Source organism: Mesorhizobium sp. M8A.F.Ca.ET.208.01.1.1, assembly GCF_004791315.1.
Taxonomy (GTDB): Bacteria; Pseudomonadota; Alphaproteobacteria; order Rhizobiales; family Rhizobiaceae; genus Mesorhizobium.
The window spans coordinates 110,249-165,301 of sequence record NZ_SRUT01000002.1 but is presented as its reverse complement, the minus strand read 5'-3'; the positions used below and the strand labels follow the sequence as shown (position 1 = coordinate 165,301).

The following is a 55,053-nucleotide window of genomic DNA, read 5'->3' as shown; positions in this document are numbered from 1 at the left end:
GTCAAGACATAACCGCCCAAATCGCAATTCCAAAGGCGGCAGCAAGCAGTTTTGGCGAAAGGATGGAAATCGCCTCCACTCTCTTATTCTTGCTAAGGCTCTGGTCCGATCCTTCGATTGCGTTACCCGCGATCGCCAACATGCCATTCGCGGACATTGCAAAAGCAGATGATGGCGTAGCTCACATCATCTCGGTTGAACATCGCCCACGCCATTTCGCGCTTGGCTTGGTGGACCAATCCAAGACCATCGATAGTCTCGAATGGGTGCAGGAAAATTTCGAAGCAGCCTTTCGGCTTCGCAAAGAAAGCACTGAGTTTCGTCTGGCGTCATATGCCATTGACGCGGGTCAGTTCATCGACAACACGGCATTGGTTTTGATCTCCCTGTGGGGAGCATTGGAAGCGCTGTTCTCGCCGTCTACTTCCGAACTGCGGTTTCGCGTTTCTGCGTTGATCTCAGCCTACCTTCATCCGCCTGGAGAGAAGCGTCGGGACGAGCAAAAGCGCGTTGCCGGCCTTTATGACAAGCGGTCGGCCGCCGCTCATGGAAAACCGTCTCATGACGGGGATGATCTCGTCGCGACCTTTGAACTTGTCCGCAAGGTTCTAATTAAGATCATCAGAGAGGGAAGCGTTCCAACTAAGCAAATGTTGGAAAACACCCTGTTCGGCTGCTAGCTGGGACTGGTGCCCTTGAAACGCTCGGCAAATCGCGCCAAACTTACGTTAGCGGCGATGGCCTGCCTGAATGAGTTGTTCGGAAAGCAACAGGATCAGGCGAAGCGTGTATGTCTTTTAGGCCAGTCAAGTCACCACCGTGGTTCCGCTTCCATAGCGCCGACATGATCCGTCGAATGGAAGGGCTGTCGGCTGTGGCCGCCAGTATTCTCGTCCAATTGTTCCCTAGAATGCATCAGGATGGCGAGCCGATCAGGCGCGATCGTGCCGCCTTAGCCAGGCTCTGTGGAACGACAAGGCCGGCGTTCGAAAAGGCGATTGTCGAGCTTAAAGACCGAGGTCTTATCATTGAAAAAAGCGGCGGCCTTTGGAGCGAGATCATCGAAATTGAGATCGATCACCATGCAGAGAAGTCGTCACAATCAACCAAGTCTGTTTCGAAACGTTGGGAGAAAATCAAGGAAAATCAAAGGCCGGCTGATACGAACGTATCACAAGAAGTAGAGATAGAGGTAGAAGGTTCGCCTACGGCGAACCCTTCACGTGGTAGCTCTACGGCGAAGGGAAGTAGCGCACGCGCAGAGCGCGCCCGCTACCCGAAAGACGAACTCGTTGAGATCAACGGCTTCGGTCCATGTGAGGTCCAGCGCTCCGGTCGGAAATGGGTCATCGTCCGGTCAGCCCATGATGGCGACACGCTTCGCTTTGATCTCAACTCGGACGGCGATCCCATCCCCTCATCAGTCCGCGTTCTCGAAGACGATCTCGAAAGGGATATGAAATGATGTTGCAGCATCAGACCACCACGACCGACGACTTTGACGAAGGCTATGATCCGCGTTTCATCATCGCGTTCCCAACCTACAAGATGAAGGGCCGGATACGTGCGGCTGCGGCGAAGGTCGCCGCAGCGCGGCGCGCCAAGCAAGGGGACGCGTTTGTCGCCGAGGTCGGACGCATGCGAGAGGCGCTAAAGACCAGCGGATTGCATGTCGATGCCAGGATGAAGGCGACCAACGACTACGCGTGGGGTCTCGCAACCGAACTCGTCAGGATTGGTGTGCGTGGACCGTTCGAGGGGTGGCTGAGGAATTGGCATCCTGTCCGCTATCGCCACTACTACGAGCGCCTCCGGGCCATGGACGAGCCGCCTCGGCACGGTGGCGGTCGCGCTTGAGCGCGCCCGCCATGCCCCCCCGCCGCCAAAGCGATCTTTAAGCCCCTCCCGGCCCTACGCGGGCGCGCGGCCCCTGATTTTCGAGTGTATTTGCACTTTCGATTTTTCGGCTTGGGTTGTGTTTCCAACGCCGTTGGAATGTATATTTCCAACGGATAGTGAGACAAAAAAATGCGCGTTGGAAATTCCACTGCGTTGACGAAATAAATCTTCTCGCGAATGCTTACGGCTGGCCTGTTCCACTTTAAGGTGGTGGGCGTCGAAATAGCATGATCGACCTGTTCCCCTCGGGTGGGCTGATAAATCTTCGACGCGACGGCCAAGCTGAAAAGGAAGGCCGTCCCCAATGTCCGAACTCGCCCCCGAAAAAGCCGAAGGCGCAGTCGCGCTCAGCGAGGCGCTCAACCATCCCCTGTTCAATCCGCACCTCCGCGATCTCGTCCGCTCGATGGTCGAGCGGCCCGGCGTGCTCTCGATCGACTACGTGGTCGCGGCGCTCGGCATGGATCGGCAGGCGATCGCCGAGCACTACGTTGCCGAGGCGATCGGGCTGGAAGTTCTCCGCATCCGCGAGCTCGAGGATGCCAAGGCCAGGGGCCTCAACTAATGCCGGCGGCTCACATGTACCGCCACCAACCCGCTCCGCAGCCCGCGACGTTGGACCTGCCTGTGCAGCATCGCGGCGCGGCAGTCCGCGCGGCCAGCTACCAAGAAGCTGACAACACTATCGAGATCGTCTGGACCACGGGAGCCAAAGTGCGCCGCGTCTCGTGGGTTGATGGTCCCTACGACGAAGAGCTCGAAGTGAGCGCATCCGCTGTTCGCCTTGACCGGCTTAACGCCGGTGCGCCCTTCCTCAACACCCATGCCAGCGCCGACCTGGCTGACGTGATCGGTGCTGTGGTTCCAGGCAGCGCCCGGATCGAAAGGGGCAAGGGCGTTGCCCGCGTTCAGCTTTCCGATGCGCCGGCTGATGCCGATATCGTCGCCAAGATCAAGAACGGCGTGATCCGAAATATCAGCGTCGGCTACCGCGTTCACACTGTGATGGTGACCGAACGCGACGGCGAACCGCCGCTGCATTCGGTGATCGATTGGGAGCCCTTGGAGATTTCCGCCGTCCCGATCCCGGCCGATCCCGGCGCGCAAGTGCGCTCCGAGGCTGAAACTTTCCCCGCAACAATTTCAAAAGGAGGGCGCAAAATGCCCGCTGCAAACCCCAATCCCGCCCCCGCCGCAGTTGAAGCCGAGCGCGTTCGCAACGACATCATCGCCGATCTCGCCACCCGAACCGGTCAAGTCGCGCTCGGAAAAGAGCATATCGCATCCGGCACCACCGTCGAGGAATTCCGCCGGGTGCTGGTCGAACGGCTCGCCGAGGATCAGGAGCGCGACTTCCCCAGCAACGGGGCCAGGCACCTCGGCGTCCCGGCCACGGTAAGCGACGACAGTCTCGACCACCGCAGGGCGCGGGCAATGGAAAGCGCGATCGCGCATCGGGTCGATCCGGCCCGGTTCAAGCTTGAGGCCGGGGCCGAGCACTACATGTCCTCGTCGCTGCTCGATCTGGCAAGGCGGTCGATCGAGGATCGCGGTGGCCGCACCTACGGCATGTCGAAGATGCAGATCGCCAGCGAAGCCCTCGCGCAGCGCTCGGGCCTTCACTCGACCTCGGACTTTCCCACGATCTTGAGCAACGTGGCTGGCAAATCCCTCCGCGCGGCTTACGACGCCGTGCCGCAGACCTTCCGGCCGTTGGTTCGTGAAGTGACCGTTCCCGATTTCAAGGACGTGACCCGCGCGTCGATCAGCGAAGCGCCGCAGTTCGAGAAGGTCAACGAGCATGGGGAATTCAAGCGCGGCTCGATGTCCGAGGGCGCTGAGAAGTACCGCATCGCCACCTTCGGTAAGATCATCGGCATCACGCGGCAGGCGCTGGTCAACGACGATCTCGACGCGTTCGGCCGTATCCCGCGAGCCTTCGGCATCCAAGCGGCGCAGCTCGAAAGCGACGTGGTGTGGGCGCAGTTGCTCGCCAATCCCACGATGGGCGACAACGCGGCTCTGTTCCACGCCAACCACGGCAACCTGCTTACCTCAGGGGCAATCGGGGCCACCACGGTTGGCGAAGCGCGCCTCAAGATGGGCTTGCAGACCGGGCTGGACGGCAAGACCGTTCTGAACTTGACGCCGAGCTACCTGATCGTCCCCAAGGCCCTCGAAATCCAGGCCTTGACGTTCCTGGCTACGATTTCCCCGACCCAGCAGAACGATGCCGTGGCCTCGGTCCTCAAGAACCTTACGTTGATCGCAGAGCCCCGTCTGGACTTGGGCGTTGCACGCTACAATATCGCGGGCGATCAGCACTCCTACTACTTCGCAGCTGCACCGGCCTACGTCGATCTGATCGAACTGGCTTATCTCGAAGGCGCGCAGGGCGTCTACACCGAGACGAAACAAGGCTTCGACGTGGATGGAGTGGAGATCAAGGTGCGCCTCGACGTGGGTGCCAAGGTGATCGACTGGCGCGGCCTCTCGAAGAACCCATACTCGGGTTGATCACGATCGGCGGGGTTTGGGTGGTGCCTTTCCCCGCTGAATGACCGGTGGCGTTTTTCTCCATGTCCGCCCGCCGGTCACTGCCCGCCTCTCTGACTAAGGCGGGCCGCGCGCTGCGGTTTCCTTTCGCTCCGCAGCGCGCCTCTTTCAATCGGAGATCCCGATGCCCGTCGCCGTTCTTCCCCAGCCGATCACTATCAAAGGCAAACCCCTTCGCTCGATCGTCCTGCCGCAACTTTCCGATCGCCGCATCCGTGCGATCGACAAATTGCAGGATGAGATCGCAGGGGCCAACGCCGGCCGACAGATCGCTTTAGGTGCCCGCATGGTCGCGATGATGACGGGCTTAAACGAAGACGATCTTCTTGCGCTCGAAATGTTTGAGATCGAGACCGTAGCGACGGCTGTTCAGAGGGCCTACGCCAACGCGGCGCGCGGCGGGAGGGCCTAATGGCAAATCTTACTTCGCAGCTTCTCGTGAGGCTGATCGATGGCGTGTCTGTGCCTGCCAGGGCCGCCGCCCGCTCCCTTCTCGGCATCGGCAATGCTGCGCGCTCAATCAATGGCGTGCAGACCAACCTCCGCGATGCGATCGAGCGCAACAACGCCGCGCTCGATCGCGCTCGCGGACGGATGCTAGACGCGAGCGCCGCCGGCTACGCTTTGTATCGGGCGCTCAAGGCCCCGATCGAGGCCGGCGTCGAATTCCAGACGCAGCTCGAAGACATCGGCCAGAAGGCTGAAATCCCGCAGGCTCGTCTCGCGGCCCTCGGCCAACAAATCCGCAGGGTGGCCCGCGACACCAACCAAGCCGCGTCGAAGATGGCGCAGGGCCTCGATACCCTCGTTGGCTTCGGCGCAAGCGAGAACGACGCGCTCGGGCTCCTGCAACCGATCGGCCGCGCCGCGACTGCCTATCGCGCCGAGATCGATGATCTTGCGCGCGCCGGCTACGCTGCCCTCGACAATCTCAAGGTGCCCGCCGATCAGTTCGGCCGGGCGCTCGATGCGATGGCGAAGTCCGGCAAGGAGGGCGCTTTCGAGCTGCGTGACATGGCGCAGTATTTCCCCTCCCTCGGCGCGGCTTATCAGGCGCTCGGGCAGAAGGGCGTGCCGGCCGTGGCCGATCTGTCGGCCGCGCTGCAAATCGCCCGCAAGGGCGCAGGCGATAGCGCCGAGGCGGCGAACAACCTCCGCAACGTCTTGCAGAAGATCAACTCGCCGCAGACCCGCAAGGCGTTCAAGAAAATGGGCGTCGATCTGACGCGCGAAATGAAGAAGCTGGCGAAGAAGGGATACACGCCGCTCGAAGCCATCGCGGAGATCACCAACAAGACCCTCAAGGGCGATCTCGGCAAGATCGGCGATCTGTTCCAAGACGCGCAGGTGCAGGCCGGCCTCCGTCCGCTGATCCAGAACATCGAAGAGTACCGGCGCATCCGTAAGGAGGCCTTGGCTGCGCAGGGCACGGTCGAGGAAGACTACCAGCGCCGATTGAAGACCACGCTCGGCACCCTGCAACGCTTCCAGGCGACGATCGAGACGATGAACACCTCGATCGGCGCGGCCCTTCTGCCCGGCCTGTCCGAGTATGCCGACAAGCTCGGCACGGTCGCCGCGAAGGTTGCCGACTTCGCTGACGCTTATCCGCAGCTCACGTCGAACCTCGTGCAGGCCGGCGCGGCGCTGATCTCGTTCCGGGTGGCGCTCGCGGGCCTGTCCTTCCTCGGCCTCAATCTGCGCGGCGCGCTCCTGACGATCGCACTCGGGATCGCTAACATCGGAGGCCGCGCGATTGTGGCCGCCAAGAACGCCGTGGCCCTACAGCGCGCCCTCGGCGCAATGTCCGGCCAGAAGCTCGGGGCCTTTGGCACATTCGCTACGGCGCTGCGGGGCATGATCTTCGCCGTGCCAGGCGTCAGCATGATCGCGAGCGCCCTCGCGGCTGTGGGATCGGCGCTGGCGGCGATCACGGCCCCTGCATGGGGCTTGATCGCCCTCGGCGTGGCCGCTGTGGCGGCGGCCGGCGCTTTGCTGTGGAAGTATTGGGATCGGATCACCTCGGTGCTCTCCGGCGTCGCCTCGGCTTTCGCCGAGGAATTGGCCCCGGCGATCAAGGCCATCCAGCCGGTTCTCGATCTCCTGAGGCCGGTCGGCGAGGCGATCGCCGCCGGCTTCGATAAGGCCAGGGCTGCATTGTCGGCCTTCGGTGACTGGATCGGGTCGTTCTTCTCCCGCGAAGTCCTAAGCGAAGATCAGAAGGCGCAGTGGGCCACGGCCGGCCACGACGCGGCGATCCGCATGATCGAGGCGATCAAGTCGGTATTCAGTGGATTGGTCGAGTGGGCGGCGAGCCTCGGCGCGCAGATCGGCAACGCGATCGCGAGCGCGGCCAGCGCAGCTATCGGGAAGCTTCGGAGCTACCTGCCGTCATTCGGCGGGGCGGCTAGTCCCGCCGCATCCGCAGGATCGCAGGTCGGGGCGCTGGCGGGGCATCGCGCAGGCGGCGGCCCTGTGAGGGCCGGCGGCTCGTACCTAGTCGGCGAGCGCGGCCCCGAGGTGGTCACGATGGGTCGCAGCGGTCACGTCCGGCCGAATTCTAGCCTGGGCGGCGCTGCCCTGCATCAAACGAACAACATTACGATCTCCGGGGTGGCCGGCGATCTACGGGAGCTTGCCGACCAAATTGGCCACATCTTGGAGAAGAAGACCGAAATGCTCGTTCGCGGGCTCCATGCCGACTACTCTTAGGATAGGCCAGGCGCGGCCCCACAGCGGCGTTTCGACCCCCGGATGATGGGAATTGCCCGGCGGCAGCACGATCGCGCTCCTTGGACCTCTCTCGTGAATGGTTCTAAGTGAATTGGAAATTCCGGTGGAATTTCCAACGCGATCCGCACCCACGCGTCCCGTCAGCTATATTGTTTCGGCAGACATTCTGCCGGGGAGAGAAGCCCAATGTGGTACGCGTGCTCGGTCGCCAAGAATTGCTGGTTTGATCCCTCGCCGGTCTCGGAGCCGTTCGAACTCGCAGCCGGCGTTCATATCGAACCCGTCCCGGATTGGGTGAAAAACGAGGAAGCCTTCGAGCACCTGTCGTGGAGACAGCGAGAAGACATTGTCAACGGACAGCTCGCGTTTTCCGTACGCTATTCGGCTGATGCAATCGGCAGCTATGATCCCGACTGGAAAGGCAGTAGGCCGATGACAGTCCAGGCTTACGCCGACGAGAAGTTCGCCCTGGCCGTATTCGCCCTATGGCTGGTGAAGCCGTCCAACCTGTCGTCGGGCATCGTTCTGCACTTTGATAATGAGGGCGACCCGCACTCGATCCGGCAAGCATCCGAGCAATATGCAATCCTAATCAATGAAGGAGAGGACGAGAACGTCATCACGCGGGACGATCTTCAAGCCGGCGGTAAGCTGCTTGCAGCGATGCTGGAATTGCCACGGGACAATGCGCTTTGGACGACGATCTATATGACGCTCTTGGCGCTGCGCGAACGCCGTTGGGAGCTTCGATATCTCTTGCAGTGGGTCGCGCTTGAGGCGCTACTCGGCTCGCAAAGTCCGAACGAAACGACCTTTCGGCTCTCCCAACGGATCGGCCTTTTCCTCGGCGAGAACTCAGCTGAGCGACGCGCAATGTTCAAGTCCGCCAAGGATGGCTACGGCTGGCGTTCCAAGATCGCGCACGGTGGTCGCCTTGGTAAGCTAAAAGGCGAGCAGTCGCTCGCGCTCTCGGCGGTCACAGAAGATATCCTACGGCGCTCATTCAAGAAGGTCTTGCACGATCCCCATCTGATGGAAATCTTCTGCGGCAAAGACCGGGATAACTTTCTCGAAGAGTTGGCGTTCTAGGCGTGTTGGAAATCGTCGGAATTATAGTTGTAAAGATAGGTCAATTTCCAATTTGCTCTGCGCGACCGTTTTTGCTCACCTTGAGACGGCAATCACGCCCTTTGTGACAGCGGAGCTAGATGAATGAACGCCCATACTTCCATTTGTGACCAAGCAGCGTTGCTCTATGCCGAGCGCGAAGACATCTTCGCGCAGATGGAGACCTTCGGTGCTGCGCCAATCCCGGCCGATCTCGCGGACAAGACCCATATGCTCATCGAAGCCGTGTCCTTTGCACGTCCGATCACGATAGGCGGCGTGCTTGCCTGTCTGCACGCCGCGCAGCACTTCGTCCGTGAGCGCGACAACGCCGAGCCAGACAGCTTCAACGCCGACCGGACGGCCCGCGCCCGGGATCGCTGTCTCGACGCTGTTATTGCCTTCCTTGAAAAGTCATAGCAGCAGCCACCGCGCCGATCTGACCAAGGCGCAGCGCGCCGAGTGGATCAGGCTGATCGAAGCGGGAAACTGGCGCAAGTTGCGCCGGTTTCGAAGAAGGGAGGGCGCGGCAAGACCAGCGGCGTGAATGCGGGCCTAGCCAGCCTACGGCTTTCCAGCCTTCGCGTTTCTTGCGAGAGCTATCACCGGTTGACTGTCGGGTGGCAATTCCTCGTCGGTTCGCCGCCAGCGAATGCTTTCAGGGTCTACCCAAACCTTGGCCGTCCGCTTTTCCTTAGCGACATACTCGCCGCGATAAAATAGGCGATTAGACATCGCTAAGATCGCGTTTTCAAATCGAAACCGTGGCGTGTAAACGCCCGAAGGGCCATCGGGTAGGTCGGCCTTTAAGTTTGAGCAGAGATCAGCGATCCGCTGTTGTTCGAACGAAGTGCCTAAAACTTTGTGTGCAAATTCGTTTCGGATTTTCCGGACGATCTCACAGTCATGCCGCTCGACGTCTTCGATCAGACCGAGGGCAAAACACATTTCGATCCTTGCCGAAAATGTTCCCAGCGGCGCATTTTTGCCTTGCAGCAAGGCCGGAATATCAGAGACGAAAAACGATGAGAGCGTGTTCGCAAGCTTCTCATCAATGAAAGCGCCGCCGACAAGGGCTAGCCCCCGATCACTCTCCCGGCGCAGCTCGTTTAGAAACTCGAAATACGTTTTGTGATCTGCTGCCCGCAATTATGGAAGTCCCCCTACCTCAGCAATCGTAGCTGGAAAACGGGGTTTGAAAAAGGGGCGGCGCGACGGAGTTGCTCTTTCGGGGTCTTTCGCTAACTGGACCAGCCGTGTCCAACACGGAGGTACCACATGGCAAAGAAACTGCACCCTGCCGACGCATCCGCGATCGAGAAGATCGGCACCGCCACGCACTTCACGGCCCATCTGCGCACCGGCCCAGCCGACAAGATCACGAAGAGGGCGAAGACCCTGGCGGCGGCCATCAAGGCTGCCGACAAGCTCGGGAAGACGCAGAGCGGCAAGAGGCCGCTGATCTACGCCATCACGCCTGACAAGCAGTCGATCCTAGTGCCGGCCGCCATGATCGCCCAGGCGCGCAAGGGAGGGGCCACAGCGGGCCGCGGCGGGCCGGAGAAGCGCGCCAAGGCCCCGAGCGCTTCCAGCGCCGCCGAGAAGCCAGCAGGCAAGCGCGCCGCGATCCTCGAAGCTGCGCAGCGCGGCGAAATGCCCGACGCGCCTGATTTCAGCGCCGAGACGCACAAGCGTTTCCGTGGCAAGCTCGCGCAGCTCGTCGCATTGGCCGAGGCAGGCGATGCCGCCGGATTGAAGGCGATCGAGATCAAGCCATATTCGTCCTCACCCAAGGCTATGGCTCGGTACCGCGATCTGGCCGTTCTGGCGATCGAGGCACGCGTCGCCAGATGATCGTTTTACGCGCTTGACTTTCGATTGCCCTAAATAGGTAGGGTCGCGGCTTTTTTCCTTGGGAAGCTGCCGTGGCCGATCGGCTCGAACAGTCTGGATGCGATGCTGCGATCAGTGATGATCGCGGGCAGCATTCGGCTGAACTCGACGCTGATCTCGCAGGTTTTATCCGCGAACTTGCCCGTTCCAGCGCGCGCCACGACCACGCTATACAGGGCTCGCCGGAAAACAGAGGACGGCTGAATGAAGAGTATAAACCCGACGCGCCGCAAGGCGGTCGCCTACGCGCGGTATTCAAGCGAACTGCAATCGGCTAGATCGGTCGAAGATCAGATCGCCCTCTGCCAAGGCTATGCCGAGCGCAACGGCCTTGACCTGATCCGCAGCTACGACGATCGCGCAAAATCAGGCTCGTCCATGATCGAGCGTGACGGCCTCATGAGGCTGATCGCGGACGCCAAGACAGGCGCTTTTGATGTCGTGGTGGTGGAAGCGCTCGATCGCATTTCCCGTGATCAAGAGGACATGGCCGCTGTCTATAAACGCCTGAAATTCAGCGGGGTCGATATCGTCGCCGTCCATGACGGCAAGGCCGACGTGGTGCAGATCGGCATCCGAGGCTTGATCGGCGCGGTCTATCTGGAAGATCTCAAGCACAAGACCCGAAGAGGCATGGCCGGCCGCGTTCGGGACGGCCTTTCGGCCGGCGGGCGCGCCTATGGCTACAGGCCCGTCCTCGGGAAGCCTGGCGAGCTTGTGATCGAGCCGGAAGAGGCCCAGGTCGTTCGTCGCATCTTCCGCGACTTCGCCGCTGGCAAGACGCCGCGCGAGATCGCGTGGGCGCTCAATCGGGAAGGGATAGCGCCACCGCGTGGCACGGTCTGGAACGCCTCGACCATCAACGGCTCGGCGCAGCGCAAGAATGGGATGATCCGCGCTCCCATCTACGCCGGCAAGATCGTCTGGAACCGCGTTCGCATGATCCGCGATCCCGATACAGGGAAGCGGATCAGCCGCCTCAATCCCGAAAGCGAGTGGCAGGTCGCCGAGGTGGAAGAGCTGCGGATCGTGGATGCTGAGACGATCGAGGCCGTGGCCGCCCGCTTGGAGGGGCGCAAGCGCGCCGTCGAGGAATACACGCCGCGCCGGCCGAGAATGCTGTCGGGCCTCCTACGCTGCGGGTGCTGTGGCGGCGGCATGACGATGGACGGGAAGACGAAGGTCGGCCAGCCGCGCATCCGCTGCTCGCGTGCCCGCGAGGCGGGCACATGTGACCACTCGAAGAAATACGCATTGCCGGTGATCGAGCGCGCTGTGGTCGATGGCCTGCGCGATCAGCTCGCCGATCCGAAGGCCGTGGCCCTCTATGTCGAGACCTATATCGCCGAGCGCCGCCGGCTCGCCCTCGAAGCATCGAGCAATCGGGGCCGGATCGAGCGCGAGCTGGAAAAGCGGCGCGGCGAGTTGGAGCGGATGATCGACCTCGTGATCAAGGGCGTGCTGACGGCCGAGAAGCTGATCGAGCGCAAGGCCCCGTTGGACGCCGAGATCGAGCGCCTGGAAGCCGATCTCGTGGTTGCGCCGCCTATCAAGGCCGTTGACCTTCATCCCGGCGCAATGGCCGCCTACGCCCGCGACGTGGCCACGTTAAGCGCCCGCCTCGAAGAGGCGCAGGCTGATCCATCATCGGCGCTGATCGATCCCTTGCGCCGCCTTGTGGCCGCCGTGATCGTCTATCCCTCGCGACCATTCGATCCGATCGAGATCGAGATCAAGGGCAAGCTCGCGGCCCTGCTCGGCGAGGAAGTGGAACTTCCGCCGGCAGGCCGTAAGGTGGCTATTGGGATGGTAGCGGGAGAGGGACTTGAACCCCCGACCCCAGGATTATGATTCCCGTGCTCTAACCAACTGAGCTACCCCGCCAGGGCGGCGAAAGGCCCGAAATCCGCCTTAAATCGCAAGGCATTTCGAGGCGTTCGCCAAGGTCGGGCGGATATAAGGTTGGGAGGGCGAGCCTGTCAAGCTTCGATGCATTCGATAGGGCCGCATATTCTCGATGGCGAAAAGCTTTGCCGCGCGAACACCTGGATGCGGCCGCCGGGGTTGAGTTCGACGGGGCACGTCGCTATGTCTCGGCCACGAGTTTTTAGAGTTTGAAACAGATGAAGCCGCGCATTGCAGTCCTCGGTTGCGGATACTGGGGCTCAAACCACATCCGCACCCTCAAGGCGCTCGGCGCGTTGCACGCGGTTTCCGACACCAATCGTGCCCGCGCCGAAGGTTTTGCCAGCGAACAGGACTGCCTGGCGATCGAGCCGGACCAGCTGTTCGTCCGCGATGACATCGACGCCATCATCATGGCCTTGCCGCCGCAGTTCCATGCCGACCTCGCCGTGCGCGCCGTCGAGAACGGCAAGGACGTGCTGGTGGAAAAGCCGATCGCGCTGACGGTGGCCGATGCCGAGCGCTCGGTCCAGGCGGCCAAGGACAATAAGCGTGTGTTCATGGTCGGCCATGTCCTGCGCTTCCATCCCGCCTTCGAGACGCTGAAAGGGCTGATCGACAAGGGCGAGCTCGGCGAGGTCCGTTACATCCATTCGCACCGGCTGGGGCTCGGCAAGTTCCATACCGAGAACGATGCGCTATGGGACCTGGCGCCGCACGATCTGTCGATGATCCTGGCCATCACCGGCACCGAGCCGATCGAGGTGCGCGGCGAGGGGGCGGCACTCCTCGACAATCTCAGCGATTTCGCGCACCTGCATATGCGCTTTCCCAACGGGCTGCGCAGCCATCTCTTCACGTCGCGGCTCAACCCCTATCGCGAGCGCCGGCTGACCGTGGTCGGCACCAAGGCGATGGCTGTGTTCGACGATGTCGAGCCATGGGAGCGTAAGCTTGCGGTCTACCGCCACGCGGTGTGGCAGGACAGCGGCCAGTGGGCGTTCACCACCAACGAGCCGTCCTATGTCGCGGTTGCCCAGGGCATGCCGCTGACGCGCGAGCTGGAGCATTTCATCCAGTGCATCGAGACGCGCGCCGAACCGCGCACCAGCGGCGAGGAAGCGATCAGGGTGCTGCGCATCCTGACCGCTGGCACCGTCACTCACACCAAATCCTGAGACTGTTCGGAAATTCTACTGTTTGGAAATTCTACTGGGGCGGCCATCTGATGGCTGCCTAAAGTGGATTTCGAAACGGTCTTTGAGAGGGTGTTATTCGGCGGGCACCCGCGCCGGCTTGGCGGCGAGCCGGTTCAGCATCGCCTCGGCCTCGGCGCCGCGCTCGGAACGCTCGATGAAGCCGCCGCCGAAGACGCGGGCCTCGTTGCCGTCGTCGGAATAGAGCACGCAGGCCTGTCCGGGCGCGATGCCCGATTCACCATCGGCCAGTTCGACCGAGGTCACGCCTGCCTCGTGGCGCAGCACCGCCGGCCGTGGCGGCCTGGTCGAGCGCACCTTGGCGAACAACTCGATGCCGCCAGCGGGAACATCGGCGAGTGCGCCGTCTCCCAGCCAGTTCATGTTGCGCAGATAGATCTTGTGCGTCTCCAGCGCCTCGCGCGGGCCGACGACGACGCGGGCGCGCTCGGCATCGAGATGGACGACATAGAGCGGCTCGCCCGATGCGATGCCGATGCCACGGCGCTGGCCGATCGTGTAGCGCAATATGCCCTCGTGGCGGCCAAGCACGCGGCCGTCGATATGGACGATGTCGCCCGGATTGGCGGCGGCCGGCTTCAGCTTGGCGATGATGTCGGAATATTTGCCCTGCGGCACGAAGCAGATGTCCTGACTGTCCTGCTTGGCGGCGACCGTCAGCCCCATCTCCTCGGCGATGGCGCGAACCTGCGGCTTCGACAGGCCGCCAAGCGGAAAGCGCAGATAGTCGATCTGCGCCTGCGTGGTGGCGAACAGGAAATAGCTCTGGTCGCGGTCGGCGTCGACCGGCCGGTAGAGGGCGCGGTGGCCACCATTGGCGCCGGAGCGGATGTAGTGGCCGGTGGCGAGCGCATCGGCGCCGAGATCCTTGGCCGTGGCCAGGAGATCGGCGAACTTGACCGTCTGGTTGCAGGAAACGCAAGGAATGGGCGTTTCGCCGGCGACATAGCTCTCGGCGAAGGGGTCGATGACCGCCTTGCGGAACCGCTCCTCATAATCGAGCACATAGTGGGGAATGCCCAGCGTCTCGGAGACGCGGCGGGCATCGTCGATATCCTGGCCGGCGCAGCATGATCCGGCCCGATGCGTTGCCGCACCATGATCATAGAGCTGCAAGGTGACGCCGACGACATCGTAGCCCTCGCGCTTCAGCAGGCCGGCGACCACGGATGAATCGACGCCGCCCGACATGGCGACGACGATGCGGGTGTTTTCTGGGCGTCCGGGAAGGTCGAGGCTGTTCATGGTGCTTTCATTCTAACGCGGCGTCTGAATGCCAATGTCGAGAATATAGGTCAAGCTTTCCTGCTGCGCCAGCTTGCAGGGCGACCGGCGGCGCGTCGCGAACGCTGCGAATGGATACATTTCTCCCGGCCAAAACAGGGCTTCCAGCCGCATATTTCAAATGCCCGCTAAAAGACTAACGCGGCGTTCACGATCCTTACCTAGTCATTAGGGTCTGCTTAGGCAATTTTTAAAGCTGTGGCGGTAACGTGGCGGGGATTGGGTCTTTGAGTTTTTTGTAGAGAGTACGATGACCGATCTGGTTAGACCTAGAGTCAAATATGTTATCGGGCCTGACGGCAGCCCGCTTACGATTGCCGATCTGCCGCCGACGAACACGCGTCGCTGGGTCATCCGGCGTAAGGCGGAAGTGGTTGCAGCGGTGCGCGGCGGACTTTTGAGCCTTGAAGAGGCATGCCAGCGCTACAAGCTGACCACGGAGGAATTCCTGTCCTGGCAAGCGTCGATCGACGAATACGGCCTTGCCGGGCTGCGCACCACGCGTATCCAGCAATACCGGCACTAGGCCGGCCTCACCACGATCAAAGGGCGCGGCAAGCCGCGCCCTTTTTCTTTCGGAGCGACGGTGTCGCCGCTCAGATCGTCAGTGCCACCTTGCCGATCGGCCTGGTGGCGAGAAAGGCGTGGGCGGCTCCCGCCTGGTCGAGCGGAAAAGTCCTGGCCACGTGGACGGCAAGCTTTTGCGCGTCGATCAACCCAGCGAGCTCGAGCAGGCCCTCGCGGTCGGGCATCACCGACAGGCGCTCGACCCTGATATCGCGCGAACTGGCGTCGGCGCGCGTGGCGTCGTTGACATTGAGCAATGACACCAGCACGCCGCCGGGCTTCAGCACCTTCAGGGAGCGATCGGCATGGTCGCCGCCCAGCGGCTCCAGCACCAGGTCGATGTCGCTGATCTGGCTGGTGAAATCACCCTTGGTGTAGTCGATCACCTCATCGGCGCCCAGCTTGCGCACGAAGTCGAGCTTGCCCGGGCTGGTCGTGGCAACGACGTAAGCACCACGCGCCTTGGCGATCTGCACGGCCAGATGGCCAACGCCGCCAGCTCCGGCGTGCACCAGCACGCGTTGGCCTGATTGCAGTGCGCCATGGCGGACAAGGCCTTGCCAGGCGGTGAGACCGGCCAGCGGCAATGCGCCGGCCCGGATGTGGTCCGCCCTCTTCGGCTTCGGCGCGATCTCATCGGCCGGCACGGCCGCCAGTTCGGCGTAGGCCGCGGCCTGCTTGGGAAAGCGCGGCATGCCGAACACGTCGTCGCCGACCTTGACGCTGGTGACGCCGGCGCCCAGTGCCTCGACCGTCCCCGAAATATCCCAGCCAAGGATGAAAGGCGGCTCGCCGAGCAGCGGATAGTTGCCGGCGCGCACCGCGCCATCGACGGGATTGATGCCGGCCGCCTTGACGCGGACCAGCACCTCGCCGGCCTTCGGCGTGGGATCGGGCAATTCGGCGATGACAAGAACGTCGGGTCCGCCGACGGCATTCTGGGTAACGGCACGCATGAAATCTCTCCTGTTGATCGATGCCACTATCATTTGGAGAGTAAAGACCTATTGTCTAGTATGTACCTCTCTGATATATAGGTACCTTATGGATAGTGATTGCGACTCCCCCTTTGGCTATGACGCGTTCCGGCGGACATGTCCGTCGCACACCGTTTTGGAAATGCTGGCCAGCAAATGGGTCTATCTGGTTGTCTGCGCGCTGCGCAAAGGCCGGATGCGCAATGGTGCGCTTGCCCGCAAGCTCGAAGGCATCACGCCCAAGATGCTGACCCAGACCTTGCGTGTGCTGGAACGTGACGGCCTGGTGCGGCGAGAGGTCTATCCGGTCATTCCGCCACACGTGGAATATGAACTGACCGAGCTCGGCCAGAACCTGGCGGAACTGCTTACCCAGATCAGATCGTGGGCGGAGCAGCATACGCCCGATATCAAGGATGCCCGGGCAAGGGCGACCAACGGAAATGAGGCGGACTGGGCGGCCTAGGTCTTGTGCGCCAGCAGCACTTCGCGGCGCCAGCCGGCGCTGGTTCAGGCTGCCGTCCCGACAGCGGGCGCGCTTGTGCGCGTGCCGAATAGCGCCGATGTCGGCCGGTTCAGCCGATCATGGCGCTGCGGCCGCCGGTTTCGGCCTCGCGAATCTTAGTATCGCGCGATTCCAGCATCTCAGCCTTGGAAAGCTCCGCTTCAGCTTCGCCGAGTAATGATTCGGCGGCGCTTCGCTGCTGGGCGAGGTCGCCTTGCGAGTTCCTGAGATTGTCGCGGCGCAGACGCGCCGCCTTGGCGAAGGTCGGATAGGCGAAATGGTTGATATCGGTGATGCCGGCTTTCTTTTCCTCGGCGGTGATCTGAAGCTCCAGTTCGACGGCCATGCGCTCGAACTCGGCGATCATCATGTCGAGCTGCAGCATCTGCCGCCGCTTCTCATTCACCTGAAACTGCTTCAGCCGGACGAGGTTTTCACGTGACTTCATGATTCGGTACTCCCGGAAACGCACACCCGCACATATCGTCCAAACCACTTGGAAAGGCCAAGCACTGCCCGTATCCACCGGCTTTCCCCGCACTATGGGAAACAAAACCCTAAAGTTTTTTGCCGACGGTAACCATTCGTTTACGGGCATTGTTAATCATACGGGTCAGGGCTTAAGGCCGGGTAAAAATTCCGGCCGCCGAAGCGAAGCCGCGTCGATGAGTCCCTGGAGTCACTTAGTCCAGGTTATTAATGTGTCGCATTAGGAATTTTGGTCTGTGATTCGTTATTAGATTCAAGAGGGTGTAGAAAGGGGTTAAAAAATCTGATACCGTAATGAACGGGAAATTAGGTTTTGTTAACCATTCGATGGCAGCCTCTCTACAAGGCAACCACTGCTCCGGGGCAGGACGGGTCGTGAAATGGTCCGGCGGCAGAAAAGGGGAATGAAATGCGTGTTCTGCTGATAGAAGATGACAGTGCAACCGCACAAAGCATCGAGCTGATGCTGAAATCGGAAAGTTTCAATGTCTATACGACGGACCTCGGCGAAGAGGGTGTCGATCTGGGCAAGCTCTACGACTACGACATCATCCTTCTCGACCTCAACCTGCCCGACATGTCCGGCTACGAGGTCTTGAGAACGCTTCGCCTCTCCAAGGTAAAGACGCCCATCCTCATCCTCTCCGGCATGGCTGGCATCGAGGACAAGGTACGCGGCCTCGGCTTCGGCGCGGACGACTACATGACCAAGCCGTTCCACAAGGACGAGCTGGTGGCGCGCATTCATGCCATCGTGCGCCGCTCCAAGGGGCACGCCCAGTCGGTCATCACCACGGGCGATCTGGTGGTCAACCTTGACGCCAAGACCGTCGAGGTCGGTGGCCAGCGCGTGCACCTGACCGGCAAGGAATACCAGATGCTGGAGCTGCTCTCGCTGCGCAAGGGCACCACGCTCACCAAGGAAATGTTCCTCAATCACCTCTATGGCGGCATGGACGAGCCGGAACTGAAGATCATCGACGTCTTCATCTGCAAGCTGCGCAAGAAGCTCGACGCCGCTTCCGGTGGCCAGAACTACATCGAGACCGTCTGGGGTCGCGGCTATGTGCTGCGCGAACCGGAAGACATCCGCGTCAGCGCCTGAGCGCAGCCGGCAGAGCTTTTCTAAAAAAACCCGGCCATGGCCGGGTTTTTGCATTGTAGGCCGACAATCATTTGTTTTTGCGCACTGCCGGACAGACGGCCGGCCGCCGCGGTTCTTCTGGAACAGCGTTCAGGCAGCGATCTTCAAGGCGCGAAAGCGCTCGAGCAGTTGCGGGCGATTGAAGGGCTTCAACAGATAGCCCTGGGCGCCGGCGCGCTTGGCGCGCATGATTGACGCGATATCGAGTTCGACCAGCGAGATCAGGATCTGCGGCTTGATCGGGCTTTCCATGGCGCGCACGCGCCGGATGAGGTCGATCGCCTGCATGTCCGGCAGGGCGCCGTCGACGACGATGATGTCGGGCATGTCGGCCGCGCACATCTCCAGTGCGTCAAGCCCGCTGGCTGCCTCGATGACCATCATGTCGGAACCGCCCAGGATGCGTTTTGCGACCTTCCTGATGACGCTTGAATCGTCGACGAACATGCAGCGTTTCATTTTCCGGGTCCTCTTTGCCCTTTGGCAATCCGGTCGTGCGGGGCATCTGCGGCGTAGCCTAGACCGATCTGGTAAAGAAGCCAAAAAGCCGTTAGGTAAAATTTTTGCAAAGATACCGTTCGACGCGCTTTTCCTTGCGGATGCTTCGGCGTTGCCGAGCTGGCAAAGTTCATCGCCCCCGATTGGGGTGTCAATGAAATATTTCAGATTGAAATACTTTGTTCGATCGCGCTGCCAGCGCCGATTTCAGGCCGCCGAAAGGACGATTTCTTCAGCCGTCGCATGGATCGAAATCGTCATGTTGGCCTCGCGGGCCAGCAGCAGCGTGTAATAGGGCTGCACCGAATGCGCGTCGATCGGCTCCTCCGGCTTGTGACCGGAATGCAGTTCGAGGAATTTCGGCGGCACACGCAGCATCGGCCCGCTTGCCGAAAGCGAAAAACGCGGCTCGGTTTCGAGATTTTCGAGCGTCACCACCAGCTTGCCGCCGCGCGGAATGGCGGCATTGGCAACCAGGAGCAGGTTGAGCAGCAGCTTGACCTTGTTCTTGGGCAGCAGCGCGCGGATGCCGTTCCAGACCAATTCCGGCTTTTCGTTCTTGAGGAAGGCGATGGCGACGGCCTCGGCATCTCCGGTGTCAATCATCATGCCGGCCGAGCCGGCGGCGCCGAAGGCGATCCGGGCGAACTGCAAACGGGCGGAGGCGTTCTTTGCGCTCTGGCGGATCAGCCGCATGGCGTCTTCGTCGGCACCACCTTCGTCGAGCAGTTCAAGCCCGTTGTTGATCGCGCCGACCGGCGAGATGATGTCGTGGCAGACGCGGCTGCACAAGAGCGCCGCCAGATCGGGGGCGGTGAGGGTGAACAGATCGGCCATCGGTGAAAATCCCTGCAAATTCCACTAGTCGTGACCGGGCGACCTGCTATCGCGCTACCCACACGAATCACGTTCCAACCCGAGGCTTTCTGAATACACAGCACTCGTTCGTACAGCAACAAATCCAAGATTGTCGTCGGGGCAAATGGCGTGTTCGCCCAGGCTGCCGGCCCCGCGCGCTCCCCAAACAGCCTTCGAACCGCCATCTTCATGTGGGAATTTAATGGTTGAAAAAGGATTACGGCATAGTTTGCCCCTAACAGTCATCCTTAACGGCCGCCTAAAAAGAGCCGTACGGATGCGAGGCGTCGGCGAAAGTGCTTCATGACGGAGATTGGAAGCATGTTTTCCCGATTCTATGACCGGAGTTTTCTCCGCGTCCTCTCAATGGCGATCACGCTCATGGGCGTTCTCGTCTTCACGACATCGCCCTTGCGGGCCCAGGAGTACACCGCTCAGGAAATTATCGATTCCGGCCACAAGTTCTTCGGCGCGACGTCGGGCGGGTTGGCCACCGTCGTGGAGAAGATTTTCGCCTCCTACGGTCTGCCCAATGGCTATCTGCTCGGCGAGGAGGGATCCGGTGCGCTGATCGGCGGCCTGACCTATGGCGAAGGCACGCTCTACACCAAGAATGCCGGCGATCACAAAGTGTTCTGGCAAGGCCCGTCGCTGGGCTGGGATTTCGGCGGCGAGGGGTCACGCGTGATGATGCTGGTCTACAATCTCGACGATGTCGGCAACCTCTACAATCGCTATGGCGGCGTCGCCGGTTCGGCCTATGTGGTGGCGGGTGTCGGCTTCAACGTGCTGAAGAACAACAATGTGCTGCTGGTGCCGATCCGTACCGGCGTCGGCGCCCGGCTCGGCGTCAATCTCGGCTATCTGAAACTGACCGAGCGGGCGACCTGGAACCCGTTCTGATCTGTCCAACATGATCGAATCGCGGACAGTTTGACCGGATTCCCGAGCCCACGCCCCGAATGAGCCGCGGCAAGCCCTTGCCGCGGTGCCGGATTTCCGCCATGCCAAGATGGCACAGTCCAGCCTTCCAAGTTGTCGTCGATAACGGGTAGTCCTTTGGTTCAGTCGGTCCTGTTCTTTGCCCTCGGCTTTCTCTGTGCCGGCTTTCTGGCGCTGATGGTGGCTCCGGCCGTCTGGCGGCGCGCCGTCGCCCTGACCCGCAGGCGCATCGAGGCCTCCATCCCGCTGACGCAAGCCGAGATCCAGGCCGACAAGGACCGGGTCAGGGCCGAGTACGCCATGACGACGCGGCGGCTCGAAATCAACGTCAAGACGCTGCGCGAAAAGGTGGCCGAACAGCTCGTCGAGATCAACCGGGGCCGCGAGGCGCTGAAGGGGCTCGCGGTCGAGCGCGCGGAAAAGGACCACGCGCTCGCCGAACTCGGCGCCAAGGGCGAAGCGTTGCGGCGGCGCGAAGAGGAACTGCATCAGCTTTCGGAGCGGCTCAAGGAAACCGAACGAAAGCTGGAAAGGCGGGCGCTCGAGCTCGAGAAGCTGGAGCGCATGTATGACGACGCCAGTTTTGCCTCCAGCAGCCGCCAGATCGAACTCGTGGCCCGCGAATCCGAATTGCAGAAGCTCGCCAGCGACATCTCGCTGCTGCGTGGCCAGCGCAAGGAAGCGGATCGGCGCGGCCAGGAGATCGCGGCCGAAAGCAAGGCCGCGCGCGATGCCTTGAAGGCCGAAAAGAAAAGGGCCGCCGAACTCGACAAGAAGGTCGAGCGGCTGCTGGCAACGCTCGCCGACCGTGAGGACAAGCTTGATCGGCGCGAAAAGGAGTTGGCGCGGTTGCGGGAAAAAACGAAAGCCGAGGACGGCGCCCCAGCCTTGCGGCTGGTTGGCAAGCCCGATGAGTCGGACCGGCATGACGAGGCAGGCGAGCGCGACGACATGGACCGCGCGATTGCCAAGCTCGACAGCGACCGCGAGCGGCTGGAGGCCAGGCTGACGGCGCTGGCGCGGGAGAACAAGCGGCTTAAGGCGGATCTCGGCGCTGTGGCATCGTCGGGTTTGACGAATGGCAATGGCGCCGCGCTGCGTGAGCAGATGAACGAACTGGCGGCGGAGGTCGTCCACCTGACAGCCAAGCTCGAAGGACCGGATTCACCGATCGCCAAGGCGCTGGCGGCACCGCAGGACAACCGCTCCGCCGGCCACGACCGCAGTCTCGCCGACCGCGTGCGCGCCTTGCAGAAGGCGGAAGCCAACTGACGCGGTGCGGGCTGGCAGCCTGCCGGCGTCTTGGCCTCAGACGGCGCCCGTCAGCGCGAGAAATGATGCAGGGCGATGGCCGAGGCGGCAGCGACGTTCAAGCTGTCGAAGCCATTCGACATGGTGATCCGCACGGTTTGCAAGCGGGCAAGCAGGCTTTCGGGCAGGCCTTCGCCCTCGGTGCCGAGATAGAGCGCCAGGCGCTCGCCGCGCCGTGCATCGCGTATGTCGATCCGGCCGCGCGGCGACAGCGCGAACTGGTCGTAACCTCGCCGATCGAGATCCGCCGTGAAGTCCGCCGTGTCGGCGAAGAACGCGAAAGGGATCTTGAGCGCGGCGCCGACCGAAACCCGGATCGCCTTGCGGTACAGCGGATCGCAGCATGTCGCGTCCATCAACACCGCATCGGCGCCGAAAGCGGCGGCGTTGCGGAAGATCGAGCCCATATTGTCATGGTTGGCGATGCCGACAAGCACCACGACCAGGGCTTGAGCGGGCAAGGCATCCAGCAATGACCCAGACGGCAGGGGTGTCTCCTTGCGGCCGATGGCCAGGATGCCGCGATGCATGTGGAATCCGGCGATCGCGTCCATCACCGCGCCGGCGACGACATAGACCGGCAGGTCCGTTCGTGTCTTGCGCAGTATGTCCTCCAGGCCGCCAAGCCGGTTTTCCAAGACCAGGATGGATTCGGCGCTGAAGCGGCTCGACGACAAAAGCAGGTCGAGCACCACCTTGCCTTCTGCGACGAAGCGGCCTTGCCGGCCGGCCAGGTCGCGCTCGCGGATATCAAGATAGGCCGCGACACGTGGGTCGCGTGGATCGTCGATGCGAATTGGGTCCATGTCCCGCTCAACAATAAAGAGCGTGGCTCGTGTGCCGCGAAAGACACATGAGCCACGCTCCGGAAATCGTCAGCGAGGTAAACGGCCGTGGCAGCGTCCGGTCAAGTCCCGGCGCGGCGCAATCTCTGCGCCATCTGGGACAGATCTTCCTTGCTGCTGCCGAAGATGCCGTCCAGCACGGCGAGCAGTTCGCGCACCGCATCGGATTTGCAGGAATAGTAGATCATCTGACGATCGCGGCGGGTGTCCACGAGGTCGAGCGCCCGCAACTTGGCCAGGTGCTGCGAGAGGGCGGATTGGCTGAGCATCACCTTTTCGGCGATGGCGCCGACCGACATTTCACCGTCGATCAGATAGCTCATGATCAACAGCCGTTTTTCGTTGCCCATCAGCATCAGAAATTCGGCAGCCGATTCGGCGTTCGCGATTAGCTTTGTCGAGACCATTGATGCCCCATGCTGTTTGCTCATCGAGGCGCCATGGGGGCAATGGTGCCTGAATCCATAAATTCACTTGTGAAGGTGCCGACGAGTCAGCACCACAGCTAAGCCTAGAACATTTCTTTCAAATCTCAAGGGTTGCTTTTGATCAAATGCAATTTAGTTTCGTCTTATGCCTCCGATGCGGCCCTGCCGATCCTGGCCATTTCGACCAGGGCGGGACGTAATTCCGAAGCCTTTACCAGCGGTTGCGGGAAGAATACCCGGCAGACATTGTCCCCCGACACCAGATCCATGCCATCGGCGTCCAAACCGGCGATCGTCCAGCCATCACCAGGTGCCTTGGCGAAATGACGGGCATAGATGGCGATCGCGTCGAGATGGTCGGCATTCATGTGCTCGACGGCCGATTGTTCGCTTCCGGCAAGTTCCTCGATGATGGGCCCATTGGTGAGGAGGTCGGCCCGTTCGAGCAGATAGGCCTTGCCGAACCCGCCGTTGAGGCTGGCGCGTTGCGGCTCCAGGCGAAAGATCGAAAAGTCGCCGAGCCCGGCATAGAGGCTCGCCTTGGGATTGCGGTTGAGATAGCGGCGCTCGGCGCGGGCATGCGCCTGCGAGCCGCGCTCCAGCCGCGATGCCTGACAGACCAGCGTCAGCCGCGGATGCGCCAGCGGATCACCTTTGCCGGGTTCGCCAAGCAGCAGGGAGCAACGCGGATCGGCAAGCAGCGCCGACGTGTGCGCCGCGAGCATCGACACCAGAATAAGCGGCGCGCCGTCGATGTCGGTCGCGACGCCGGCCCGGCTCGCCAGCGGCGCCCCGGTCCGTGGTTCCAGCACCGCCAGGGCGCCGAAACGGGCACCGCGCAGGAGCGTTTTCGCCAACCGGATCGCCTCGGCGTCGGTCTCGCGGACCACATCCTTCTTTGGGCCGTCCAAGGTTCTCGCCCTGCTAAGCTGATTTTCCTGCTCCACTTATCAGCCAAGATGCCGGATCTGGCAAGGGGCAGGCGCCGACACATGTCGTGTCTTACTTCGGCGCCATGCGGATGGCGCCGTCGAGGCGGATGGTCTCGCCGTTCAGCATCTGGTTTTCGACGATGTGCAGCGCAAGCGCGGCATATTCCGACGGCTCGCCGAGGCGTGACGGGAAGGGCACCGCGGCGCCCAGCGAATCCTGCACCTCCTGCGGCATGCCGGCCATCATCGGTGTCTTGAAGATGCCGGGCGCGATGGTGCAGACCCGGATGCCGGAGCGGGCGAGATCACGCGCCACCGGCAGCGTCATGCCGACCACACCGCCCTTGGAGGCGGAGTAGGCGGCCTGGCCGATCTGGCCGTCATAGGCGGCGACCGAGGCGGTGTTGACGATGACGCCGCGCTCGCCGCCCTGCAGCGGCTCCAGTTTCGCGGCACGGTCGGCAACCAGCCGGATCATGTTGAAGGTGCCGATCAGATTGACCTCGATCACCTTGCGGTACTGGTCGAGCGGATGCGGGCCGTCCTTGCCGATCGTCTTCACGCCAATGGCGATGCCCGCGCAATTGACCAGGATGCGCGGCTCGCCCAGCTTGGCGGCGACATCGGCGAGGGCGGCGGCACCACTGTCGGCACTCGCGACGTCGCACCGGACGGCGATGCCGCCGATCTCGGCCGCGACCTTGGCCGCGCGCTCGATGCCGACATCGAGGATGGCGACCCGGGCTCCCTTGGCGGCAAGCGCGCGCGCGGTTGCCTCGCCAAGGCCGGAGCCGCCGCCGGTCACGATCGCGATCTGGCCGCTGGGATTCATGGCGTCATCCTTCCTGTGAGAACGGGCTTCCTATGAGACGGGGACGGATCAGGCCCGGATCGACCGACGAGGTCAAGATGGAGCAGTTCGCCGTCTTGCAGAAACGGCGAACGCAGCCCCGTTCATACCCTTCGCGAAGCTGCTTCAGGCGTGCTCGACGATCCTGGCCTGGCTGGCGTGGCCGACCTCGCCCGAAAGCCTGGCCACCGCGCCTGGCGTGATCTCATGCGACAGCAGCCGGTCGAGGTCGACAGGCCGCGGCATCGAAATCTGGCCGCGCGGTATGCGCTTGAAGCCGAGCGGCCCGTAATAGGGCTCGTCGCCGACCAGGATCACGGCGGGTGCACCGGCCTTGGCGGCGGCCTCCAGTGCGATCGCCACCAGCCGGCGGCCGATGCCGAGATTTTTGAAGGCGGGCCGTACCGCGAGCGGCCCAAGCATCAGCGCCCGGCCGGCACCGGCCGCTATGCGCGTCATGCGCACCGAGGCGACGACGAGGTCGCCGTCGACCGCGACAAAGGACAGAGCACGCTCATGCCCACCGGCCTCGCGGATCTTGTAGGCGGCCAGCACGAAACGGCCGGGCCCGAAGGCCTCGTCATTGATTGCTTCGATTTCAGGATCGTGCGCCGGGGTTTCCGGCAGGTACTTCACGTCGGCAAGGCTCATGGTCTTTGCGTTCCGGTAGAGGAGGAAAGGTTGCTGCAAACGGCAGCATTCGCCAGTCAGCGCTTCATCAAGCGCGGGCGCCCTTTCGTCGTCGGTCAAACCGGATCAAAGCAAAATCGAACATGCAAAGTGTCCGCTAGCATCAATTTTGCGCCGCCGCAATCGACCCGTCCGCTGGCCCTATCGATTGACGATCTGTTCAGTCCTGACTAATTCCGTCTTGCCGCATCGCGCTCTACATGAGGTGGAAACGCGAAAGGATATTCCATGGGATTGTTGGTCGACGGTAAATGGCAAGACCGCTGGTATGACACCAAGGACAGCGGTGGCAGGTTCGTGCGGCCGCAATCGCAGTGGCGAGATTGGATCACGCGCGACGGTGCACCGGCGGAAGGCCGCGGCCGAGGCTTCAAGGCGGAGCCCGGCCGCTATCACCTTTACGTTTCGCTCGCTTGTCCCTGGGCGCACCGGACGCTGATCTTTCGCGCGTTGAAGAGGCTCGAAGGCATCATCTCCGTCTCGATCGTGCATCATTTCCTCGGCGCCAACGGCTGGACGTTTGTCGCCGAGGACGGCGCCACCGGCGACACGCTCTATGGCCTCGAGTTGCTGCACCAGATCTACACCAGGGCGGATTCCGCCTATTCGGGCCGGGTGACGGTGCCGGTGCTGTGGGACAAAAAGGAACAGACCATCGTCTCCAACGAATCCTCCGAAATCATCCGGATGCTCAACTCAGCCTTCGATCAATGGGGCGATGCCGGCCTCGATTTCTATCCCCAGGCACTGCGCGGCGAGATCGACGCGATCAACGCGCTGGTCTATCCCTCCGTCAACAACGGCGTCTACCGCGCCGGCTTTGCCACCACGCAGGCGGCCTATGAAGAAGCGTTCGGCGAGCTGTTTTCGACGCTCGATGGGCTGGAGGACCGCCTGTCCAGGCAACGCTATCTGGTGGGTGACCGCATCACCGAGGCCGACTGGCGGCTGTTTACCACTCTGGTGCGCTTCGACCCGGTCTATGTCGGCCATTTCAAGTGCAACCTGCGCCGCATCGCCGATTATCCGAACCTGTCGAACTATCTGCGCGACCTCTATCAGGTGCCCGGTGTGGCGGGGACGGTGAACCTGCATCACATCAAGGCGCATTATTACGGCAGCCACGAAACGATCAATCCGACGCGGATCGTGCCGGCGGGACCGGAGCTTGACTATGGCGCGCCGCATGATCGGGCGAAGTTCGCGAGGGCGGCGGCCTGATCTACCAATAGGGCGATGCTGGCACGCCGCGGAAAACCTCGGCGATCCGCCGCAGCGTCGCCGGTGTGGTGCCTTCCGGCAAGCGATCGAGTGGAAAAAAGCCGGCCTCGGCGATTTCATGGTCGGGCCGTTTCGGCGCGGTCTGGCTGAAATTTTCGATGAGATAGAAGCCGACATGGTCGCGGCGGCTGGCGCGGCGGTTGAAGTGCATCGACTTCAGCACCGGCGTGGCGGCCATGGCGATGTTGCCCTCTTCGGCGAGTTCGCGGGCCAGCGCCTCGGCCAGCGTCTCGCCAACCTCGACGCCACCGCCGGGAAGCTGCCAGCCGGGCACATAGGTGTGGCGAATGAGGAAGACGGAATTGGTGGCGGCATCGTGGATCAGGCCGCGCACACCGAGCGTCATCGGCCGCCGCAGCACGAAATAGAGATGGAACAGCCGGGCCCTCAACCCCGCCCAGCCGGTCTGGCGGAACGCGGCTTCGTCGTCGGTCGGCATCAGTAGCGAAACCGTGGGTGGAAAGCGGCGTGCACGTCGCCTATGAAGGAGGAATGTTCAGGCTCGCGCATATTTCCGATGTCCATCTGGGGCCGCTCCCCGATGTATCCTATCGCGATCTCGCCTCCAAGCGCGTGCTCGGCTACGTCAACTGGCAGCGCAACCGCCGCCGCCACATGCACGATGCCGTCATCGACGCCATCGTCGCCGACATCAAGGCGCAAAGCCCGGACCATCTCGCTGTCACCGGCGACCTCGTCAACCTGGCGCTCGACGGCGAGATCGAGATGGCCAAACACTGGCTCGAGACGCTGGGGTCGGCGCATGACGTTTCGGTCGTGCCGGGAAACCATGACGCCTATGTGCCCGGTGCCTTCGACAAGATCTGCCGGTCATGGGCGGCGTGGATGAGCGGCGACGGTGTCAACACGCCGGTCGATCGCAATGCATTTCCCTATCTGCGCGTGCGCGGCAATGTCGCGCTGATCGGCGTCTCGACGGCGCGCGCCACGGCGCCCTTCATGGCCAATGGCTTCTTCATGGAGGGGCAGGCGGCTCGCCTCGGCAAGATCCTCGAGAGCGCGGCGAAGCAAGGGCTGTTCCGTGCGATCATGATCCACCACCCGCCGGTGCGGGGCGCCGTCTCCCAGCACAAGCGGCTGTTCGGCATCGCCCGCTTCCACAAGATCATCCGCCGCCATGGCGCGGAGCTCGTGCTGCACGGCCATTCGCACCTGCCGTCGCTGTTCCAGATCGGGCCTCGCGATGCAAAGGTCCCGGTCGTCGGGGTCGCCGCCGCCGGCCAGGCGCCGGGCGGCAATCACCCGGCAGCACAGTACAATCTGTTCGACATCGACAGCGAAAAGGGAAACTGGCGCATCCGCCTGACGCGACGCGGCCTGACCGGACCGTCCATACCGCCTTCCGATCTGCAGACCGTGGAACTCGGTGTCGAGCCCGACGCGGCTATGGTCGCCAGTTGAGAACCATGGCCGAGACGCGGTCCCACAACAGCGCCGCCGACACCGCGAGACCAACAAGTCCGCCGGCGGCGACCAGCCCAAGGCCCGACAGGAAGGCCGACCAGCCCTTGCCTTGCGTCGAGGCTCGCAGCGGCGGCTCGGCTTCCGTGACCTCGGCGCGTCTCATGCCGGCGACCGCCGGCTCGACGCCACCCTCCATCATTCTCCGGCGTTCGACGATGCGCTCGGCGACATAACGCGTCACGGAATCGGCGACCGGCTTCATCTCGGTCGATTCGGCAAGCACGACACGGCCAATGCGAGTGTCCTTGAGGAAGCGGTAGGTGCGGCGGTCGCGCCCCATCGCGACATGGCTGACGGCGTCGATCCACAGGCGCGGCTGTAGGCCCGAGGAGACGACAAAGTCGAAATTATCCATGTCGGCCGGAACATCGGCAAAGACGGGCGCGAGGTCCGCGGCCAGGAGGTCGAGGCGCATGCGGTGCGCCTCGCGCATGTCGACGACGACATCGTCGCGGTCAGCGAAGGCGTTCTTCACGTCACGGATGGCATCGGACAGTTTGCTTGACGGATCGATCTTCTCGCCTGTGTCCTTCATCGGCGTCTGCCTCGCGGGGTTGGTTAACACGCAGTTAACACAGCCGCCGGCAAAATGCACTGGCGCGATCAAGACGGCGAGGCGCCCGGGTGGTGTCGCGCTGGCCCAGCCGGTCTCGGCTAATTCGGGCGCAAGGGCCTGGCACGGCGGTTCATGTTGCGCCGGATGATCGTGGCGATCAGCTCTGGCGCCTCCTCGATCAGCATATGGCCAGCCCCCGGGACGTGGTGCACATGAAATTGCACGGGCAGATTGTCGGTGTGGGCAACGGGTAGCATCGGGTCATCGCTTCCCCATACCACCATCACCGGCATGGTCAGTGTTTCCAAGCGGTCGCGCGGGATGACGCCCTGCCGGTCTTGGCTGGTCATGGCGGCAGCGATCTCGATGAGTTTCTCGACCTGGCCGGGCCGCCCGCGCATGTCCCCAAGGGCGTCCACGGCGTGATCGATGGGCCGCGTCTGTGGTCCCGACATCGCCGAGAGGCACGCCTGGATGTCGGATGGGTCCCTTGCGGCGGCAAAGCGGCGCAACAGCGGACCGTTGATCTCGGCGCCGAAGCCGCCAGGCGCCAGAAGTGTCAGCGACGCCACCTTCTCGGGCTCGGCCAGCGCCATCAGCGCCGCCACAGCGCCGCCCATCGAGTGGCCGACCAGATGAACGCGCTTTACCGATCGCGCGGTGAGATCGGCCAGGACGGCCCTTGCCGCCAGCTTGGCCGGGCCGGCACCGGGGAAATCGAGCGACAGCCCGTGCCCCGGCAAATCATAAGCGAGTGTGCGCACCGCAGGCGACAGCGCCGGGATCACTTCGCGCCAAATATCGTGGCAGCCGCCGAAGCCATGCAGCAAGACGATGGCCTTCGAGCCAACACCCTTTTCGGCGGCGTGAAGCGATGCGATCATGAAATCTGAGAGCTTTATTGCGGAACGGCAAGGTAGGAAATGCGGGTGGTTTGCTCCTTGTCCAGAACGATGGCCAGTAAAATCTTCACGACGACTAGCGCTTGCGACCTCTCGATCTCGCGGGTTCGCGCGACAAAGCCGGCAAATCAGTCATATCGGGACTTTGCCACCTGCTTTCGGCGGCCAACAATTCGATTGGTCCAAACAGTCCTGTTCGGAGGACGTCAGCTCGCGTTGCCGAGGCCTGCCGCGCGCAGGGCTCCAACCAGCCGCTCGGTCAGATCGGGCGGATATTTCCGGTCGATGAAGGTCGCGCGCGGGTCGGCGGCGAATTTCGGAAATTTGGCGGTCAGCTCGTCGACCAGCTTGCGCGCCAGATTGTCCTGACCGGCGATCTTGGCACCGATCAGCCGGGCGGCAAGATAGTGCGACTTCGTTGCGGTTGTTCTCAAAGAGGAACTGGCAATCGCGGCCTTGTTCGTGTCGCCAAGCATGAGTTCGCCGGCGAAAAGTCCAAAATCCCACCATGTCGGATGACCGCTGGAGGCGTCCACCGCCTGGGCCAGGATCGGCGTCCCCTCGGCATAGCGGCCGGCGAAAATCAGCCCGTAGCCATAAGCGGCGGCCATGGCGAGATCGTAGGGATTGAGGTCATAGGCCTTGCGCATCCAGCGCAGCGCCTCGTCGGCGTTGCCAAGACGGGAATTGATGTAGCCGTAGGAACGATGCGCGTAGGGACTGGTCGGCCCCATCTGCACGGCGCGATGGGCGAATGTCATCGCCTTCTCGATCGTGGCATCCGGCGGATAGGCGTAGTGGTCGTTCACGGCCTCCAGGTGGAGCGAGGCGATTTCCGAATAGACCAACGGTGATTTGGCGCCGTTTTCGGCGAGGGTTTCGAGGCAGCGATAGGCGGCCTCGTGGGTCCTGGCGTTCTGGTCGAGATAATATTTGTCGTTGAGCGTCAGGCATTGCGTGAGGGCGGTTTGTATGCCGCTCTGTTCGAGATAGCCGTAGATCGTGCCGGAAGCGGGAAGAGCGGACGTCAAGATGCCGGCTATACGGCTCTCGACGGTGGTCGGCGCGCTGTCGGCGGCGGTCAGGTTGCGCGACAAAAGCACCCGTCCGGTGGCCACGCTCTGCAGTTCGATCGTGATGTCACCCGTATCCGGTCCAGGCAGGATATCGAAGATGAAGCTCGTCGCGCTAGCGACCGGATCGGCCTTGTTGACGATGTCGCGACCGATGAAGTCGATCGTATCGAAGCCGCTCAGTCCGGCACGCAGCGTTGCGGCGACACGGCTGGCATCCGTGCCACTGGCCTTGACGGCGATGTAGACCAGCGGCAAAGCCTCGCTGGCGGCCGACGGCGCGATGCTGCCGGTCAGGGTCGCGGTCTCGAGCGTTGCCGCAGGGTCGCCGCCTGCCAGCAGCGCACCGCTGCCCTGACGCAATATCAGAACGCCGAGCATGGCTATGACCACGGCGATCGCCATCCAGAAGAAACGGAGATGGCGTGCCACCGAGGGCTCCGGCGCCGCCGCCGGTGCCAGCAATGCAGCGGCGGCAATGGCATCACCGGGGGGCTCGGATGGTGCCGCTACGGCTTCGATCTGCTCGGCGGGTTTCGCAGGTTCCGGCAAGCGGATCGCGTTGAGCTCATAGGCCGGGACATAGCTGCCGCGCGGTATCGCTATGCGAAACGGCTCCGCGACGCCTTCATTGGCGAAATATTGCTGCAGCAGCTCGCGTAGCCTGCCCGCCTGCACGCGTACCACCGCGTCGGTCGAAGGATCGAAATCGCCATCCTTGCCGAAGACATCCATGGCAATGGAAAAGCCCTTGAGCCGGTCGGCTTCGCCTGCCTGTTCGCGCTCGACAAGATAACGCAACAGCTTGCGTGCACGCTCGGATCGTCCGAACGTTTCGCTGGCAAGCAGTCGCTCTAGTGTCTCGCGCACTGCGGGGGCGGCAGGCGTGGCATGCTGCAAGTGTCGATCCTCTCGAAGTCGGCACAGGTTGAGGTGCGATCATATAGTTCCCGCACCGGCACACAAGTCTGCACCCATTATGCGATCGCGTACCTCACCGGAGAATTCTCCGGTGGTTAATAGCCTGCCGGTATCGGCCAGTGCATGGGCGTGAGAGCCAACATCAGCCAGTCGAGGCAAAGCCTTTCGAGGGCTTGAAAAATGGCGGCGTGGGGAGCTGTTCCTGCCTCCCGCGCCGCCGACCGGCCGATGCTAGCGACCGACGATACGATTCGCCGCTGACGTCACCGCTTCCAGCGAGGCGGCGACGATGTTGGTGTTGATGCCGGCGCCGAACAGTTTGCCCCCGGGATATTCCATCTCGACATAGGAGATGGCCGACGCGTTCGAGCCGCGCTGCAACGAGTGCTCGGAATAATCGAGCACCGACATGTCGACGCCGACATGGCGCGACAGCGCATCGACGAAGCCGTCGATCGGGCCCGTGCCGGTGCCTGATATCGTCACTTCCTTGCCGTGGTCGAGGATGACCGCCTCGATCACCCGCCGGCTCTTGACCTCGGTATCGGGATAGGTGTGGTGGTCGAGGAATTTCAGCCGCGCGCCCGGCTGGTCGACATAGGTCTCGAGGAAGCGCTCGTAAATGCGCTTGACCGGAACCTCCTTGCCTTCGGCATCGGTGATCGCCTGGATCGCCTGGCTGAACTCGATCTGCAGGTTGCGCGGCAGATTGAGGCCGTAATCGGCCTGCAGCACATAGGCGATGCCGCCCTTGCCCGATTGCGAGTTGATGCGGATGATCGCCTCGTAGCTGCGGCCGACATCGGCCGGGTCGATCGGCAGATAGGGCACTTCCCAGTGCGGCGTGTTGGCCTTCTTCAGCGCCTTCATGCCCTTGTTGATGGCGTCCTGGTGCGAGCCGGAAAAGGCCGTGTAGACGAGTTCGCCGACATAGGGATGGCGCTCGGGAATCTTCAGCTGGTTCGAATATTCATAAACGTCCTTCATCCGGTTGATGTCGGAGCAATCGATGCCCGGATCGACGCCTTGCGTGTACATGTTGAGCGCCAAGGTGACGATGTCGACATTGCCGGTGCGCTCGCCATTGCCGAACAGCGTGCCTTCGACGCGGTCGGCACCAGCCATCAGACCGAGTTCGGTGGTGGCGATGCCGGTGCCGCGGTCATTGTGCGGATGCAGGGAGATGATCAGGCTTTCCCTGGCGTCGAGGTTGCGGCACATCCACTCGATGCGGTCGGCATAGATGTTGGGCGTCGACATCTCGACGGTCGACGGCAGGTTGATGATCAGCTTGTTGTCAGGCGTCGGCCTGACGATCTCGGTGACGGCGTTGCAAATCTCCAGCGCGACCTCGAGTTCGGTGCCGGTGAAGCTCTCCGGCGAATATTCGAAACGGTAGCCGCCGCCCGCCTTGGCCGCCATGTCGGTGATCATCTTGGCGGCGTCGGTGGCGATGCGCTTGATGCCGCCGACATCCTTCTCGAAGACGACGCGGCGCTGCAATTCGCTGGTCGAGTTGTAGAAATGCACGATCGGGTTGGTGGCGCCGTTGAGCGCCTCGAAGGTGCGGCTGATCAGTTCGGGCCGGCACTGGACCAGCACCTGCAATGACACATCGGCCGGCACATTGCCTTCCTCGATGCACCAGCGGGCGAAGTCGAAGTCAGTTTGCGAAGCCGACGGGAAGCCGATCTCGATCTCCTCGAAACCCATGTCGAGCAGCAGCGCGAACATGCGCGCCTTGCGCTCGTGGCCCATCGGATCGATCAGTGCCTGGTTGCCGTCGCGCAGGTCGACCGAGCACCAGATCGGGGCCTTGTCGATCACCTTCGAGGGCCAGGTCCGGTCGGTGAGACCGACCGTAGGATAAGGTTGGTATTTTCGGGCTGCGTCCGGCATGCCCCGGCCGACCTGCTTGCCGGTCGCGGCCTCGCTGGCGCGGATGTCTTCTCGTGCGTTCATCGTCGTTTCTCCCGGCGGCTGGCGGTCCACCTTTCAGGCGGATGTGGTGCCAAGCGGCGCCTTTACCAGATTTTCGTTCGCTTGATATGATTTGCCAAGGAGCATGCGCTTGCGCGGCGGTTCGACCGCCGGGCGCTCCTTCAGCGAACCCGGCGATCGCCGATAAGGCCGAGAAGAAGCAGGGTCGAGGCAAGCGCGCGAACGGTCTCGCCGGCAAAGCCGGTCTGACGGGAAGCGGTGGTGGCGCGCGTGTTCATGGCCGCTCTCATACAGGAGCGGCCTGTTGGAGGCAAGCGGGGCCGGCCCGGTCGAATTTTATCCCTAACGCGGATGCTCTTCCCCGCGCGCTGCAAATGCGCCAGACTTGAACGGTGGCGGGGTGCCGCCGGCAGGGGTCATCCATGAATTTCGTGTTCTTCTCGCCGCATTTTCCCGCCAACGGCGCCGATTTCTGCGACCGGCTGAAGAAGGCCGGCGCGACCGTGCTCGGGATTGGCGACGCACCCTTTGACGCTCTGGACGGCAAGCTGAAGGCAGCGCTTTCGGAATATTACCGTATCGCCGACATGGAAGACTACGATGCGGTGTTCCGGGCGATCGGACATTTCATCCACAAATGGGGCCGCATCGACCGGTTCGAATCGCTCAACGAGCATTGGCTGGAACTGGAAGCCAACATCCGCACCGACTTCAACATCTACGGCACCAAGCTCGATTTCGTGAAGAATCTGAAGCGCAAGAGCCGCATGCGCGCCTTCTTCCGCAAGAGCGGCGTCGAGACCATCGCGCAGCGCAAATGCTCCGACCGGGCCGGCGCCATGACCTTCATCCGCCGCGTCGGCTATCCCGTGGTGGTAAAACCGGATTCCGGCTCCGGCGCTTCGAACACGTTCAAGATCTCGAATGCGAAAGAACTCGACCAGTTCTTCCGGGACAAGCCGGAGGATGTGACCTTCGTCATGGAGCAGTTCATCGAGGGGCTGGTGGTGACCTATGACGGGCTGGTCAACCGCGACGGCGAGGTGGTGCTGGCGGCCAGCCATCGCTACGACCAGAGCGTCATGGAGGTGGTCAACGAAGACCGCCACATGAGTTACACCTGCTTTCCCCGGATCAGGCCTGTCGTCGAGGAGGCCGGCCGCAAGATCCTGAAAGCATTCGACGTGCGCGAACGCTTTTTCCACATCGAACTGTTCGAGACCAGGGACGACCGCATCATCGCTCTGGAGGTCAACATGCGCCCGCCCGGCGCCTGGATGACCGACGCGATCAACTACACGTTCGACATCGACGTCTATGCGGCCTGGGCAGACATGGTCGTGAGGGACGCAGCCGGCGGCCCCTATGAAGGCAAGTATTTCACCGCCTATGCCAGCCGCAAGCGCCACCTCGACTATTTGCACAGCCATGCGGACGTGCTAGCCGCGCACCGCGACAAGATCGTCCACCATCAGGCCATCGAGAAGGTTTTCAGCCGCGCCATGGGAGATTACGCCTACCAGATGCGCTCGAAGGATCAGGCGGAGCTGCGCGAGGCGGTTGCCTATATCCACGCGGAAAAGGCTTGAGGACATGGACATTTCCTATCACAAGGCTTTCGCCCGCAATCTCGGCCGCGACATGGAGTACAAGCGCTATGGCCATGCCGGCCGGCCCGTCGTGGTGTTCCCGACCTCGCAGGGCCGGTTCTACCAGTTCGAGGATTCCGGCGGGGTGGGCGCGCTCGCCGAATTCATCGACACCGGCCGCATCCAGTTGTTCACGGTGGACGGCATCGATTCGGAATCCTTCTTCGACAAGCGTGCCGACCCCGCGCACCGCATCGCCCGCCACGAGGCCTATTTCCGCTATGTGCGAGAGGAGGCGCTGCCGGAATTCCTGGAAACCGCCGCGCAGGCCAATGGCGGACGGCGGCTGAAGCCCTTGTTCTCAGGCTGTTCGATGGGCGGCTACCATTCCTCGAACTTCGTCTTCCGATTTCCCGAACTCGCCAGCGGCGTCATCTCGCTGTCGGGTGTCTATTCGGCCCGCGATTTCTTCGGCAAGGCGCTCGACGGCGACATCTTCTACAACTCGCCGCTCGATTATCTGCCCGGCATCGTCGACCCGAAATTACTGGCGCGGCTGAAGGCGCTGAGGCTTATCTTCTGCTGCGGGCAGGGCGCCTGGGAAGAGCGCATGCTGGTCGAGACGCGCCAGCTGGAACAGATCCTGCGCGACAAGTCCATTCCCGCCTGGGTCGACTATTGGGGCGGCGACGTCAGCCATGACTGGCCGTGGTGGCACAAGCAACTGGTCTATTTCTTCGGCCGCTGGCTGGATGATGATCTGATGCACAGGCTGGATTGAGGTGCATTGATATTCAGGTGAGGCTGGCCTGCAAATGGCGGCTTCCTGCGCTTCCCCGCTCTATTGCGTCGCAATAGAGCTGTGCTCACGTACTTTAAGTACGCTCCGCTCCGGTTCTCGGAAGCCACCATTTTCGACTCAGCCGACCTGAATCTCACTGCACCTGCGCGCGCACGGATGACCACACCAGAGCCCATCCGCCGCTTGCCTTGTCATCAGCCGACATCAGCCGCACCTACCCTTCCTGGCAGGCCGGCACCGGTACGGTTTCGTGTTCGGGCGCGGATCCTCGGCGCAGGCCGAGGAACACGACAAGGGCGGTGACGATGGTGATTGCCGCCAGCACGATCAGCAGCCTGTCGAACGCCGTTTCGTAGGCCTCGACCAGAACGGCGGCGCCGGCCGCCGGCAAATGTTGCGCGGTACCGCCGACATTACCGGTCACCAGCAATTGCGCCGCGGCAGCCGCGTCGCTGGACGGCGCGGCGCCTCGAGCGGCGAGCTGCGCCGCGGTGAAGCCTGACAGCGTCGCCATGACGATGGCCAGCGCCACGCCCTCGCAAGCGACACGCGTGGTGTTGAAGATGCCGACCGCCATGCCGGCGCGCTCCGTTGGCACGACGCTGACGGCCAGCCCATCCATCAATCCCCAGGGCAAGGCGATGCCGACGCCGATCAGGATCAGCGGCGTGACCAGCGCGACGTCGATGGACGGCGTCAGGCTCAGCCAGACCAAGCCAGCCGCCGCGACGAGCAGGCCAACGCCGCAAATGGTGGCCGGAGCGATCCAGCGCGCGAGCTGGCCGGCGAGCAAGGGCAGGACCAGCAACGGGCCGGAGAGGCAGATCATCAATTGCCCGGCCTTGATCTCGCTCATCCCTTGGATGCCGATGAAGCGGATCGGCAAAAGCACAAGCAGGACCACGAAGCCATAGGCGGGCGCCGCCGCGAGAAACTGGACGCCGACGAAGCGAGGAAAGCGAAACAGGGTGAGATCGAGCATTGGCCGGCGCGCGCGCCGCTCGACGATGACGAACAGCACGAAGCAAAGGACGGCAACGCCGAGAAGCGTTACCACCAGAGGTTCGGCCCAACCGCTCTGCGGCGCCTGCAACACGCCATAGGTCAGCGAGGCCAGCGCGACCGTGAAGGTGCCGGCGCCCGCCCAGTCGAGCCCGGTCGCATCCGGGTCACGTGATTCCCTGATGGTGCGCAGGCCGAGGATCGCCGAGGCAACCGCTAGTGCCACGACCAGAACAAAGATCGACCGCCAGCCGAATGCGGCGATGAGCAGGCCGGAAGCGATCGGGCCGAAGGCCAGCCCGATGCCGAAACTGGTGCCGAGGAAGGAGAAGGCGCGCAGCCGCGATGGTCCCTCGAATTCCTGGGCAAGTGCGGACGCGCCGCCGGCGAAGGCCAAGGCGCTGCCCAGCCCTTGCGCGGCCCTGAAGACGTCGAACCAGGCGATGTCGGGCGCCAGCATCGCACCGAGCGAAGCGAGGATGTAGAGGGCGAGACCGAGGAGGAATATCCGCTTGCGGCCATGATTGTCGGCCAGGGCGCCCGCCGCCATCAGGCTGGCGCCGAAGGTCAGCATGAAGGCGTTGGTCACCCAGTTGAGCGCGATCGGGCTGCCGCCGACATCGGCCGCTATGCGGGAGAGCGCGACGGCCGGGCCGGTGAAGGTCAGGGGCATCGTCGTGGCGGCAAGGCATACGGACAAGAGCACGAGCCATCTCTCGGCCGGGCCGATTGTGATCTTCAAGGTCATGGATTTTCCTATCTGGGGCAGTCTGCGCCGGCATGCCGCGCAATCGCGGCGCCCGCTCATGCGACCAAGATAGGTCGATGACGGCTCTGGAAAAATGGTATTAAATATCTCGACATAACGGACTGAAACGCTCGAATGGAGGAGTTTGATGGATCGCCTCAGCGGCCTTCTGGCTTTCGCCCGCACCGCCGAATTCGGCAGCTTCGTCGCCGCCGGCCGGGCGCTCGGCATCTCCGCTTCTGCGGTCGGCAAAAGTGTCGCGCGGCTCGAACAGGAACTAGGGGTGCGGCTGCTGCAGCGCTCCACGCGGCGAATCGGCCTGACGGAAGAGGGCAAGCTGTTCAACGAGCGCGTGCGGCGTATCCTCGACGACATCGACGATGCCGAGGCGATGCTGTCACGGACACGGGAGACGCCGCGCGGGCGGCTGCGCGTCTCGGCCCCGATCGTCACCTATCATCTCTTGCTGCCGGTGCTGTCGGAGTTCATGGCGCGGTTTCCCGAGATCGAGCTCGACATCGATTTCAACGACCGGATCGTCGACGTCATCGAGGAAGGCATCGACGTCGCGATCCGCAGCGGCGAGCTGCCCGATTCACGATTGGTGTCGAAACCCATTGCGCCCTTTCGCATGCTGCTGTGCGCGGCGCCTTCCTACCTCGAGCGCCATGGCATACCCGGCGTGCCGGCGGATCTCATCGGGCACTTCGGCATAAACTTCCGCTATCTCAACAGCGGCAGGCTGCTGGACTGGCCGTTCATTACCGGGAGCGCGCAACCGCTGATCCGTTCGATGCTGACCTGCAACAACATGGAGGCCTTGAAAGGCGCCACGATCGCCGGTCTTGGCATCGCCTGCATGCCCGATTTCCTGGTGCGCGAGGCGCTGCGCGAAGAAAAACTGCGTACCGTGCTGGACGACCATATCGACGGCCGCGGCCAGTTCCGGATGCTGTGGCCCTCCAACCGCCATCTGTCGCCAAAGGTGCGCGTCTTCGTCGATTTCCTTCCCGAACGGCTCGCGGCGGCGCGGTAACATCGCCCGGTGCCGGGCTTTCACTCCCTGATGCTTCTGGCCACCACCCGCGCAATGCTCGGGCCGACGAGCAGCACGATCAGGAAACGCGCCGACTGCAGCGCCATGACGAAGGAGATGTCGACGTTGTGCGCGGCGGCGGCGATGATGGCGACGCTGTCCATGCCGCCGGGGCTGGTCGCCAGATAGGCGGTCAGCGGGTCGATGCCGGCGAGATGGCTGATCAGGAAGGCAAGGCCGCCGCAAAAGGCGATCAGTGCGATGATCGAAGCGATGATCTGCGGCAGGGCGCGTGCCGCATGGCGCAGGATCGGCCTGGTGAAGTTCAGGCCGATCGACCAGCCGACCATCGCGTAACTGACCGCCAGCAGCCATTGCGGCAATTGCATCGGCACGCCGAGGCCAAGATGGATGACGGTGCCCACGATGAAGCTGCCGAGGAAGAAGGGCGAGGGCAGCCGGCAAAGCCTGCCCGCCAGGCCGCCGACGATTGCCATGCCGATCGTGGCGGCGAAGGGTTGCGGGTCGATCGCCGGGAACCAGACGATGGGCGGGACCTCGATGCCCGAGGTGTCGACCCACATCTTGGCGACGAGGGCTGCCGTCATCGACACGAAGATGACGCGCAGATACTGCATGAAGGCGACCAGGCGCTGGTCGGCGCCGAAGGCGCCGGCCATCAGCACCATGGCCGTGGCGGCCCCCGGCGACGAGCCCCAGACGGCGGTGGTGCCGGGCAGGATGCGCCAGCGGCTGATCAGCCAGCCAAGCAGGCTGGAGGCCGCGACGGTGGCGATCACCACGCCGAGGAACAGCGGCCATTCCTTGTAGAAAACCGGAAAGATATCGGCCGAGATCGAAGCCGCGACGAGGCAGCCGACGACAGCCTGGGCGGAGCCGAACAGAAGGCGCGGCACGCGCACCGTAGCGCCGTTGGTGCCGGCGACGATGGCGGCCAGCATCGGTCCGATCAGCAGCGCCGCCGGCAAGGCGGCGAGTTCCAGCGCACCGGCAAACAGCGCGGAGATAACCAGCAGGATCAGCCATTGCCAAGGCTTGCCCAGCCGCGTCATGCGCTCGACGGCGGGCTGGTCGGGAGGTGGCTGCTCGGCCGCGGAATCCATGCTCTGGTCTTAGACCGGGATGCGAAAAATGCGAACCCCGGCGTACCGGAAAAGCAGGTCCCGGCGCCTCAGCCGGTTTTGGCCTCAGCCAACCCAAAGCCGCCGACGGGATGCGTCTCCACCTGGAACTCGAAGCCGCCGATGAAGGGCCGCGCCTTGGCGATGGCCGCCTGGACTTCCGGAAGCTGCAGCGAGGCCTTGTGGCTTGCCTGATCGGTCCACACTTCGGTCACCCAGATCGCGTCGGCGTCGGCCGGGTCGGTGGCGATGATATAGCTCAGGCAGCCGGGCAGAGCGCCGGTGCTCTCGCGCAGCACAGTCATGACAGCGTCGCGTTGGCCGCGCGCCGCCCGCATCTTGCCGATCAGTCCGTACATGTCGTCGTCTCCCCCAGGGTTGGCGCGAAAGGAGTGTGTCCAGTATGCCGGTCGCTGGTCAAGGCATCAACTGGCCGCCATTGACCTCGATCACCTGGCCGGTGATGTAACCGCTCAACAGGTCCGATGAGAGGAACAGATAGGCGCCGACGCAATCTTGCGCCGTGCCGGCGCGGCCCTGCGGAATGGTGGCGACCATGCCCTTCATCTGCTCGTCGGTCGAATAGCGTTCGTGGAAGGGAGTGAGGATGGTGCCCGGCGCCACGGCGTTGACGCGAATGCCGAAGCCGATCAGTTCCTTGGCCATGCCGCGCGTGACGTTGGAGACGAAGGCCTTGGCCGAGCCGTAAAGGCCGGCGCCGCCGCCGGCACCATTGCGCGCGGCGATCGACGAGGTGTTGACGATGAAGCCGCCCTGTTTCTTCAGCCATGGCATCGCCTTGCGCGAGGCGGTCAGCACCGAGCGGGCGTTGAGATCCATCACCGCGTCGTAATGCGCCTCGGTCTGCTCGGCATAGGGGATGCGGCCAAGCATGCCGCCGGCATTGTTGACCAGCCCGTCGAGGCGGCCGAAATGTCGCGCGCTGTCCTCGACGACGCGTTCGACATCGGCGGGAAGAGAAAAATCGCCCTGGACAAGAAAGACCTCGCCGCCGCCGTCGCGAATGGTCTGGCCGAGTTTCTCGGCGGCGTCGCGGCTGGAATTGTAGTGCAGCGCCACCTTGCATTTCTGCTCGGCATAGGCGAGCGCGAGCGCGGCGCCGATGCCGGTCGAAGCGCCGGTGACCAACACCGCCTTGCCGGCGAGATCGGGGATGACAAGACCGAGGGCTGTCTCTGGCACTGCTGTTCCTCCGGGGATATCCGAGATTGTTGGCGGATCTTGCCACCCTTGCATTCAAGGCAGTGCCGCTTCAAGGCCTGAGATAGACATAGCCCTGGCTTTGCAGTTCGGCGAGCTTGACGACGCCGCCCTGGTCGGCGGCATGGAAGCCGTCGAGCAGGTCGGCGAGCGTAATATCCATGCCGCGCATGGTGTTGCCGCAGGCATGCGGGTCGAGCCCTTGCTGGACAAGACCGGTAAAGCGCCCCGAAATCGCCGCCGATATGCCCTTCGACTTGAAGCCGGCAAGGGCTGGACCATGCACGACCAGCGCGATCTCGACGTTGCCGCCGGTGCCCTCATAATGGTTCTTGATGTTGCCGAGCACGAAATTGACCTTGTCGAGGTCGCTGAGGTGATAGGCGACCTTCAGCCTGGCAGGCTCGGTGGTTGCCGCCCGGACCGCCCGCAGGCCGAGAAGCGTTCCGGATCCGGCGAGGGCCGCCCGGAACATGTCGCGTCGGCGCATGGCGTCCCCTCCCTGGCTTGCCGGCGCAGCGCGATTTGCGTGGCCGCTGCCGCAATACTAGCATAAATTGACCTTACGTCCTGTCGATGCGGAGGAGGGGCACATGGCGTACAGGGAATGGAAGACGTTCGCCGGCGCCGGACTTGGCGCCATACTGCTTGCCGGACTTGTGGGTTCTGCTTTTGCCGATGATGCGCTCAAGCTCACCGAACTCAGCCCCAACGGGGCGGACGCCTGTTTCGGCAGGGTCTATGACGCGGCGCACCTCAAGGCGCATCCGAAGCAGAAAGTGGCGCGGATCTTCTTCTACTACGGCCATGATCCGGTCAGCCGTCCGAATGAGGAACCGAACGCGAATTCGGATACGTCCTACAATGGCTTCCTCACCACAACGGTGCGTGGCGCCAAGGCGCCGGAATGGGCCGGCGGCTGGTGCAATCACGAGTCCGAGGACGACAAATCGGGCCCGATCCGCTGCGGCATGGATTGCGACCGTACGCTGGCGTCGCTGAAGGTCGACGACAAGGGCCGGCTGATCCTGTCGGACCTGTCGTCCGATATCTACCTCGATCCGGACTCAGAGGAGCAACTCGGCAAGGCGGAATACGTCAGGCAGGCGCTCGGTTCGGAAGACGACAATTTCCGCCTCGATCCGATGCCGGTCGCCACCTGCAAGGCGGAGTTCGCGTGGATCGATCCGATCGACCCGGCGCTCGGGCCGCCGTTGCGCGAGCGGTTCAAACCCGATCAGGCCTTCTGCTACGGGCGCGACTATGATGCAGCGCATATGAGTTCGCATCCCGATCAACTGACGCAGTCGATCCGGGTGTTCAGCGGGTCCGTGGAACTCGCTTCCTACGCCTCGGGCGGTGATGTCGCGAACTGGCCCGACGGCGCCGACATCGCCGTCTCGGTCACGACACGGCGGAAGGGGGCCAAGGTCACGCAGACCTATTCCTGCCAGGGCGAGGCCGACCAGTGGCGTTGCGCCGCGAGTTCGAAGATGAGCGATTTTTCGTGCGACATCGCGCAAAAGGAAATCTTCCTCAAGCGCGGCGCCAACGGCACTATCATGCTGGCCAATCCCAACAGCAGCATTGCAATCATCGACCTGTGCTCGAAAGCCGCCGACGGCAAAACCAAGTCCGATGACAAGGTCTATCGGCTGGAGGCGATGCCGCAATCGGCGTGTGCGCCGTAAGCACGGGCTTGTCTACAATGCCGCGAAGGGATATATCTTTGCTATATCTCATTTGAGGATGGCATGATGGACAAGGCAAAGGTGTTCTGGTCGGGCCGGTCACAAGCTGTGCGTCTGCCCAAAGAGTTTCGTTTCGAAACGGACGAGGTTTCGATCCGTCGCCATGGGCATACTGTCATACTTGAGCCACTCGTGCAGGATTGGGCGTGGCTTGACCAGGTGATCGGACCAGTCGACGAGGATTTTGTCGAAGCGGCGCTGGAACGGCAGGAGGGGCAGGATAGACCTGCCTTGGACGACATCTTCAAGTGATCTATCTGCTTGATACCAACGCCGTTATTGCCGTCATCAAAGGTGACGCGAGTCTACTCGCGCTTCTGAAACAGCATACGCCGCAGGATTTTGCGCTTTCGGCGATCGTGGCACATGAACTGTACTATGGTGCCGAAAGGAGCCAGAGAAGAGCTGAAAATCTGGCGCGCATCGAAGCTTTGCAATTCCCGGTGCTTGAATTCGATCGAGAGGACGCGAGGCATGCCGGAGAGATTCGGGCAACGCTTGCAGCGTTAGGGACGCCAATTGGCCCCTATGATGCGCTCATTGGCGGGCAGGCGCGCGCTAGAAGCCTCATTCTGATCACCCGCAACGTCCGGGAATTCGAGCGCATCAACGGCCTCTCAATCGAGACTTGGTGAACCGCCTCAGGCGAACGGCACCGCCGTCGTACCCTTGGGCAGTTTTGCCTCATCATCCGGCTCGACATGGATGGTCACCCGCACCGAAGGGAGTTCGGCCTTCAGCGCGTCCTCGATGCGATCGCAGATGACGTGGCTGGCACCGACCGACATGTCGGCGTCGACGACCAGATGGAATTCGATGAAGGTGGCGCGGCCGGCGATGCGGGTCTTGAGGTCGTGCACCTCCATCGCGCCTTTGCAATTGGCCGAGATGATGTCGCGGATGCGCATGTGCTCCGCCGTGCCGACGGCTCGGTCCATCAGGCCGTTCATCGACGAGCCGATGACATGCCAGCCCTGCCACAGAATGTTGAGTGCGACGATGACGGCCAGTGCCGGGTCGAGGATTTGCCAGCCAGTCAGGATTGCTCCGACCAAGCCGCCGAAGACGCCGATCGAGGTTACAACATCGGTCATGATGTGATTGCCGTCGGCGACCAGCGCCGGTGACTTTTCGGCTCGGCCCACGCGGATCAGCGTCCAGGCCCAGAAGGCATTGATGACGGTGGCGACGCCGTTGACGGCAAGGCCTTTCCAAGGCTGTTCGAGCGGAGCCGGCGTCTGCCAGGAGCGCCAGACTTCGTTCAGGATCAAAAGCGCGGCGAGCACGATCAGCACGCCTTCGAGCACGGCCGAGAAATACTCGGCCTTGTGGTGGCCGAAGGGGTGATCCTGGTCGGCGGGCTTGTAGCTGACCTGGATTGCCCAGAAGGCGGCCATCGAGGCAATGACGTTGACGATCGATTCCAGCGCGTCCGAATAGAGCGCCACGGATCCGGTTATGTACCAGGCGGCGGCTTTCAGCGCGAGCACGACAAAGGCGATCACGATCGACCAGAAGGCAAGGTTGGCGACCTTGCGCTTCGCGGCGGCTTTCGCCGCGATCGCCATGGTGTTCTCGGCTTCGGCCATTACCGTCAGGCTGCCTTTTCCTTGGCCTTGCGCGGCAAATGCGCAACGATGTTCTCGATGATGCGCATGCCGGCATTGTGGCCGAGCGTCATGATCGATTCCGGGTGGAATTGCACCGCTGCGATCGGCTCCTTGCGGTGCTCGAAGGCCATGATGACGCCGTCCTCGGTCTCGGCGGTCACCATGAAATCATCCGGCAGGCGCACCGGATCGGCGAAGATCGAGTGGTAGCGGCCGACGGTGACTTCCTTCGGCAGGCCGGAGAAGATGATACCCGGCTTCGAGACGCGGATACGCGACGGCTTGCCGTGCATGGGAATGTGCAACTGCCTGAGTTCGCCACCATAGGCCTCGGCCAGTGCCTGCAGGCCAAGGCAGACGCCGAAGATCGGCAGGTCGCGGGCGCGCGCTCGCCTGATGGTCGCCGCGCAGTCGAAATCCTTGGGCGTACCGGGTCCGGGCGACAGCACGACGAGATCGGGCTTCAGCCGGTCGAAGACTTCCTCCGGCACCGGCGTGCGCACGGTCGAGACATTGGCGCCGGTCTGGCGGAAGTAGTTGGCCAGCGTGTGGACGAAGGAGTCCTCGTGGTCGACCAAAAGGATGTTGACACCGTCGCCGACGCGCGCGGATGCGCGCTCGGTGCTGGTCGAATTGCCCGTCTTGGCGTCACGGATGGCGGAGAGCATGGCGGATGCTTTCAGTTCGGTTTCGGCTTCTTCTTCCTCGGGAATGCTGTCGAAGAGCAATGTAGCGCCGGCGCGCACCTCGGCGATGCCGTCCTTGATGCGGATGGTGCGCAAGGTCAGGCCGGTGTTCATGTCGCCGTTGAAGTTGACCATGCCGATGGCGCCGCCATACCAGGCGCGCGGGCTCTTCTCGTTCTGCTCGATGAAGCGCATGGCCCACAGTTTCGGCGCGCCGGTGACGGTGACCGCCCAGGCGTGCGAGAGAAACGCATCGAAAGCGTCCATGCCCTCGCGCAGCCGCCCCTCGATATGATCGACCGTATGGATCAGGCGCGAATACATCTCGATCTGGCGGCGGCCGATGACGCGCACCGAGCCTGGATCGCAGACCCGCGACTTGTCGTTGCGGTCGACGTCCGAGCACATGGTGAGCTCGGATTCGTCCTTCTTGGAGTTGAGCAGCTTGATGATCTGCTCGGAGTCCGAAATGGCGTCGTCGCCGCGCTTGATGGTGCCGGAGATCGGGCAGGTCTCGACGCGGCGGCCGTTGACGCGCACGAACATCTCAGGCGACGCGCCGATCAGGTATTCGTTCTCGCCCAGATTGATGAAGAAGGAATAGGGCGACGGGTTGATGGACTTCAGCTTGCGCGAAATCTCGGATGGCTGCGTCTCGCAGCGCTCGTAGAACATCTGGCCGGGGACGACCTCGAACAGGTCGCCGCGCTTGAAAGAGTCCATCGCCCGGCGCACCAGATTGGCGTATTCGCCGGGCTCATGATCGCCGCGCGGCGGGATGCGATCGGCGGTCTTGAACGGCTCGGCGATCTGGTCGCGCGGCAGGCCTTCGGTCGAAAAACCTTCGCCCGCATAGTCGTAGCGGTCGGTCCAGGCCTTGGCCGAATAGTGGTCGACGACCAGGATCTCGTCGGGCAGGAACAGCACCAGGTCGCGCTGGCTTTCCTTGCGAACCAGCGTGTGGTCGACCGGGTCGAACTGGAAGGCGAGGTCGTAGCCGAAGGCGCCGTAGAGGCCGAGATTGGCATCTTCGGCCGTCTTGAACAGAGCGGTGATGGCGCGCAGCACGGTGAAGACCGAGGGAACGCGGCTGCGTTCCTCTTCGGTGAAGACACGGCCGGGCTTGGCGACGTCGAGGCGGATCAGCTTTTTCGAAGTCTCGGCGATCGTGACCTCGGAGAGACCGCCGAGCGTCCTGCCGATGACCGGCAACAGTGCCTCGCCACGGCCGTTCAACGCCTCGATGCGCATGGCACGGCCGCGCGCGGAGATGACCAGCGGCGGATCGATGATGGCCGTGTCCCAGCGCGTATAGCGGCCGGGATATTCGTAATTGGAGGAAAACACCGCGCCCCGACGGGAATTCAGCCCATCGACATAAGTGTCGATCGCCCCTTCATAGGGCCGGTCGTGGCGCACGCGGGTGATGGTGATGCCACCCGCCGTCACGAAGCTTTCAGCGCCGTTTTCCAGAACCTTCAACGTCATTGCCGTCTCCATCAGCTACTTGGGCAACGGACCCGGGAATGGCTTGAAAAAAACAAATGGCCGCCCGGACATTCCGTTGCGGCCACCTCTCTTTTCACGCGCACGCGTTCGAACAGGCCGCTGTCAGCAGGCCCACCACCAAATGGTCTTGGTCGAACGCATGTTCATGGCGATTCCCTTAGCGGCGATTGGGCGGCGGCGCAACTGGATTCGACGGAGGCTCAGTCTTCCAGCGTGCCCGACCTGGCGTCGCCGCTCTTCCTGTCGCCGACCAGTTTCAACAGGTCCTCGCCGGCGCGGATGATGCGGCGCGAGCGCCGCGTCAGGATGATGCCGTCCTGCGGCGCGAACACTTCGGTGCGGCCATCGGCTTCGCCCGGTGCGTGGACGATGGTGGCGAGGCGCGCGCCCTTGGCGACGCGGTCGCCGGGCTTCACGTCATAGAGGACGGCACCGGCACGGGGTGCGGGCATCATGTCGATGTTTTCCAGCGGCGCCGCGACCCCCGTGAACGGGCCGGGTGCGGGGAGGGTGGTGTCGGATATCACGCCGCGCATCGCCAGCAGCCGGTAGAGGCCTGCCGCGTCGGCCGAGGCGAGCGCGCCATCGACATCGAGGATGCCCCGATATTCGACGGTGGTGGCGACGCGCCTGTCAAGCTTCGCGACATCGGCTGATGCGTTCTGGTAGGGCATGATCGAGGCGCCCTCGAAAGTGCCGTCGGTGTCCTCGCTCCACAGCACGACGGCATCGACGCCCATGGCGGCGGCGCAATCGGCCATGGCTGGCCAGAGGCTGGAGTGGACATAGAGATAGGCAAGGCCCTCGTCGTCGCAGTGCAGGTCGAGCACGATGTCGTGGCCGAGCGAAAGCTGCACCAGGCGCGACTTCAGCCGCTGGTCGGCGCCGCCAAAGGTGGCGTCTGGCAAGAGCCTGGCGTCGGGCGCGGCCAGCAGCGGAAAGCCGCGGTTGAAGTTGGTGCGGGTGCCCAGATGAAAGCGGCCCTGGTGCTCGCCGAAATGATATTGCGCGCGGCCGATCGGGTTGGCCCAGGGCACGATGGTGATGTTGCCCTTGATACGACCTTCGGCCTCGGCCTTGCTCAACATCGGTATCAACGCATCGATGGCGACGACGCCCGGCAATTCGCCGGCATGGAGTGCGGCCTGCAGGTAGGCCGACGGGGCCGCCTTGTCGGCGCCGGTGAGACGGAACACCGGGAATTCGTAGGAAACGCCGTCGCTGTCGCCGGCGATGCGTTCAATCGATTTCTGCATGACGTTCTCCATCAAAAGCGAGAAGACATGCCCATTTGAAGGTGCCGATGTCGATTGGTCCAGCCCGCCGCGCTATGGGCGCAAGAGTAGTCTTTTGCCTTGCCGCATGTCGTTGTCCCAAAACCGCTGCGCACTTTTGGGAGGACAGGCAGTTATTCGGCGGCAGGCTGGAGGGCGGCGACCGGCGCGCGCCTGTCCAGCGCCTGCGACAGCACCGCGACGCCGACCGCCAGCAGGGCGAGCACCGCGCCGACCAGCGGCAGATTGGCATAGGAAACGCCCGCGGACAGCGCCACGCCGCCGATCCAGGCGCCCCCGGCATTGCCGACATTGAAGGCGCCCTGGTTCAGCGTGGCGGCAAGGTTCGGTCCTTCGGACGCTGCCTCGACGACACGGATCTGCAGCGGCGGCACGACGACGAAGATGAGCAGGCCCCACAGGAAGACGATGCCGATGGCGACGCTGGCGATGGCGCCGAACTGCATGAAGCCGACGAACAGCAGGGCCATCAGCAGCAGTGTGCCGATCACCGTCGGCATCAGTTTCCAGTCGGCCAGCCTGCCGCCGATGATGTTGCCGATGGTCATGCCGGCGCCGAACAGCAGAAGCACCCAGGTGACCGCCGCTGTCGACAGGCCCGACACGTCGGTGAGGTAGGGTTTGATATAGGTGAAGACGGCGAACAGGCTGGCCGAGGTCAGCGCCGCGATCAGCATCGCCAGCCATACTTGCAGCTTGCCCAGCACGCGGACTTCGGCGCGCAGACCGCCGCCGCTCGGTTCCGTGACATCCGACGGCACCAGCCAGGCGATGGCCGCGACCGAGATCAGGCCGATGCCGACCACGGCCAGGAAGGTGGCCCGCCAGCCAAAGGCTTCGCCGAGCGCGGTGCCGGCCGGAACGCCGAGGATGTTGGCGAGCGTCAGGCCGGCGAACATCAGCGCGATGGCGCTGGCGCGCTTGTTGCGCGGCACCAGGCTTGCGGCGACGACCGAGCCGATGCCGAAGAAGGCGCCCTGGCCGAAAGCGGTGAAGACGCGCGCCGCCATCAGCAGCCAGTAATTGGGCGCGATGGCGCAGAAGAGGTTGCCGACGACGAACAAAGCGGCCAGCCCCACCAGCACGGGCTTGCGCGGCAGATGCGCGGTGGCCATGGCCACAACGGGCGCGCCGAAGACGACGCCCAGCGCATAGCCCGTGACCAGCAGTCCGGCGGCCGGGATCGTCACGCCGAGATCGGCGGCGACCTCCGGCAGCAGGCCCATGATGACGAATTCGGTGGTGCCGATGCAGAAGGACGCAATGGCAAGCGCAAGGATCGGCAAAGGCATGGGAGGTCCAGACTGAATCGGTTCAATTTCAGACTGCGCGAGGATCCCTGCCGAGCACAACGTCTATTGCCGCAATGCAGCAATGCAGAAAGTCGGGAGCTTGACGAGAGTGGCTCAGGCCAGCGGCTTCAGCTCCTGGGCGATGGTGGGCAGCAGTTCCGAGACATTCGGGTGAATGTGCATCGCGCGCGCCAGCGTGTCGACCGGCGCCTTGGCGTACATCAGGTCGAGCACGCAATGCACCGCCTCGTCGCCGCCCGGGCCGAGCACCGAGCAGCCGAGGATCTCCCTGGTGTCGGCGTCGACCAGGATCTTCATGAAGCCTTGCGTCTCGCCCTTCTCGACGGCGCGGCCGACGCGCGTCATCGGCCGCTGGCCAACAAGCACGCGGCGTCCGGATTTCCTCACCGCCGTCTCGGTCATGCCGCAGCGGCCGAGCGGCGGGTCGATGTAGAGCGCATAGGCCTCGATGCGGTCGCTGATCCTCCGTGGGTCATTGTCGAGCAGATTGGCGGCGACGATCTCGTAGTCGTTGTAGGAGGTGTGGGTGAAGGCGCCTTTGCCGTTGCAATCGCCCATAGCCCAGATGCCGGGCACGCTGGTGCGCAGCTGGTCGTCGACAATGACGAAGCCGCGCTTGTCGACCTCGACACCGGCCCTGTCGAGGCCGAGGTCATCGGTGTTGGGAGTGCGTCCCAGCGCCAGCAGCACATGCGACCCTATCGCGGGCGGCTGGCCGGCGGAGAAAGTCACGGCAATGTCCTCGCCCTGTCTGGCGAAGCCGATGTCGTCGGCGCCGACATGAACGGCGATGCCTTCGTTTTCGAGGATCGACAGGATGACGGCCGAGACGTCCTCGTCCTCGCGGCCGGTCAGGCGCGGGCTCTTTTCGATGACGGTGACGTCCGAGCCGAAGCGGCGGAACATCTGCGCGAATTCGAGCGAGATATAGCTGCCGCCGACGATGATGAGGTGGCGCGGCAGCACGTCGAGATCCATCATCGAGGAATTGGTCAGGTAGTCGATGTCGTGGATGCCGGGCAGGTCCGGAACCGAGGCACGGCCGCCGGTGTTGAGGAAGATTTTCGGCGCGGTCAAAAGGTCTTCGCCGACGCGCACCGTGTTGGCGGATTCGAAGCGCGCGTGGCCGCGATAGAGCGTGCAGCCCTTCATGCCGGCGATCCAGGTCTCCAGATTGCCGCGGGCGTCGTTCGTCACCTTGTCCTTGCGCGCCTTGATCCTTTGAAAGTCGACCCCGACCGGACCGGGAAGGGTCACGCCATAGTCGGCGGCGCGCCGTGCCAGATGCGCGGCATAGGCGCTGGCGACCATGGTCTTGGTCGGCATGCAGCCGGTGTTGACACAGGTGCCGCCGACCAGCTTGCGCTCGACCAGCGCCACGCTCATGCCGGCGGCCGTCAGCCGGCCCGCCAATGGCGACCCCGCCTGGCCGGCGCCGATGATGATGGCGTCGAAGGTTTTCGTCGTCATGCAACCGCCGCCACGATCAGCAGCCCGCCGATGATCGCCACCGCGTCCTCGATGAAGGCGGCGGGCGGGTCCTTGCCGAAGGCGGCCGCCAGCCGGCCGCGCGCTTCGGCGCCACCGAGCGTGCCGATGACCGCGCCGATGGCGCCGGCGATCAGGCACACGATGGTGGCGCCGCCGGCCGCGCCGATCACCGCGCCAGAGAAGGCGCCGAGCAGGATGCGGGCGCCGAACTGCTGCGGCACCTTGCGGCTTGGCGTCGACGGCAGCTGGTCGGTGACCAGTTCGACGATGGCCAGGATGGTGAAGATGCCGACAGCCGCCCAATGGCTCATGAAGCTCGCCCAGGTGCCGGCAACCGGCAGCCAGCCGAGATAGGCGCCCCAGGCGACGGCGGCAGGTGCCGTCATGGCGCGCAGGCCGGCAATGACGCCGATCAGAAGTGCAAGAATGTAGAGCATGGTCGATCCCCCTCGATCCCGGGCCGGGACGGCCCTGAGACGGCAGGCTACCATAGGCCGGATATTTGACTAGGCCGTAGACTCACAAGCGTGCAAACGTAGCCGGGCTGGAAGCGCCGAGCGAACATGCTCGGCTCCATGAGTCAATGTTTCAGTTGACTGATGGTGCGTTGACCGCAAATTGCGCGGCGAAAGCCCTGATATAAGCGGGTCGTGCTTCCCCGCGCGCGACATAGGCAGCCAGGTTTTGATACTCGTCCAGAATGCCTGACATTCTCAGTCGCAGCAGCACCGATACCATCAACAGATCGCCGGCGCTGAACGCATCATCGAGCCAGTCGGCGACGCCCAGATGAGCCGAGAGCCTGTCCAGCCGGGCGCGAACACGGTCCTTTACCAGCGGCAGGCGCTCCTCGCTCCAGGGCTTGTCAGCTTCGAAAATCCTTGCCGTGGTCAATTCGAGGACCGGCGGCTCGATGGTGTTCAATGCGGCAAACATCCACGTGATCGCACGCGCGCGGGCATCGCGCTCCTTCGGCAGCAGCCCCGCATGCTGCTCGGCAAGATGAAAGACGATCGAGCCGGTCTCGAACAGCGAGAGAGAACCGTCCTCATAGGTGGGGATCTGGCCGAAGGGGTGGATGGCCAGGTGCTCGGGCGCCTTCATCCCCGCGAAGGAAACAAAACGAACCTCATAGGGCTGCCCCACTTCTTCCAGCGCCCAGCGAACGCGCGTATCGCGCGCCAGTCCCTTGCCGCCATCGGGCGATCGTTCAAACGCCGTGATCGTGATCGTCATCGCATCCGTTTCCTTGCTTGGGCGAATTTCCTCGGCTTCCTATCGAAGGACGAATGAGGTACCCGGAAATCGACAGCGGTCTTGAACTATTTTCATCGCCGGAACAGGCCGCGAATGGCCGCTTGCGATCAAAGGTCATGATCTTACGGTGACCGCAAGGCGCGCAAATTTCGGCCAATCCGGATTATAGGCTTACGGCTTGGTCCTTGCCTCGGCGCTTTTCTGTTCGGGTCAACTGTGCTTTGGCAGTGATCTCAAACGGAGGCACTGCCATGGCTGTGAGCGAACGTGCGAAAATGGCGGCCGGCGAATGGTATACGTGCCTGGATGACGATCTTGGCGCGTTGCGCGCCGTGGCCGCGGATGCCGTGTTCGCACACAATACGCTGCCGCCCCGTCAGCGCGGGAACCTCGGGCCAGCCCTGCGGACACTGCTGGGCGGCGTGGGCGAGGGCGCCCGCATCGAGGCGCCTTTCCATTGCGCCTACGGCTTCAACATCTGTCTCGGCGACGGCGCCTTCCTCAATGCCGGCTGTACCATCCTCGATACCGCTTCGGTGCGCATCGGCAAAGGGACGCTGCTTGGCCCCAATGTGCAGATCTATTGTGCCGAGCACCACAAGGAGCCGGCAGGTCGGCAGGCGGGACTGGAGATCGCCAGGCCGGTCACGATCGGCGACAATGCCTGGATCGGCGGCAGCGCCGTCATCCTTGGCGGCGTCAGCATCGGCGAGGGCGCCATAGTGGGAGCCGGGGCGGTGGTGACGCGCGACGTGGCGGCGAACACGACCGTGGTCGGCAATCCGGCGCGGGTGATCAAACGCGGTTGAGGGTGCTTTCGTCGGCAATCAATGCGACAGGGCGCGCGCCTCGTCCCGCTCGCTCCGCCTGGAAAATTCACGCCGGTACTGCGCCGGTGACGTCCTGAGCCGCGCGGAAAAGTGCTGGCGCAGCGATGTGGCACTGCCGAAGCCGGCCTCGAAGGCGACGATGTCCATCGATTTCTCCGTCGCTTCCAGCAAGCGCTGCGCCAGTTCGACCCGCTGGCTGGTCAGCCAGTCGCCAAAACTGGTGCCGATCGATTTCTGGAAGCGCCGGGTGAAGGTGCGCCGCGTCAGGCCGGCGGCTTCGGCGACGCTGTCGAGGCTGTGCGTTTCGCCAAGCGTCGCGCGAACCGCGTCCAGCGCCCCGGTGAAGCGGTCGGCCTTGGCGCTTTTTGCCACGGGGCGTTCGATGAACTGCGCCTGTCCACCCTGCCGGTGCGGCGAAAGCACGACGTGCCGCGCGAGCCGCAGTGCCGCCTCCGCGCCATAGCGGGCACGCACGATGTGCAGGCAGCAGTCGAGCCCGGCGGCGACGCCGGCGGAGGTGACGATGTCGCCGTCATCGACATAGAGCACGTCGGCATCGACCGAAATGTCTGGGTGGAGAGCCCGCAACTGCTCCGTATAGGCCCAATGGGTGGTGGCTTTTCGGCCCGAAAGCAGGCCGGCGGCGGCGATGCCAAAGGTGCCGAGACACAGGCCCACGATCAGCGCGCCGCGCCGGTGGGCGCGGCCGAGCGCGTCCTCGAGCGGTTTGGCCAGAGGCGCCTCGAGATCCTTCCAGCTCGGGATGATGACCATATCGGCGTCCTCGAGCGCGGCAAGCCCGTGCGGGACCAGGATGCTCAGCCCGGCATCGGTCCGGATCAGCCCTTCCTCGATCCCGCAGACACGGAAGTCGAAGCGCGGCAGGCCAAGGCCGGTGCGGTCCGCGCCAAACACCAGGCAAGGCACGGAGAGATGGAACGGGCTGATGCCGTCGAAGGCGAGGACGGCGATGATCGGAGCGGTCATGAGGCGATTTTCCAGTGTGAATGCGGATTGTCCCAATTCTTTCGAATGATGTCAATCGGGCCACTTTTGACTGCCCGCCAACCATCCTATTTTCGGTCCGTCGCATTCAAGCCGGAAGGAAAACACCATGTCTGACCTAGCCAACACCGCGCCGCGCCGGGCGCTCGTCGTCATCGACGTCCAGAACGACTATGACGGCGGCAACCTGGCCATCCAGCATCCGCCGTTCCGCGACAGCGTCGTCAACGTGACACGCGCCATGGATGCCGCCGCCGCTGCCGGCATCAAGGTGGTGGTCGTCAAGCAGATGGCGCCCGAGACGTCGCCGATCTTCGCCAAGGACAGCCATGGCGGCGAACTGCATCCCGAGATCGCCAAGCGTCGTCGCGACCACTATGTCGAGAAGAATTTGCCGAGTGCCTTTACCGGCACCGATCTCGAGGCCTGGCTGCGCGCCAACGCCGTCGATACGATCGCGGTCATCGGTTACATGACGCACAATTGCGACCTGTCGACCATCATCCACGCCGTGCATATGGGCTTCGCGGTCGAGTTCCTGTCCGACGCAACCGGTTCGGTGCCCTACGCCAACAGCGCCGGCTATGCCTCGGCCGAGGAAATCCATCGCGTGGTGAGCATCATCCTGCAGTCCCGTTTCGCTGCCGTGCTCAAGACCGCCGAATGGATCGACTGCCTGAAGACCGGCACGCTGCCAGAACGCGACACCATCTACGTGTCCAACCAGCGGGCACTGGCGCGCAGCGCCGCGTAGCACGATCCGCAAACAAAAAGGGCGCCGCGGCGATGCGGCGCCCTTTTCAATTGTCGGGACAAAGGATCAGAACAGGCCTTCGATCTGGCCGGCCTCGTTGAGGAAGATCTTCTCCGACGACGGCTTGCTTGGCAGGCCAGGCATGGTCATGACCTCGCCGCAGATGATGACGACGAAGCCCGCGCCGGCCGAAAGCCTGACCTCGCGCACCGGCACGGTGTGG

59 protein-coding genes and 1 tRNA gene (2 of these 60 only partly in view) are annotated in these 55,053 nt (G+C 63.3%); 27 read left to right on the top strand and 33 right to left on the bottom strand.

Going from position 1 to position 55,053, the window contains the following annotated elements; all coding sequences use genetic code 11:
- The 9 genes from EN851_RS11355 to EN851_RS11315 form a co-directional block, all read left to right on the top strand.
- A protein-coding gene (locus tag EN851_RS11355) for a HEPN domain-containing protein (RefSeq protein WP_135929252.1) crosses the window boundary here: on the top strand, nt 1-680 show its 3' portion. The gene continues 208 nt to the left of window position 1, outside the view; the window shows 680 of its 888 coding nt (coding positions 209-888); its start codon lies off the left edge, out of view; it ends in the stop codon at nt 678-680.
- Nucleotides 681-790: 110 nt separating this feature from the next.
- Entirely contained in the window at nt 791-1,465 is a 675-nt protein-coding gene (locus EN851_RS11350; RefSeq protein WP_135929251.1) for a DUF1376 domain-containing protein, read from the top strand.
- Nucleotides 1,465-1,857, top strand: coding sequence for a hypothetical protein (locus EN851_RS11345; protein ID WP_135929250.1), 393 nt, complete (start codon nt 1,465-1,467; stop codon nt 1,855-1,857). The genes EN851_RS11350 and EN851_RS11345 overlap by 1 nt, the downstream gene beginning before the upstream one ends.
- 346 nt (nt 1,858-2,203) lie before the next feature.
- Entirely contained in the window at nt 2,204-2,464 is a 261-nt protein-coding gene (locus EN851_RS11340; RefSeq protein WP_135929249.1) for a hypothetical protein, read from the top strand.
- A gap of 14 nt (nt 2,465-2,478) precedes the next feature.
- Nucleotides 2,479-4,416, top strand: a complete 1,938-nt coding sequence (locus tag EN851_RS11335) for a prohead protease/major capsid protein fusion protein (RefSeq protein WP_135929248.1) — start codon at nt 2,479-2,481, stop codon at nt 4,414-4,416.
- A gap of 163 nt (nt 4,417-4,579) precedes the next feature.
- Entirely contained in the window at nt 4,580-4,867 is a 288-nt protein-coding gene (locus tag EN851_RS11330; RefSeq protein WP_135929247.1) for a hypothetical protein, read from the top strand.
- The gene (locus tag EN851_RS11325; protein ID WP_135929246.1) at nt 4,867-7,167 is read left to right on the top strand and encodes a phage tail tape measure protein; all 2,301 of its coding nucleotides are present in this window, start codon (nt 4,867-4,869) and stop codon (nt 7,165-7,167) included. The genes EN851_RS11330 and EN851_RS11325 overlap by 1 nt, the downstream gene beginning before the upstream one ends.
- Before the next feature lie 207 nt (nt 7,168-7,374).
- Entirely contained in the window at nt 7,375-8,277 is a 903-nt protein-coding gene (locus EN851_RS11320; protein WP_135929245.1) for a HEPN domain-containing protein, read from the top strand.
- A 123-nt stretch (nt 8,278-8,400) separates the two neighbouring features.
- On the top strand, nt 8,401-8,715 hold the full coding sequence (locus tag EN851_RS11315) for a hypothetical protein (protein ID WP_135929244.1): 315 nt from the start codon (nt 8,401-8,403) through the stop codon (nt 8,713-8,715).
- 144 nt (nt 8,716-8,859) lie between these two features.
- Here the strand turns inward: EN851_RS11315 and EN851_RS11310 are convergent, their stop codons facing one another.
- Complete coding sequence (locus EN851_RS11310) at nt 8,860-9,444, bottom strand: MltR family transcriptional regulator (RefSeq protein ID WP_135929243.1); 585 nt, start codon at nt 9,442-9,444, stop codon at nt 8,860-8,862.
- Nucleotides 9,445-9,573: 129 nt separating this feature from the next.
- Here EN851_RS11310 and EN851_RS11305 point away from each other — a divergent pair, with 129 nt between their 5' ends.
- Together EN851_RS11305 and EN851_RS11300 are read left to right on the top strand one after the other, a co-directional pair.
- Nucleotides 9,574-10,149: a hypothetical protein gene (locus tag EN851_RS11305; protein ID WP_135929242.1), complete on the top strand. Its 576-nt coding sequence runs from the start codon at nt 9,574-9,576 to the stop codon at nt 10,147-10,149.
- A gap of 71 nt (nt 10,150-10,220) precedes the next feature.
- Nucleotides 10,221-10,466, top strand: a complete 246-nt coding sequence (locus tag EN851_RS11300) for a hypothetical protein (protein WP_135929241.1) — start codon at nt 10,221-10,223, stop codon at nt 10,464-10,466.
- Between the two features lie 88 nt (nt 10,467-10,554).
- On the opposite strand, the gene EN851_RS37060 is transcribed toward EN851_RS11300, so the two are convergent.
- The 3 genes from EN851_RS37060 to EN851_RS11280 all read right to left on the bottom strand — a co-directional run bounded on the left by EN851_RS37060 (nt 10,555) and on the right by EN851_RS11280 (nt 12,072).
- The gene (locus EN851_RS37060) at nt 10,555-10,806 is read right to left on the bottom strand and encodes a hypothetical protein (protein ID WP_135929240.1); all 252 of its coding nucleotides are present in this window, start codon (nt 10,804-10,806) and stop codon (nt 10,555-10,557) included.
- Nucleotides 10,807-11,319: 513 nt separating this feature from the next.
- Nucleotides 11,320-11,757 carry a hypothetical protein gene (locus EN851_RS37055; protein WP_245520729.1) on the bottom strand — a complete coding sequence of 146 codons (438 nt, stop codon included), beginning with the start codon at nt 11,755-11,757 and terminating at the stop codon, nt 11,320-11,322.
- A 238-nt stretch (nt 11,758-11,995) separates the two neighbouring features.
- Nucleotides 11,996-12,072 (bottom strand) — tRNA-Met (locus tag EN851_RS11280).
- Between the two features lie 239 nt (nt 12,073-12,311).
- Between EN851_RS11280 and EN851_RS11275 the strand changes: the two genes are divergently transcribed.
- Nucleotides 12,312-13,271: a Gfo/Idh/MocA family oxidoreductase gene (locus EN851_RS11275; protein ID WP_127869816.1), complete on the top strand. Its 960-nt coding sequence runs from the start codon at nt 12,312-12,314 to the stop codon at nt 13,269-13,271.
- 93 nt (nt 13,272-13,364) lie between these two features.
- On the opposite strand, the gene mnmA is transcribed toward EN851_RS11275, so the two are convergent.
- Nucleotides 13,365-14,555, bottom strand: coding sequence for a tRNA 2-thiouridine(34) synthase MnmA (mnmA, locus tag EN851_RS11270; RefSeq protein WP_127869815.1), 1,191 nt, complete (start codon nt 14,553-14,555; stop codon nt 13,365-13,367).
- 289 nt (nt 14,556-14,844) lie between these two features.
- On the opposite strand from mnmA, the gene EN851_RS11265 reads away from it, so the two are divergent.
- Nucleotides 14,845-15,120 (top strand): DUF1153 domain-containing protein, encoded by a 276-nt coding sequence (locus tag EN851_RS11265; RefSeq protein WP_006203587.1) that lies wholly within the window; start codon nt 14,845-14,847, stop codon nt 15,118-15,120.
- Between the two features lie 70 nt (nt 15,121-15,190).
- Here the strand turns inward: EN851_RS11265 and EN851_RS11260 are convergent, their stop codons facing one another.
- Nucleotides 15,191-16,117, bottom strand: coding sequence for an NADP-dependent oxidoreductase (locus tag EN851_RS11260; protein WP_135915159.1), 927 nt, complete (start codon nt 16,115-16,117; stop codon nt 15,191-15,193).
- Nucleotides 16,118-16,205: 88 nt separating this feature from the next.
- Here EN851_RS11260 and EN851_RS11255 point away from each other — a divergent pair, with 88 nt between their 5' ends.
- Nucleotides 16,206-16,604 (top strand): helix-turn-helix domain-containing protein, encoded by a 399-nt coding sequence (locus tag EN851_RS11255; protein WP_135929239.1) that lies wholly within the window; start codon nt 16,206-16,208, stop codon nt 16,602-16,604.
- Between the two features lie 109 nt (nt 16,605-16,713).
- Here the strand turns inward: EN851_RS11255 and EN851_RS11250 are convergent, their stop codons facing one another.
- Complete coding sequence (locus tag EN851_RS11250) at nt 16,714-17,091, bottom strand: flagellar export protein FliJ (protein ID WP_027146385.1); 378 nt, start codon at nt 17,089-17,091, stop codon at nt 16,714-16,716.
- Nucleotides 17,092-17,541: 450 nt separating this feature from the next.
- On the opposite strand from EN851_RS11250, the gene ctrA reads away from it, so the two are divergent.
- Entirely contained in the window at nt 17,542-18,237 is a 696-nt protein-coding gene (gene ctrA, locus EN851_RS11245; protein WP_006203583.1) for a cell cycle two-component system response regulator CtrA, read from the top strand.
- Nucleotides 18,238-18,366: 129 nt separating this feature from the next.
- Here ctrA and EN851_RS11240 read toward each other — a convergent pair whose 3' ends face one another.
- Nucleotides 18,367-18,735, bottom strand: a complete 369-nt coding sequence (locus EN851_RS11240) for a response regulator (RefSeq protein ID WP_127869813.1) — start codon at nt 18,733-18,735, stop codon at nt 18,367-18,369.
- A 246-nt stretch (nt 18,736-18,981) separates the two neighbouring features.
- Nucleotides 18,982-19,611, bottom strand: a complete 630-nt coding sequence (locus EN851_RS11235; protein ID WP_127279334.1) for a histidine phosphotransferase family protein — start codon at nt 19,609-19,611, stop codon at nt 18,982-18,984.
- Between the two features lie 387 nt (nt 19,612-19,998).
- On the opposite strand from EN851_RS11235, the gene EN851_RS11230 reads away from it, so the two are divergent.
- Both EN851_RS11230 and EN851_RS11225 read left to right on the top strand, forming a co-directional pair.
- A complete protein-coding gene (locus EN851_RS11230; RefSeq protein WP_245458768.1) occupies nt 19,999-20,535 on the top strand; it encodes an EipA family protein in 537 nt (178 codons plus the stop codon).
- A gap of 156 nt (nt 20,536-20,691) precedes the next feature.
- A complete protein-coding gene (locus EN851_RS11225) occupies nt 20,692-21,846 on the top strand; it encodes a hypothetical protein (protein WP_135918835.1) in 1,155 nt (384 codons plus the stop codon).
- Nucleotides 21,847-21,896: 50 nt separating this feature from the next.
- On the opposite strand, the gene EN851_RS11220 is transcribed toward EN851_RS11225, so the two are convergent.
- From EN851_RS11220 to EN851_RS11200, 5 genes are all read right to left on the bottom strand, one after another.
- The gene (locus EN851_RS11220; protein WP_135929238.1) at nt 21,897-22,691 is read right to left on the bottom strand and encodes an RNA methyltransferase; all 795 of its coding nucleotides are present in this window, start codon (nt 22,689-22,691) and stop codon (nt 21,897-21,899) included.
- 101 nt (nt 22,692-22,792) lie between these two features.
- Nucleotides 22,793-23,137, bottom strand: coding sequence for a metalloregulator ArsR/SmtB family transcription factor (locus tag EN851_RS11215; RefSeq protein ID WP_127280947.1), 345 nt, complete (start codon nt 23,135-23,137; stop codon nt 22,793-22,795).
- A gap of 164 nt (nt 23,138-23,301) precedes the next feature.
- The gene (locus tag EN851_RS11210) at nt 23,302-24,069 is read right to left on the bottom strand and encodes a HugZ family protein (protein WP_135929237.1); all 768 of its coding nucleotides are present in this window, start codon (nt 24,067-24,069) and stop codon (nt 23,302-23,304) included.
- Between the two features lie 91 nt (nt 24,070-24,160).
- Nucleotides 24,161-24,922, bottom strand: a complete 762-nt coding sequence (locus tag EN851_RS11205) for a 3-hydroxyacyl-CoA dehydrogenase (protein ID WP_135929236.1) — start codon at nt 24,920-24,922, stop codon at nt 24,161-24,163.
- A 144-nt stretch (nt 24,923-25,066) separates the two neighbouring features.
- Nucleotides 25,067-25,591 (bottom strand): N-acetyltransferase, encoded by a 525-nt coding sequence (locus EN851_RS11200; RefSeq protein ID WP_127280713.1) that lies wholly within the window; start codon nt 25,589-25,591, stop codon nt 25,067-25,069.
- 267 nt (nt 25,592-25,858) lie between these two features.
- Here EN851_RS11200 and EN851_RS11195 point away from each other — a divergent pair, with 267 nt between their 5' ends.
- On the top strand, nt 25,859-26,851 hold the full coding sequence (locus EN851_RS11195; protein WP_135918833.1) for a glutathione S-transferase family protein: 993 nt from the start codon (nt 25,859-25,861) through the stop codon (nt 26,849-26,851).
- Between the two features lies 1 nt (nt 26,852).
- On the opposite strand, the gene EN851_RS11190 is transcribed toward EN851_RS11195, so the two are convergent.
- Nucleotides 26,853-27,350 (bottom strand): NUDIX domain-containing protein, encoded by a 498-nt coding sequence (locus tag EN851_RS11190; RefSeq protein ID WP_135918832.1) that lies wholly within the window; start codon nt 27,348-27,350, stop codon nt 26,853-26,855.
- Between the two features lie 53 nt (nt 27,351-27,403).
- Here EN851_RS11190 and EN851_RS11185 point away from each other — a divergent pair, with 53 nt between their 5' ends.
- On the top strand, nt 27,404-28,333 hold the full coding sequence (locus tag EN851_RS11185; protein ID WP_135929591.1) for a metallophosphoesterase: 930 nt from the start codon (nt 27,404-27,406) through the stop codon (nt 28,331-28,333).
- On the opposite strand, the gene EN851_RS11180 is transcribed toward EN851_RS11185, so the two are convergent.
- The 4 genes from EN851_RS11180 to leuA form a co-directional block, all read right to left on the bottom strand.
- Nucleotides 28,317-28,931 carry a hypothetical protein gene (locus tag EN851_RS11180; protein ID WP_135918831.1) on the bottom strand — a complete coding sequence of 205 codons (615 nt, stop codon included), beginning with the start codon at nt 28,929-28,931 and terminating at the stop codon, nt 28,317-28,319. The two genes, EN851_RS11185 and EN851_RS11180, sit on opposite strands and share 17 nt — an antisense overlap.
- Before the next feature lie 119 nt (nt 28,932-29,050).
- Nucleotides 29,051-29,836, bottom strand: coding sequence for an alpha/beta fold hydrolase (locus tag EN851_RS11175; protein WP_135918830.1), 786 nt, complete (start codon nt 29,834-29,836; stop codon nt 29,051-29,053).
- A gap of 224 nt (nt 29,837-30,060) precedes the next feature.
- Nucleotides 30,061-31,827: a hypothetical protein gene (locus EN851_RS11170; protein WP_135865451.1), complete on the bottom strand. Its 1,767-nt coding sequence runs from the start codon at nt 31,825-31,827 to the stop codon at nt 30,061-30,063.
- A 252-nt stretch (nt 31,828-32,079) separates the two neighbouring features.
- Nucleotides 32,080-33,810, bottom strand: coding sequence for a 2-isopropylmalate synthase (gene leuA / locus EN851_RS11165; RefSeq protein ID WP_135929235.1), 1,731 nt, complete (start codon nt 33,808-33,810; stop codon nt 32,080-32,082).
- A gap of 401 nt (nt 33,811-34,211) precedes the next feature.
- Here leuA and EN851_RS11155 point away from each other — a divergent pair, with 401 nt between their 5' ends.
- Together EN851_RS11155 and EN851_RS11150 are read left to right on the top strand one after the other, a co-directional pair.
- Entirely contained in the window at nt 34,212-35,378 is a 1,167-nt protein-coding gene (locus EN851_RS11155; RefSeq protein ID WP_135929234.1) for an ATP-grasp domain-containing protein, read from the top strand.
- A 4-nt stretch (nt 35,379-35,382) separates the two neighbouring features.
- Nucleotides 35,383-36,159: an alpha/beta hydrolase-fold protein gene (locus EN851_RS11150; RefSeq protein WP_127278818.1), complete on the top strand. Its 777-nt coding sequence runs from the start codon at nt 35,383-35,385 to the stop codon at nt 36,157-36,159.
- Nucleotides 36,160-36,394: 235 nt separating this feature from the next.
- On the opposite strand, the gene EN851_RS11145 is transcribed toward EN851_RS11150, so the two are convergent.
- Nucleotides 36,395-37,930, bottom strand: coding sequence for an MFS transporter (locus EN851_RS11145; RefSeq protein ID WP_135929233.1), 1,536 nt, complete (start codon nt 37,928-37,930; stop codon nt 36,395-36,397).
- Between the two features lie 148 nt (nt 37,931-38,078).
- Between EN851_RS11145 and EN851_RS11140 the strand changes: the two genes are divergently transcribed.
- Nucleotides 38,079-38,966: a LysR family transcriptional regulator gene (locus EN851_RS11140; RefSeq protein ID WP_135929232.1), complete on the top strand. Its 888-nt coding sequence runs from the start codon at nt 38,079-38,081 to the stop codon at nt 38,964-38,966.
- 20 nt (nt 38,967-38,986) lie between these two features.
- On the opposite strand, the gene EN851_RS11135 is transcribed toward EN851_RS11140, so the two are convergent.
- The 4 genes from EN851_RS11135 to EN851_RS11120 all read right to left on the bottom strand — a co-directional run bounded on the left by EN851_RS11135 (nt 38,987) and on the right by EN851_RS11120 (nt 41,819).
- On the bottom strand, nt 38,987-40,090 hold the full coding sequence (locus EN851_RS11135; RefSeq protein WP_135929231.1) for an AbrB family transcriptional regulator: 1,104 nt from the start codon (nt 40,088-40,090) through the stop codon (nt 38,987-38,989).
- A gap of 68 nt (nt 40,091-40,158) precedes the next feature.
- The gene (locus EN851_RS11130) at nt 40,159-40,467 is read right to left on the bottom strand and encodes a putative quinol monooxygenase (protein ID WP_023770344.1); all 309 of its coding nucleotides are present in this window, start codon (nt 40,465-40,467) and stop codon (nt 40,159-40,161) included.
- A gap of 58 nt (nt 40,468-40,525) precedes the next feature.
- The gene (locus EN851_RS11125) at nt 40,526-41,311 is read right to left on the bottom strand and encodes an SDR family oxidoreductase (RefSeq protein WP_135929230.1); all 786 of its coding nucleotides are present in this window, start codon (nt 41,309-41,311) and stop codon (nt 40,526-40,528) included.
- 70 nt (nt 41,312-41,381) lie between these two features.
- A complete protein-coding gene (locus tag EN851_RS11120) occupies nt 41,382-41,819 on the bottom strand; it encodes a DsrE family protein (protein WP_135929229.1) in 438 nt (145 codons plus the stop codon).
- A 103-nt stretch (nt 41,820-41,922) separates the two neighbouring features.
- Here EN851_RS11120 and EN851_RS11115 point away from each other — a divergent pair, with 103 nt between their 5' ends.
- The 3 genes from EN851_RS11115 (at nt 41,923) to EN851_RS11105 (ending at nt 43,715) form a co-directional block, all read left to right on the top strand.
- Nucleotides 41,923-43,020 (top strand): hypothetical protein, encoded by a 1,098-nt coding sequence (locus EN851_RS11115; protein WP_135929228.1) that lies wholly within the window; start codon nt 41,923-41,925, stop codon nt 43,018-43,020.
- 66 nt (nt 43,021-43,086) lie between these two features.
- A complete protein-coding gene (gene vapB / locus EN851_RS11110; RefSeq protein WP_127278955.1) occupies nt 43,087-43,332 on the top strand; it encodes a type II toxin-antitoxin system VapB family antitoxin in 246 nt (81 codons plus the stop codon).
- The gene (locus EN851_RS11105) at nt 43,329-43,715 is read left to right on the top strand and encodes a type II toxin-antitoxin system VapC family toxin (RefSeq protein WP_127278956.1); all 387 of its coding nucleotides are present in this window, start codon (nt 43,329-43,331) and stop codon (nt 43,713-43,715) included. Before vapB ends, EN851_RS11105 begins: the two co-directional genes overlap by 4 nt.
- A gap of 6 nt (nt 43,716-43,721) precedes the next feature.
- Here the strand turns inward: EN851_RS11105 and EN851_RS11100 are convergent, their stop codons facing one another.
- The 7 genes from EN851_RS11100 to EN851_RS11070 all read right to left on the bottom strand — a co-directional run bounded on the left by EN851_RS11100 (nt 43,722) and on the right by EN851_RS11070 (nt 52,220).
- A complete protein-coding gene (locus EN851_RS11100; protein WP_135915170.1) occupies nt 43,722-44,669 on the bottom strand; it encodes a cation diffusion facilitator family transporter in 948 nt (315 codons plus the stop codon).
- 5 nt (nt 44,670-44,674) lie between these two features.
- Nucleotides 44,675-46,864 carry an anthranilate synthase gene (locus EN851_RS11095; RefSeq protein ID WP_127278958.1) on the bottom strand — a complete coding sequence of 730 codons (2,190 nt, stop codon included), beginning with the start codon at nt 46,862-46,864 and terminating at the stop codon, nt 44,675-44,677.
- A 221-nt stretch (nt 46,865-47,085) separates the two neighbouring features.
- Nucleotides 47,086-48,141 (bottom strand): succinylglutamate desuccinylase/aspartoacylase family protein, encoded by a 1,056-nt coding sequence (locus EN851_RS11090; RefSeq protein ID WP_135929227.1) that lies wholly within the window; start codon nt 48,139-48,141, stop codon nt 47,086-47,088.
- Nucleotides 48,142-48,293: 152 nt separating this feature from the next.
- The gene (locus tag EN851_RS11085; protein ID WP_135929226.1) at nt 48,294-49,472 is read right to left on the bottom strand and encodes an MFS transporter; all 1,179 of its coding nucleotides are present in this window, start codon (nt 49,470-49,472) and stop codon (nt 48,294-48,296) included.
- 114 nt (nt 49,473-49,586) lie between these two features.
- Complete coding sequence (locus EN851_RS11080; RefSeq protein WP_135915172.1) at nt 49,587-50,963, bottom strand: FAD-containing oxidoreductase; 1,377 nt, start codon at nt 50,961-50,963, stop codon at nt 49,587-49,589.
- Nucleotides 50,960-51,421 (bottom strand): DUF4126 domain-containing protein, encoded by a 462-nt coding sequence (locus EN851_RS11075; protein ID WP_135915173.1) that lies wholly within the window; start codon nt 51,419-51,421, stop codon nt 50,960-50,962. The genes EN851_RS11080 and EN851_RS11075 overlap by 4 nt, the downstream gene beginning before the upstream one ends.
- 151 nt (nt 51,422-51,572) lie before the next feature.
- Complete coding sequence (locus EN851_RS11070) at nt 51,573-52,220, bottom strand: glutathione S-transferase family protein (protein WP_135929225.1); 648 nt, start codon at nt 52,218-52,220, stop codon at nt 51,573-51,575.
- 272 nt (nt 52,221-52,492) lie between these two features.
- Here EN851_RS11070 and EN851_RS11065 point away from each other — a divergent pair, with 272 nt between their 5' ends.
- Nucleotides 52,493-53,050, top strand: coding sequence for a sugar O-acetyltransferase (locus tag EN851_RS11065; RefSeq protein ID WP_135929224.1), 558 nt, complete (start codon nt 52,493-52,495; stop codon nt 53,048-53,050).
- A gap of 18 nt (nt 53,051-53,068) precedes the next feature.
- Here the strand turns inward: EN851_RS11065 and EN851_RS11060 are convergent, their stop codons facing one another.
- A complete protein-coding gene (locus EN851_RS11060; RefSeq protein WP_135929223.1) occupies nt 53,069-54,058 on the bottom strand; it encodes a helix-turn-helix domain-containing protein in 990 nt (329 codons plus the stop codon).
- 127 nt (nt 54,059-54,185) lie between these two features.
- Between EN851_RS11060 and EN851_RS11055 the strand changes: the two genes are divergently transcribed.
- Nucleotides 54,186-54,830, top strand: coding sequence for a cysteine hydrolase family protein (locus EN851_RS11055; protein WP_135929222.1), 645 nt, complete (start codon nt 54,186-54,188; stop codon nt 54,828-54,830).
- A gap of 66 nt (nt 54,831-54,896) precedes the next feature.
- On the opposite strand, the gene EN851_RS11050 is transcribed toward EN851_RS11055, so the two are convergent.
- On the bottom strand, nt 54,897-55,053 hold the 3' portion of the coding sequence (locus EN851_RS11050; protein ID WP_127869788.1) for a formate--tetrahydrofolate ligase. Its footprint extends 1,523 nt past the window's final position; 157 of the gene's 1,680 nt are visible here — the last part of the coding sequence; the start codon falls outside the window, past its right edge — the gene reads right to left on this strand; its stop codon occupies nt 54,897-54,899.

Coding starts and splice junctions, on each gene's coding strand:
- EN851_RS11350 (WP_135929251.1), top strand. CDS start 791: ATGTCTTTTAGGCCAGTCAAGTCACCACCGTGGTTCCGCTTCCATAGC.
- EN851_RS11345 (WP_135929250.1), top strand. CDS start 1,465: ATGTTGCAGCATCAGACCACCACGACCGACGACTTTGACGAAGGCTAT.
- EN851_RS11340 (WP_135929249.1), top strand. CDS start 2,204: ATGTCCGAACTCGCCCCCGAAAAAGCCGAAGGCGCAGTCGCGCTCAGC.
- EN851_RS11335 (WP_135929248.1), top strand. CDS start 2,479: ATGTACCGCCACCAACCCGCTCCGCAGCCCGCGACGTTGGACCTGCCT.
- EN851_RS11330 (WP_135929247.1), top strand. CDS start 4,580: ATGCCCGTCGCCGTTCTTCCCCAGCCGATCACTATCAAAGGCAAACCC.
- EN851_RS11325 (WP_135929246.1), top strand. CDS start 4,867: ATGGCAAATCTTACTTCGCAGCTTCTCGTGAGGCTGATCGATGGCGTG.
- EN851_RS11320 (WP_135929245.1), top strand. CDS start 7,375: ATGTGGTACGCGTGCTCGGTCGCCAAGAATTGCTGGTTTGATCCCTCG.
- EN851_RS11315 (WP_135929244.1), top strand. CDS start 8,401: ATGAACGCCCATACTTCCATTTGTGACCAAGCAGCGTTGCTCTATGCC.
- EN851_RS11305 (WP_135929242.1), top strand. CDS start 9,574: ATGGCAAAGAAACTGCACCCTGCCGACGCATCCGCGATCGAGAAGATC.
- EN851_RS37055 (WP_245520729.1), bottom strand. CDS start 11,757: ATGAAGGTCAACGGCCTTGATAGGCGGCGCAACCACGAGATCGGCTTC.
- EN851_RS11275 (WP_127869816.1), top strand. CDS start 12,312: ATGAAGCCGCGCATTGCAGTCCTCGGTTGCGGATACTGGGGCTCAAAC.
- mnmA (WP_127869815.1), bottom strand. CDS start 14,555: ATGAACAGCCTCGACCTTCCCGGACGCCCAGAAAACACCCGCATCGTC.
- EN851_RS11265 (WP_006203587.1), top strand. CDS start 14,845: ATGACCGATCTGGTTAGACCTAGAGTCAAATATGTTATCGGGCCTGAC.
- EN851_RS11260 (WP_135915159.1), bottom strand. CDS start 16,117: ATGCGTGCCGTTACCCAGAATGCCGTCGGCGGACCCGACGTTCTTGTC.
- EN851_RS11255 (WP_135929239.1), top strand. CDS start 16,206: ATGGATAGTGATTGCGACTCCCCCTTTGGCTATGACGCGTTCCGGCGG.
- EN851_RS11250 (WP_027146385.1), bottom strand. CDS start 17,091: ATGAAGTCACGTGAAAACCTCGTCCGGCTGAAGCAGTTTCAGGTGAAT.
- ctrA (WP_006203583.1), top strand. CDS start 17,542: ATGCGTGTTCTGCTGATAGAAGATGACAGTGCAACCGCACAAAGCATC.
- EN851_RS11240 (WP_127869813.1), bottom strand. CDS start 18,735: ATGAAACGCTGCATGTTCGTCGACGATTCAAGCGTCATCAGGAAGGTC.
- EN851_RS11235 (WP_127279334.1), bottom strand. CDS start 19,611: ATGGCCGATCTGTTCACCCTCACCGCCCCCGATCTGGCGGCGCTCTTG.
- EN851_RS11230 (WP_245458768.1), top strand. CDS start 19,999: ATGGCGATCACGCTCATGGGCGTTCTCGTCTTCACGACATCGCCCTTG.
- EN851_RS11220 (WP_135929238.1), bottom strand. CDS start 22,691: ATGGACCCAATTCGCATCGACGATCCACGCGACCCACGTGTCGCGGCC.
- EN851_RS11215 (WP_127280947.1), bottom strand. CDS start 23,137: ATGGTCTCGACAAAGCTAATCGCGAACGCCGAATCGGCTGCCGAATTT.
- EN851_RS11205 (WP_135929236.1), bottom strand. CDS start 24,922: ATGAATCCCAGCGGCCAGATCGCGATCGTGACCGGCGGCGGCTCCGGC.
- EN851_RS11200 (WP_127280713.1), bottom strand. CDS start 25,591: ATGAGCCTTGCCGACGTGAAGTACCTGCCGGAAACCCCGGCGCACGAT.
- EN851_RS11195 (WP_135918833.1), top strand. CDS start 25,859: ATGGGATTGTTGGTCGACGGTAAATGGCAAGACCGCTGGTATGACACC.
- EN851_RS11190 (WP_135918832.1), bottom strand. CDS start 27,350: ATGCCGACCGACGACGAAGCCGCGTTCCGCCAGACCGGCTGGGCGGGG.
- EN851_RS11185 (WP_135929591.1), top strand. CDS start 27,404: ATGTTCAGGCTCGCGCATATTTCCGATGTCCATCTGGGGCCGCTCCCC.
- EN851_RS11180 (WP_135918831.1), bottom strand. CDS start 28,931: ATGAAGGACACAGGCGAGAAGATCGATCCGTCAAGCAAACTGTCCGAT.
- EN851_RS11175 (WP_135918830.1), bottom strand. CDS start 29,836: ATGATCGCATCGCTTCACGCCGCCGAAAAGGGTGTTGGCTCGAAGGCC.
- leuA (WP_135929235.1), bottom strand. CDS start 33,810: ATGAACGCACGAGAAGACATCCGCGCCAGCGAGGCCGCGACCGGCAAG.
- EN851_RS11155 (WP_135929234.1), top strand. CDS start 34,212: ATGAATTTCGTGTTCTTCTCGCCGCATTTTCCCGCCAACGGCGCCGAT.
- EN851_RS11150 (WP_127278818.1), top strand. CDS start 35,383: ATGGACATTTCCTATCACAAGGCTTTCGCCCGCAATCTCGGCCGCGAC.
- EN851_RS11145 (WP_135929233.1), bottom strand. CDS start 37,930: ATGACCTTGAAGATCACAATCGGCCCGGCCGAGAGATGGCTCGTGCTC.
- EN851_RS11140 (WP_135929232.1), top strand. CDS start 38,079: ATGGATCGCCTCAGCGGCCTTCTGGCTTTCGCCCGCACCGCCGAATTC.
- EN851_RS11135 (WP_135929231.1), bottom strand. CDS start 40,090: ATGGATTCCGCGGCCGAGCAGCCACCTCCCGACCAGCCCGCCGTCGAG.
- EN851_RS11130 (WP_023770344.1), bottom strand. CDS start 40,467: ATGTACGGACTGATCGGCAAGATGCGGGCGGCGCGCGGCCAACGCGAC.
- EN851_RS11120 (WP_135929229.1), bottom strand. CDS start 41,819: ATGCGCCGACGCGACATGTTCCGGGCGGCCCTCGCCGGATCCGGAACG.
- EN851_RS11115 (WP_135929228.1), top strand. CDS start 41,923: ATGGCGTACAGGGAATGGAAGACGTTCGCCGGCGCCGGACTTGGCGCC.
- vapB (WP_127278955.1), top strand. CDS start 43,087: ATGGACAAGGCAAAGGTGTTCTGGTCGGGCCGGTCACAAGCTGTGCGT.
- EN851_RS11100 (WP_135915170.1), bottom strand. CDS start 44,669: ATGGCCGAAGCCGAGAACACCATGGCGATCGCGGCGAAAGCCGCCGCG.
- EN851_RS11095 (WP_127278958.1), bottom strand. CDS start 46,864: ATGACGTTGAAGGTTCTGGAAAACGGCGCTGAAAGCTTCGTGACGGCG.
- EN851_RS11090 (WP_135929227.1), bottom strand. CDS start 48,141: ATGCAGAAATCGATTGAACGCATCGCCGGCGACAGCGACGGCGTTTCC.
- EN851_RS11085 (WP_135929226.1), bottom strand. CDS start 49,472: ATGCCTTTGCCGATCCTTGCGCTTGCCATTGCGTCCTTCTGCATCGGC.
- EN851_RS11080 (WP_135915172.1), bottom strand. CDS start 50,963: ATGACGACGAAAACCTTCGACGCCATCATCATCGGCGCCGGCCAGGCG.
- EN851_RS11075 (WP_135915173.1), bottom strand. CDS start 51,421: ATGCTCTACATTCTTGCACTTCTGATCGGCGTCATTGCCGGCCTGCGC.
- EN851_RS11070 (WP_135929225.1), bottom strand. CDS start 52,220: ATGACGATCACGATCACGGCGTTTGAACGATCGCCCGATGGCGGCAAG.
- EN851_RS11065 (WP_135929224.1), top strand. CDS start 52,493: ATGGCTGTGAGCGAACGTGCGAAAATGGCGGCCGGCGAATGGTATACG.
- EN851_RS11060 (WP_135929223.1), bottom strand. CDS start 54,058: ATGACCGCTCCGATCATCGCCGTCCTCGCCTTCGACGGCATCAGCCCG.
- EN851_RS11055 (WP_135929222.1), top strand. CDS start 54,186: ATGTCTGACCTAGCCAACACCGCGCCGCGCCGGGCGCTCGTCGTCATC.